The organism is Ruminococcus champanellensis 18P13 = JCM 17042 (assembly GCF_000210095.1).
Taxonomy (GTDB): Bacteria; Bacillota; Clostridia; order Oscillospirales; family Ruminococcaceae; genus Ruminococcus_F; species Ruminococcus_F champanellensis.
In genome coordinates this window covers 9827-65405 of record NC_021039.1, presented here as the reverse complement: position 1 = coordinate 65405, position 55579 = coordinate 9827, and the positions used below count along the sequence as shown (strand labels likewise).

Annotated in this window: 46 protein-coding genes; 19 read left to right on the top strand and 27 right to left on the bottom strand. The window is 54.7% G+C overall.

Annotated features, from left to right (window positions below):
• Positions 1-233: 233 nt before the first annotated feature.
• The 7 genes from RUM_RS00275 to RUM_RS00245 all read left to right on the top strand — a co-directional run bounded on the left by RUM_RS00275 (position 234) and on the right by RUM_RS00245 (position 7323).
• Positions 234-1955, top strand: a complete 1722-nt coding sequence (locus tag RUM_RS00275; RefSeq protein ID WP_015557247.1) for a phospho-sugar mutase — start codon at positions 234-236, stop codon at positions 1953-1955.
• A gap of 134 nt (positions 1956-2089) precedes the next feature.
• Positions 2090-2293, top strand: a complete 204-nt coding sequence (gene rpmE, locus RUM_RS00270) for a 50S ribosomal protein L31 (RefSeq protein ID WP_015557246.1) — start codon at positions 2090-2092, stop codon at positions 2291-2293.
• A 51-nt stretch (positions 2294-2344) separates the two neighbouring features.
• Positions 2345-2977: an IMPACT family protein gene (locus tag RUM_RS00265; protein WP_015557245.1), complete on the top strand. Its 633-nt coding sequence runs from the start codon at positions 2345-2347 to the stop codon at positions 2975-2977.
• 85 nt (positions 2978-3062) lie between these two features.
• A complete protein-coding gene (locus tag RUM_RS00260) occupies positions 3063-4058 on the top strand; it encodes a deoxyguanosinetriphosphate triphosphohydrolase (protein WP_015557244.1) in 996 nt (331 codons plus the stop codon).
• A 4-nt stretch (positions 4059-4062) separates the two neighbouring features.
• Complete coding sequence (gene dnaG, locus RUM_RS00255) at positions 4063-5808, top strand: DNA primase (protein ID WP_015557243.1); 1746 nt, start codon at positions 4063-4065, stop codon at positions 5806-5808.
• Positions 5809-5819: 11 nt separating this feature from the next.
• A complete protein-coding gene (gene rpoD / locus RUM_RS00250; protein WP_015557242.1) occupies positions 5820-6902 on the top strand; it encodes an RNA polymerase sigma factor RpoD in 1083 nt (360 codons plus the stop codon).
• 46 nt (positions 6903-6948) lie between these two features.
• Complete coding sequence (locus RUM_RS00245; protein ID WP_147645518.1) at positions 6949-7323, top strand: hypothetical protein; 375 nt, start codon at positions 6949-6951, stop codon at positions 7321-7323.
• Between the two features lie 21 nt (positions 7324-7344).
• Here the strand turns inward: RUM_RS00245 and RUM_RS00240 are convergent, their stop codons facing one another.
• The 20 genes from RUM_RS00240 to RUM_RS00145 all read right to left on the bottom strand — a co-directional run bounded on the left by RUM_RS00240 (position 7345) and on the right by RUM_RS00145 (position 27549).
• A complete protein-coding gene (locus tag RUM_RS00240; protein ID WP_015557240.1) occupies positions 7345-8502 on the bottom strand; it encodes an iron-containing alcohol dehydrogenase in 1158 nt (385 codons plus the stop codon).
• A 13-nt stretch (positions 8503-8515) separates the two neighbouring features.
• The gene (locus tag RUM_RS00235) at positions 8516-9778 is read right to left on the bottom strand and encodes a Zn-dependent hydrolase (protein WP_015557239.1); all 1263 of its coding nucleotides are present in this window, start codon (positions 9776-9778) and stop codon (positions 8516-8518) included.
• 60 nt (positions 9779-9838) lie between these two features.
• A complete protein-coding gene (locus RUM_RS00230) occupies positions 9839-10231 on the bottom strand; it encodes a hypothetical protein (RefSeq protein WP_015557238.1) in 393 nt (130 codons plus the stop codon).
• 12 nt (positions 10232-10243) lie between these two features.
• Entirely contained in the window at positions 10244-11578 is a 1335-nt protein-coding gene (locus RUM_RS00225; protein ID WP_015557237.1) for an aminotransferase class III-fold pyridoxal phosphate-dependent enzyme, read from the bottom strand.
• Between the two features lie 17 nt (positions 11579-11595).
• Entirely contained in the window at positions 11596-12756 is a 1161-nt protein-coding gene (locus RUM_RS00220) for a PucR family transcriptional regulator (protein ID WP_015557236.1), read from the bottom strand.
• 23 nt (positions 12757-12779) lie between these two features.
• The gene (gene preA / locus RUM_RS00215; protein ID WP_015557235.1) at positions 12780-14240 is read right to left on the bottom strand and encodes an NAD-dependent dihydropyrimidine dehydrogenase subunit PreA; all 1461 of its coding nucleotides are present in this window, start codon (positions 14238-14240) and stop codon (positions 12780-12782) included.
• A 37-nt stretch (positions 14241-14277) separates the two neighbouring features.
• Positions 14278-15630, bottom strand: a complete 1353-nt coding sequence (gene hydA / locus RUM_RS00210; protein WP_015557234.1) for a dihydropyrimidinase — start codon at positions 15628-15630, stop codon at positions 14278-14280.
• Between the two features lie 126 nt (positions 15631-15756).
• On the bottom strand, positions 15757-16881 hold the full coding sequence (locus RUM_RS00205; protein WP_015557233.1) for an ABC transporter substrate-binding protein: 1125 nt from the start codon (positions 16879-16881) through the stop codon (positions 15757-15759).
• Positions 16882-16926: 45 nt separating this feature from the next.
• Positions 16927-17730 carry an ABC transporter permease gene (locus RUM_RS00200; RefSeq protein ID WP_015557232.1) on the bottom strand — a complete coding sequence of 268 codons (804 nt, stop codon included), beginning with the start codon at positions 17728-17730 and terminating at the stop codon, positions 16927-16929.
• Positions 17731-17743: 13 nt separating this feature from the next.
• Positions 17744-18553, bottom strand: a complete 810-nt coding sequence (locus RUM_RS00195) for an ABC transporter permease (RefSeq protein ID WP_015557231.1) — start codon at positions 18551-18553, stop codon at positions 17744-17746.
• Between the two features lie 27 nt (positions 18554-18580).
• Complete coding sequence (locus RUM_RS00190) at positions 18581-19390, bottom strand: ABC transporter ATP-binding protein (protein ID WP_015557230.1); 810 nt, start codon at positions 19388-19390, stop codon at positions 18581-18583.
• Positions 19391-19782: 392 nt separating this feature from the next.
• Positions 19783-20400 carry an ECF transporter S component gene (locus RUM_RS00185; protein ID WP_015557229.1) on the bottom strand — a complete coding sequence of 206 codons (618 nt, stop codon included), beginning with the start codon at positions 20398-20400 and terminating at the stop codon, positions 19783-19785.
• A 45-nt stretch (positions 20401-20445) separates the two neighbouring features.
• Entirely contained in the window at positions 20446-21225 is a 780-nt protein-coding gene (locus RUM_RS00180; RefSeq protein WP_015557228.1) for a type III pantothenate kinase, read from the bottom strand.
• An 86-nt stretch (positions 21226-21311) separates the two neighbouring features.
• Positions 21312-22010: an RNA polymerase sporulation sigma factor SigE gene (gene sigE, locus RUM_RS00175; protein WP_015557227.1), complete on the bottom strand. Its 699-nt coding sequence runs from the start codon at positions 22008-22010 to the stop codon at positions 21312-21314.
• Positions 22011-22048: 38 nt separating this feature from the next.
• A complete protein-coding gene (locus RUM_RS00170; RefSeq protein WP_015557226.1) occupies positions 22049-22900 on the bottom strand; it encodes a sigma-E processing peptidase SpoIIGA in 852 nt (283 codons plus the stop codon).
• Between the two features lie 131 nt (positions 22901-23031).
• Positions 23032-24459, bottom strand: coding sequence for an aminopeptidase (locus tag RUM_RS00165; protein ID WP_015557225.1), 1428 nt, complete (start codon positions 24457-24459; stop codon positions 23032-23034).
• A 39-nt stretch (positions 24460-24498) separates the two neighbouring features.
• A complete protein-coding gene (coaE, locus tag RUM_RS00160) occupies positions 24499-25140 on the bottom strand; it encodes a dephospho-CoA kinase (protein ID WP_049775479.1) in 642 nt (213 codons plus the stop codon).
• Positions 25141-25177: 37 nt separating this feature from the next.
• On the bottom strand, positions 25178-26203 hold the full coding sequence (locus RUM_RS00155) for an L-threonylcarbamoyladenylate synthase (protein ID WP_015557224.1): 1026 nt from the start codon (positions 26201-26203) through the stop codon (positions 25178-25180).
• 20 nt (positions 26204-26223) lie between these two features.
• Positions 26224-27309, bottom strand: a complete 1086-nt coding sequence (gene prfA, locus RUM_RS00150) for a peptide chain release factor 1 (protein ID WP_015557223.1) — start codon at positions 27307-27309, stop codon at positions 26224-26226.
• 39 nt (positions 27310-27348) lie between these two features.
• The gene (locus tag RUM_RS00145; RefSeq protein ID WP_015557222.1) at positions 27349-27549 is read right to left on the bottom strand and encodes a DUF951 domain-containing protein; all 201 of its coding nucleotides are present in this window, start codon (positions 27547-27549) and stop codon (positions 27349-27351) included.
• A 198-nt stretch (positions 27550-27747) separates the two neighbouring features.
• On the opposite strand from RUM_RS00145, the gene RUM_RS00140 reads away from it, so the two are divergent.
• A complete protein-coding gene (locus RUM_RS00140; protein ID WP_015557220.1) occupies positions 27748-28110 on the top strand; it encodes a hypothetical protein in 363 nt (120 codons plus the stop codon).
• Between the two features lie 71 nt (positions 28111-28181).
• Positions 28182-29117: a S1 RNA-binding domain-containing protein gene (locus RUM_RS00135; protein WP_015557219.1), complete on the top strand. Its 936-nt coding sequence runs from the start codon at positions 28182-28184 to the stop codon at positions 29115-29117.
• On the opposite strand, the gene RUM_RS00130 is transcribed toward RUM_RS00135, so the two are convergent.
• The 5 genes from RUM_RS00130 to RUM_RS00110 all read right to left on the bottom strand — a co-directional run bounded on the left by RUM_RS00130 (position 29101) and on the right by RUM_RS00110 (position 39297).
• Entirely contained in the window at positions 29101-30363 is a 1263-nt protein-coding gene (locus RUM_RS00130) for a replication-associated recombination protein A (protein WP_015557218.1), read from the bottom strand. The two genes, RUM_RS00135 and RUM_RS00130, sit on opposite strands and share 17 nt — an antisense overlap.
• 74 nt (positions 30364-30437) lie before the next feature.
• Positions 30438-31691 (bottom strand): serine hydroxymethyltransferase, encoded by a 1254-nt coding sequence (gene glyA, locus RUM_RS00125; RefSeq protein ID WP_015557217.1) that lies wholly within the window; start codon positions 31689-31691, stop codon positions 30438-30440.
• A 190-nt stretch (positions 31692-31881) separates the two neighbouring features.
• Positions 31882-35973, bottom strand: coding sequence for a lectin like domain-containing protein (locus tag RUM_RS00120; RefSeq protein ID WP_015557216.1), 4092 nt, complete (start codon positions 35971-35973; stop codon positions 31882-31884).
• Between the two features lie 577 nt (positions 35974-36550).
• On the bottom strand, positions 36551-36823 hold the full coding sequence (locus tag RUM_RS00115; RefSeq protein ID WP_015557215.1) for a DUF6514 family protein: 273 nt from the start codon (positions 36821-36823) through the stop codon (positions 36551-36553).
• A gap of 299 nt (positions 36824-37122) precedes the next feature.
• Complete coding sequence (locus RUM_RS00110) at positions 37123-39297, bottom strand: clostripain-related cysteine peptidase (RefSeq protein ID WP_015557214.1); 2175 nt, start codon at positions 39295-39297, stop codon at positions 37123-37125.
• A 254-nt stretch (positions 39298-39551) separates the two neighbouring features.
• On the opposite strand from RUM_RS00110, the gene RUM_RS00105 reads away from it, so the two are divergent.
• Positions 39552-41534 carry a DNA gyrase/topoisomerase IV subunit B gene (locus RUM_RS00105; protein WP_015557213.1) on the top strand — a complete coding sequence of 661 codons (1983 nt, stop codon included), beginning with the start codon at positions 39552-39554 and terminating at the stop codon, positions 41532-41534.
• A 12-nt stretch (positions 41535-41546) separates the two neighbouring features.
• Complete coding sequence (locus RUM_RS00100) at positions 41547-43790, top strand: DNA gyrase/topoisomerase IV subunit A (RefSeq protein WP_041326168.1); 2244 nt, start codon at positions 41547-41549, stop codon at positions 43788-43790.
• Between the two features lie 46 nt (positions 43791-43836).
• On the opposite strand, the gene RUM_RS00095 is transcribed toward RUM_RS00100, so the two are convergent.
• Entirely contained in the window at positions 43837-44235 is a 399-nt protein-coding gene (locus tag RUM_RS00095) for a hypothetical protein (RefSeq protein WP_015557212.1), read from the bottom strand.
• A gap of 230 nt (positions 44236-44465) precedes the next feature.
• On the opposite strand from RUM_RS00095, the gene RUM_RS00090 reads away from it, so the two are divergent.
• From RUM_RS00090 to RUM_RS00070, 5 genes are read left to right on the top strand one after another with little or no spacing between them, the layout of a single operon-like run.
• Positions 44466-44762, top strand: a complete 297-nt coding sequence (locus RUM_RS00090; protein WP_147645517.1) for a hypothetical protein — start codon at positions 44466-44468, stop codon at positions 44760-44762.
• Positions 44759-45712, top strand: coding sequence for a D-2-hydroxyacid dehydrogenase (locus RUM_RS00085; RefSeq protein ID WP_015557211.1), 954 nt, complete (start codon positions 44759-44761; stop codon positions 45710-45712). Before RUM_RS00090 ends, RUM_RS00085 begins: the two co-directional genes overlap by 4 nt.
• Positions 45713-45729: 17 nt before the next feature.
• The gene (proB, locus tag RUM_RS00080; protein WP_081460072.1) at positions 45730-46515 is read left to right on the top strand and encodes a glutamate 5-kinase; all 786 of its coding nucleotides are present in this window, start codon (positions 45730-45732) and stop codon (positions 46513-46515) included.
• Positions 46516-46562: 47 nt separating this feature from the next.
• A complete protein-coding gene (locus tag RUM_RS00075) occupies positions 46563-47810 on the top strand; it encodes a glutamate-5-semialdehyde dehydrogenase (RefSeq protein WP_015557210.1) in 1248 nt (415 codons plus the stop codon).
• Positions 47811-47843: 33 nt separating this feature from the next.
• Positions 47844-48944 carry a hypothetical protein gene (locus tag RUM_RS00070; protein ID WP_015557209.1) on the top strand — a complete coding sequence of 367 codons (1101 nt, stop codon included), beginning with the start codon at positions 47844-47846 and terminating at the stop codon, positions 48942-48944.
• Between the two features lie 145 nt (positions 48945-49089).
• Here RUM_RS00070 and RUM_RS11810 read toward each other — a convergent pair whose 3' ends face one another.
• Positions 49090-52170 (bottom strand): carbohydrate-binding domain-containing protein, encoded by a 3081-nt coding sequence (locus tag RUM_RS11810; RefSeq protein WP_015557208.1) that lies wholly within the window; start codon positions 52168-52170, stop codon positions 49090-49092.
• Positions 52171-52644: 474 nt separating this feature from the next.
• Here RUM_RS11810 and RUM_RS00055 point away from each other — a divergent pair, with 474 nt between their 5' ends.
• From RUM_RS00055 to RUM_RS00045, 3 genes are all read left to right on the top strand, one after another.
• Complete coding sequence (locus RUM_RS00055; protein ID WP_015557207.1) at positions 52645-53394, top strand: polyphosphate polymerase domain-containing protein; 750 nt, start codon at positions 52645-52647, stop codon at positions 53392-53394.
• Entirely contained in the window at positions 53387-54088 is a 702-nt protein-coding gene (locus RUM_RS00050; RefSeq protein ID WP_015557206.1) for a DUF4956 domain-containing protein, read from the top strand. The genes RUM_RS00055 and RUM_RS00050 overlap by 8 nt, the downstream gene beginning before the upstream one ends.
• Positions 54085-55579 (top strand): carbohydrate-binding domain-containing protein (locus RUM_RS00045; RefSeq protein ID WP_041326165.1); only part of this gene is annotated, 1495 nt, incomplete at its 3' end. The genes RUM_RS00050 and RUM_RS00045, both read left to right, overlap by 4 nt.

Below are 55579 nucleotides of genomic sequence, written 5' to 3'. Positions count from 1 at the left end.
GAAATGTTACACAATGTGTGTAAACAGTCTTCTTGAATAATTATACACCGTGTCGTATACTATATAAATATGCAAACAGCCGTTGAACCCTGTCGATTCCCTTTTTCCATCCCTTCTCCTCATTATTTTTTCAAAATCCCCTTTTCATTTTCGTTTGTTTGTGCTATAATATATAGGAATCGGTGCCGCATGTGAATCGGCTGTGATTTTCAGTTATTCAGGAGGTATGCATAATGAATACGATGGAAAAGGATTTATATCACCTTTGGTGTGAGAAGGCCGTAGATGATGCGGATCTTCAGATAGAGCTCAAACAGATTGCAGACGACGCAGATGCCATCCAGGATCGCTTTTATCGGGATCTGGCCTTCGGCACCGGCGGTCTGCGGGGTGTAATCGGTGCGGGCTGCAACCGGCTGAACATTTACACCATCCGCCGGGCAACTCAGGGACTTGCGGATTATGTAAACGCAGATTTTCAGAACCCATCTGTTGCCATTGCCTATGACAGCCGGATCAAGTCCACTGTCTTTGCCCAGACGGCAGCAGCTGTCCTGGCTGCAAACGGCATTCACGTCCACATTTACAAGGAACTGATGCCCACGCCTATGCTGTCTTTTGCAGTACGTCAGCTGCACTGCGATGCGGGCATCGTTATCACTGCCAGCCACAACCCCTCCAAATACAATGGATATAAAGTATACGGTAGCGATGGCTGCCAGCTGACTCTGGATGCTGCACAGAGAGTCACCGACTATATCGAAGCTCACCAGATGTTTGACGATGTAAAGACCATCACCTTTGAAGAAGGTCTCGCCAACGGCATGATCTCCTACATTGAGCAGGATGTACTGGATGCATATTTTGAAAATGTCCTCAAACAGGGCATTCACACGGATCTTTGCGCATCCAGTGGTCTGAAGGTAGTTTATACGCCTCTGAACGGCACCGGCAACAAGCCTGTCCGCACCATTCTCAAGAAGATCGGTATTACCGACGTGACCGTTGTTCCGGAACAGGAAAACCCGGACGGCCATTTCACCACCTGTCCCTTCCCGAACCCGGAAATCCGGGAGGCTCTGGCACTGGGTCTGAAGCTTTGCGAAACCTGCAAACCGGATCTCCTGCTGGCAACGGATCCGGATGCTGACCGTGTGGGCATCGCTGTACCGGACGGAAACGGCGGTTACGCTTTGATTTCCGGCAACGAAATGGGCGCTATGCTCTTTGAGTACATCTGCGCATCCCACACCCAGATGGGCACGATGCCGAAAAACCCGGTAGTTGTCAAGACCATCGTAACCACTGACCTGGTTCGTGCCATCGCCAAGGAATACGGAGTTGAGGTCATCGAGGTTCTCACCGGCTTCAAGTTCATCGGCGAACAGATTGGCTTTTTGGAAAAGAAGGGTGAAGAATCCCGTTATGTATTTGGCTTTGAGGAAAGCTATGGCTATCTGGCTGGAACCTATGTTCGGGATAAGGATGCCGTGGTTGCCTCTATGCTGATTGTGGAAATGGCTGCATACTACCGGACAAAGGGTATAACCATGATCCAGGCTCGGGATGCCCTGTACGAAAAATACGGCATGTTCCTGCACAGCCAGCAGAGCTTCCAGTTTGAAGGCGAAAGCGGCATGCTGAAAATGCAGCAGATCATGGATCAACTGCGGAATGATCCCCCCAAGACCATCGGCGGACTGCCTGTTACCAACATTGCAGACTACGAGCAGAGCATCTCCACCTGCGTGGAAACCGGTGCTGTAACCAAGCTGACTCTGCCCAAATCCAATGTACTGGCATTCACCCTGACAGACGGTGCCAGTGTTGTGATCCGCCCCTCCGGCACAGAACCCAAGATCAAGGCATACTACACCACCACCGGTAAAGACCGGGCAAGCGCTGCTGCACTGGAGGCAAAGCTCCAGGAGGATTTCTCCGGACTTTTGCAATAAAATTTCAAAAAAGACTTGCATTTTGCCCGAAGCTGTGCTATAATGTTATGGTTAAATGCAACTTCCATGGCACTACTGTCTAAGTGAACTGATGGGCTGTCATGTTTGCAACTATGAATAAAGAGGTGACAATCATGAAAGAAGGCATTCATCCGAAGTTCGAGGAGTGCACCATTACCTGCCACTGCGGCAACGTAATGAAGACTCGCTCCACTGTAGGTGATATCAAGGTCGAAATCTGCTCCAAGTGCCACCCGTTCTTCACCGGCAAGCAGAAGCTCGTTGATACCGGCGGACGTGTTGACCGCTTCAAGAAGCGTTTCAACCTGGATAAGTAAGCGGAAGGACGACTGCGGTCGTCCTTTTTCTTTTGCAGAAAGGATCGCCTCATGAAATACAAAACCATCGCTGCCCCCTGTACCCGGACGCTGATCGAAAAGCGTTCCGAATTCATCGCAGCTGTTACGCCGGTGCAAACCGCAGAACAGGCAATCGCATGCATCCAGGATGCCCATGCAGCCTACCGGAAAGCCCGGCATCATGTGTACGCCTATGTGCTGCGGGATCAGAACATCAGCCGCTACTCTGATGATGGAGAGCCACAGGGCACCGCCGGACTGCCGGTACTGGATGTGATCCGCAAGCAGGGTCTGACGGATGTGTGCTGCGTGGTCAGCCGGATCTTCGGCGGTGTGCTGCTGGGTGCCAACGGCTTGGTACGGGCATATGGTCAAGCCTGTGCCCAGGCGCTCCGGGATGCGCAGATCATGGAAATGTGCGCCTGCCGTTCCATGACCATCCAGTGCGACTATACCTTCTACGGCAGGCTCCAGTTCGCCCTGGCATCCGACCCGGTTATCATCACCGATACCCAGTTCACCGATGCAGTCACCGTCACCCTCCTGGTGCTGGAAGAACAGGCACAGTCCCTCTGTGACCGTCTGATCGACCTGTCCAACGGTACCATCACTGTCTCTCTGGAGGATGCGGGTTACCGGGACTTTTCTTCCGTGTTGCCTTAAAGAAATCCCGGTCGGAAAAAGGGAAAAATGAATTTATAAAGTATATATATAGTGAAGATAAAATGCCCTGGACTGGAGGGATACCATGACCATTCGTGAACAGACGGAAATTCTGGAGCTTGGCACGCTAAGCCCCTACGCATGCACCTGCGTGGGAAACGCCAAACGCAGCCGCCCGGAGCCCAAATGCCCCTACCGGACGGAATTTCAGCGTGACCGGGATCGGATCCTCCACTGTAACGCCTTCCGGCGACTCAAGCGAAAAACACAGGTGTTTCTCTCCCCGGTGGGGGATCATTACCGAACCCGGCTGACCCACACCCTGGAGGTCGCTCAGATTGCCCGCACCATTGCCAGAGCGCTTCGCCTGAATGAGGATCTGACAGAGGCCATTGCCCTGGGGCATGACCTGGGGCATTCTCCCTTCGGTCATTCCGGAGAAGCCATTCTGGATGAGATCTGCCCCTATGGCTTCAAGCATTACCTGCAAAGCGTCCGGGTGGTGCATTACCTGGAAAAGAAGGGGCAGGGACTGAATCTGACCTTTGAGGTCAAAAACGGCATCGCATGTCACACCAATAAAATTGCCGCCACCCGTGAGGGCAACATTGTCCGGCTGTCAGATAAAATCGCCTACATCAATCACGACATTGAAGACGCCACCCGGGCAGGGATCCTGACACCGGCGGATCTGCCCAGTCACCTGACCGCCGTGCTGGGAACGGACAAATCCCAGCGGATCACCACCATGGTAGCATCCGTCATTGAAAACGGTCCGGATGAGATCCGCATGACCAAACCCATCAAAGCCGCCCACGATGCGCTTCGCACCTTTCTGTTTTCCAACGTATACACCAACCCGGTGGCAAAGGCGGAGGAGGAAAAGGCAAAGGGGCTGGTGGAAAAGCTCTACGGCTATTTCATCAAGCACCCGGAAAAAATGCCGGATGAATACAAGCAGATCCTCCGGCGGTTTGATCTGCACCGGGCGGTTTGCGACTATATTTCCGGCATGACGGATGGATACGCTGTAGATCTATACCAGCAGATCTTCATCCCACAGTCCTGGGGAAGCAGGTGAGCCTATGCCGTTGCCGGACGAATTTATCTACCAGCTGAAGCTGGCAAACCCCATTGACACCACCATGGGTCGCTATGTGCATCTGATTCGCAGCGGCAGCAACTATAAATGCCTTTGCCCCTTTCACTCGGAGAAAACCCCATCCTGCACAGTATACACCGGTACTCAGAGCTTTTACTGCTTTGGATGCGGCGCCGGCGGAGATGTCATCACCTTCACCAAGCAGATCGAAAACCTGGACACCTACGAAGCCATCAAGCTGCTGGCGGAACGGGGCGGACTGGAAATGCCGGAAAACGACCTGAACAAGGACGGGGCGAAGCTGAAACTGCGAATCCTGGAAATGAACCGGGAAGCCGCCAACTTCTTTTACCGGAATCTGCTCCAGGGGCAGGACAAGCGTGGGCTGCAATACGCCGTCCAGCGTGGACTGACCCCCAAGGCCATCAAGAAATATGCCATTGGCTATGCCCCTGCCGCATGGGACGGACTGATGAAGCATCTGGAAGGTCTGGGCTTTACCCGGGAGGAGATGCTCTCTGCCGGACTGATCCGGCAAAACGCCCGGGGCTGCTTCGACTTTTTCCGGGAGCGTGTCATGTTCCCCATCATTGACCTGCGGGGCAATGTGATCGCCTTCGGCGGCAGACTCATCGAAGGGGAAGGTCCCAAATATCTGAATAGTGGCGACACCCCCGTGTTCAAAAAAAGCCGGAATCTGTTTTCCCTGAACTTTGCAAAGAATGCAAACGTGAAGCAGCTGATCCTGGCAGAGGGCTACATGGACGTAATCGCCATCAACCAGGCTGGCTTTGAGCAGGTGGTCGCCACCCTGGGCACGGCGCTGACTGCGGAACAAGCGCGGATCATGGCGCAGTACGCCACAGAGGTAGTGCTGTGCTATGACAGCGATTCTGCCGGACAGAATGCCACCCACCGGGCGATCAATCTGCTCAGCGAGGCAGGGCTCCACACCCGGATCCTCAAGGTGCAGGACGCAAAGGACCCGGACGAGTACATCCGGAAATTCGGTGCCACCCGGTTCAAACTGCTGCTGGATAACTCCGGCGGTGCCATCAACTTTGAGCTTGCCCGATGCCGGGAGGGTCTGGATCTTGCCACAGAGCAGGGCAAAATCGACTTCCTCCGGCGAACGGTGCAGGTACTTGCCGGCATCCGGAACGAAATGGAACGGGAAGTATACCTGTCCAGAATCGCCAAGGAGGAGGAAATCAGCCTGGACATACTCCATTCCCAGGTCAAGGCACAGCTGCGTAAAAGCTACTACACCGAAAAAAAGCAAAGCTGGAACGCCATGATGGCAAAATCCTCCTTCCGAGATGAACTGAACCCGGAAGCCCCCCAGTACCAGCGGGAAGCAAAAGCAGAGGAGCAGATTCTGGCGTATCTGTTCCTGCATCCGGACTTGCTGCCGGAGGTGGAAAAGCGTTTAAAGCCGGAGCATTTCTTCACCAGTCTGCACCGGAAAATCTATGAGGTTTTCTGTGAACGCATGCCGGAAACAGACACCTTTTCCGTTTCCATGTTCCGGGACGCATGCTCGGATGCGGAAATGGGCAGAATAACAGGAATCATGGCACACAATGCAGAGGTGGCTCTGACGGCGGATACCCTGAACGACTGCATCCGTCTGCTGCTCCAGGCAAAGGAACACGAAAAAATCAATGCAGATCAACTTTCTGACGATGATCTGCTTTCCATAGTCAATCAAGCCAGAAACAAAAACTAGGAGGACTCATTATGGCAGAAAAAAATGAAAGCATCGATGCGCTGATCGAACGTGCAAAGGCAAGCGGCAAGCTGTCCACACGGGAGTTGAACGACGCATTCGAGCGTTTTGATCTGGATGCGGAGCAGATCGATAGCTTCTACGAAACCTGCATCAACAACAACATCGAGATCGTAGAGGATTTCATGCCGGATACAGATTTGAAGCTGGGGCTGGATTCGGATCTGAGCGATGACCTGGAGATGGCGCTTTCCACAGAGGGCATCGCCATTGACGATCCGGTGAAGATCTACTTAAAGGAAATCGGCCGGGTGCCCCTGCTGTCCGCCGAGGAGGAAATCGAGCTGGCACAGCGCATGTCCAAGGGGGACTCCTATGCAAAGAAGCGCCTGTCCGAAGCCAATTTGCGTCTGGTTGTCAGCATTGCAAAGAAGTATGTGGGCAGAGGCATGCAGTTTCTGGATCTGATCCAGGAAGGCAACCTGGGTCTGATCAAGGCTGTTGATAAATTTGACTATACCAAGGGATTTAAGTTCTCCACCTATGCAACATGGTGGATCCGTCAAGCTATTACCCGTGCCATTGCGGATCAGGCACGAACCATCCGTATTCCGGTGCACATGGTGGAAACCATCACCAAGGTCAAAAAGATCATCAGTCAGCTGCTGCACGAAACCGGTCACGAGCCTACAGCGGATGAGATTGCAGAACGGCTGGAAATGCCCGTTGAGAAGGTGCGGGAGATCATGCGGATCGCTCAGGATCCCGTATCCCTGGAAACTCCCATCGGCGAGGAGGAGGACAGCCATCTGGGTGATTTCATCCCGGACGATGACGCACCGGCGCCGGCGGAAGCCGCCTCTCTGATCCTGCTGAAGGAGCAGCTCAATGAGGTGCTTTCCACCCTGACCGAGCGGGAGGCAAAGGTGCTGAAGCTCCGGTTCGGTCTGGAGGACGGACGCTCCCGAACCTTGGAAGAAGTGGGACGGGAATTTGAAGTCACCAGAGAGCGGATCCGTCAGATCGAAGCAAAGGCACTGCGGAAGCTGCGTCACCCCAGCCGCAGCAAAAAGGTCAAGGATTTTCTGGATTAACACAAAAGCAGCCCCGGCAGACTGTAAAGTCCCCGGGGCTGTTTGTATGACAGATCATAAGGAGGATATCATGCTTTTTACGGGCATCAGCAAAACTTTTTCCACAGAACAGGAACAGCAATATGCAGCCATTGGTGCATTCTGGGATGAACTGGCTACCATATACGGCAGAGAGCAGCTACAGGGACTGGGATATCACTGGACAGCCAAAAGCATTGAATATGTAATCGGGCTGAAACAGGGTGAGATTCCCGGCGCAAATTGTACGGTGACTCTGCCGGATCAGCACTGGCAGTATGCCACAGGCAGAACCGAGCAGCTTGGCATGCTCTATGCCCGGATCTATCAAAAGGGTGCCTTGCTTTATGAGATTGAAACATTCGACGATTCCGGCAACTGCTGCATCGCCTATTACAGGTAGGACAGCTCTATCTTACTGGTTCTAACGATCCCACAGGCTGCGATAGATCCGGATCACATCCGCCTTCGTCACCGGTTTCATGGTGTTCGCCGGACTGCCGCTGGCAATGGCGTCCTCCGCCATTTTGTCCATGGCACTGAAAAATGCCGTCCGGTCAATTCCATATTCCTCCAGAGTTGGCACTTGGCAAGTCTTGCACAACTCTCTGACCGCACCGATCAGTGCCTCTGCCGCCTGGGGATCCGGCGTTGCGGTATCTGCCGCACCGATGGCTCTTGCAAGGGCGGCAAACCCGGGATAATCCCCCTCCAGTGCAAAGTCCAGACATTTTTCCAGCAGCATTGCATTGGAAATGCCGTGGGGCACATGGAACAGGGCGCCGATGGGGCGGCTCATGCCATGCACCAGGGTCACGGAGGCATTGTTGATGGCCATGCCTGCCTCCAGGGCTGCAATCACCATTTCACTGCGTGCAGTCAGATCCGAACCGTTGCTGTATGCTGTCGGAAGATACCGGAAAATCCGCTTCACCGCCGCCAACGCCACTGTATCCGTCAAGGGTTGTCGCTTCCGGGAGGTGTAGGACTCAATGGCATGGGTCAGCGCATCCAAACCCGTCGCAGCAGTAATGCGCTTTGGGGCGGATACACTCAACGCCGGATCCACCACTGCCAGTTGAGGCACCAGAACCTGCCCCTTCAGCAGCATCTTGATTCCCTGCTCACTGTCGGTGATTACAGTAAACTGTGTGGCTTCTGAGCCGGTGCCGGCGGTGGTGGGAATTGCTGCCATAGGCGGCAGCTTGCCACTGATCTCCTTGCCCATGTAATCGGTGATACTGCCGCCGCAGGCTGCCAGCACTGCAATGGCCTTCATGGCATCCAGAGGACTGCCGCCCCCGATGCCGATCAGAAAATCGCAGCCATGATCCCGGTAAGCAGCGGTACCCGCTTCGATCATCCGATCCGTAGGCTCATCGGTGATCCCGGTAAATACCGTGTACTGCACACCCTGTGCCTCCAGCAATCCCGTCAGGCTTTGAAAACAAGGCAGGGTCACCACGATCTGCCCGGTCACGATCAAAGCGTGGGTACCCATGCTGCCCAGCAATGGGGCTGCTGCCTCCAGTGCCCCGGAGCCGGTCAGAATCTGCCGGGGCACGATAAATGCTCTGCTCATCGTACATCCTCTCCTATTCGGCATCCGCCTTCAGTACGGCGTTCAGCATCACGGATGCGCCCTCGGTGCAATGCTCCGGTGAGGAATACTCTGGCTCACAGTGGGACAAGCCGTCCTTGGACTGTACAAAGATCATGGTAGTAGGCAGCATATAGGAGGCAAACTGTGCGTCATGTCCTGCACCGGAGTGAATATACTGATGGCTGACACCCAGTTCCTCTGCGGCAGCCTTCACATAGCCAACCAGCTTCTTGTTCCAGTATACCGTATCCCGGTTCCATGCCTTCTCCACCTTGCAGGTACAGCCTGCCCAGGTCTTATCGGCACATCCCTTTACAATGGCGAGTACCTGTTCCAGTACCTTGGGATCCTCATGCCGGGCATCGAAGGAAAAATCAAAGTAATCCGGCACACAGGTATGTACGCAGGGGTGGCACACCACTTCACCGGTGGTGTATACCAGTTCCGGATACCCCAGCTTATCGATTTCCTCATGGAGGTAGCACAATGCCAGGGATGCGGCAAGGAATGCATCCCGCCGCTTGGGCATGGGGAAAGTGCCTGCATGGGTGGTCTGTCCGTAAAATTTCAGCCGGTAGTTGAACATGCCCAGCACACAGTCCACCACGCCGATATCCTTGCCGTTGTCCTCCAGAATGGGACCCTGCTCAATGTGGGTCTCAAACATATACAGATACCGGTCCGGAGACAGCCGGTATTTTTTGTCCCCCTTGAAGCCGGATGCATCCAACGCCTGACCAAAGGTCTTGGAGCCATCCAGAATGCTCTTGGACGCCATCATATCCTCGTAACGGAACTTTGCCCGGATATCCTCCGGCAGGTAATCATAGCACACGATGCCGGAGCACATCATAGCCGGGGGATACAGGGAACCCTCCTCGTTGGTCCAGATCATGGCGGTCAGTGGATGCTTGTGGGGGATCTTCTCCGCCGCCACCGTTTCCAGCACCTCCATGGCGCTCATAACACCCAGAATACCGTCATAGTTGCCGCCGTTCTTCACGGAATCACAGTGGGACGCCATGACGATCCGCTTGGCATCCGGAGCACTGCCCGGCAGCGTTGCGTAGATATTCGCCACATCATCGATCTCAATCTCCGCCCCGATGGCCTTCATGCGCCGGATAAATTCATTGCGTGCCTGGATTGCTTCCGGGGACAGGGAATACCGGGTGATGCCCCCGTGCCCTGCATCGCCGAATTTGCTGAATGTGCGGATCTTGTCGGTCATTCTTTCCTTGCTGCATACATACATACTGATTACCATCCTTTCCGGCTTGCCAGGTTCCATGACTCTGGCATTCGTGTTGCCCTTCTACTTCCGCAGCTCCGGCGGCTTCAAACAATCCGCCAGCAGCTGTGCCACTTCGTTTCTTCCCACAAAATACGGAATCTCCCCTGTAGGTGCATCCAACAGCACCAAAAACTGATCGCCCCAGTCGTGGAGGGAAATGCCCTGCACCTGCTTCTCCTGCCGCAGGCGTCCCAGAAATTCGTTGACCCGGACAAATCCGTACAACCACTTGTCCCAGGGCACCGGAAAGGGAAGCTTTCCGGCAAATCCGGCGCTCAGTTCCAGTTCCACCGGCAGCTCGGACAATCCGCAGGGCTGCTCAAACTGTGCATGCATCACCAACCGAAACCGATTGGTCTCGATCAGCTGCGCCAGGGGAATCCGTTCTGCATGCTGATAACTTTTCGGAGACATAGCATCCCCTCCTTATAACATGGTCTGATCCACCTGGGTCAGAACCTGATCCATTTTTTCCATTTCCTCACGAAGCTGTGCCTCTGTAATAATCAGGGGCGGAGAAACAAAGAGCATATTCTCGTGGGAGTAGGTCATAAAGCCCTTGGCACGAAGCATGCCGATGATCTTCCCCATAATCCCCTCCGGATCCTTTCCATAGGGCACCAGAGGCTCCCGGGTTCCCTTGTCCTTTACCAGTTCAATGGAGGAGAACAGCCCGATGTACCGCACATCTCCTACACAGGGATGGGTTTCCTTCAACTGCTCCAGCAGTTCTCCCAGCACCTTGCCGACTGCGTTCACATTGTCCAGGATCTTTGCCTCGTCGTAGTATTCCAGGCAGGCTACACCTGCTGCACAAGCCAGCGGATGCCCCGAATAGGTCAGACCGCAGGAAAGCAGATGGTCATCAAAGTACGCGGCAATTTCCTTGCTGACGCAGACGCCGCCCAGCTGTACATAGCCGCAGGTGATGCCCTTTGCAAAGGACACAATGTCCGGCTTGACGTCGAAATGCTCAAAGGCGAACAGCTTGCCGGTTCTGCCAAAGCCAGCCATTACTTCATCGCAGATCATCATGATCCCGAACTCATCACAGATCTTCCGCACCCCCGGCAGATAGCCCTTGGGGGGAATGATGACTCCGTTGGAGCCGGTAATGGTCTCCATTACAATGGCAGCCACGCTGTCCGGCCCCTCGTAGCAGATCTGCTCCCGCAGCTTTCCCACATAGTAGGCGGAAGCCGCCTCCTCGCTTTCAAAGGGGAGCTGTTCCCGGTACAGATAGGGGTCAAAAAATTTTACGAAGCCCGGAATGCCCGGCTCCAGAGGATACCGCCGGGGCTCGCCGGTCAGATTGCCTGCCCCAAAGGTGGAGCCGTGATAGGAACGGTACCGGGAGAAGATCTTATTTCTGCCAGTGTACATCCGGGCGATCTTAATGGCATTTTCGTTGGCATCTGCACCTCCGTTGGTGAAGAACACCTTGCCCATATTGTCCGGCATCCGGTCGATTACCATTTTCGCCAGCAGGCTCCGGGACTCTACCGCATAGCTGGGGGCCATATAACAGAACTGCTCTGCCTGCTCCTTGATGGCATCGATGATCCGCCGGTTGCCGTGTCCCACATTCAGGTTCACCAGCTGGGAGGACATATCCGTGTACCGGTTGCCTTCATAATCCCAGATATAGATCCCCTCCGCCTTTTCCACCGGGATCGGGTTGATGGATCCCTGCTTTGACCAGGACTGCAGATTGTACTGCTTGTGATACGCCTTGACCTGTTCCCCGCTGAGTTTTCCCATAATACTCATCCTTTCCTTTATACAGCGTCCAGCATTTCCATAATGCAAAACGCCAGCATGTAATTCATTTTGTCCGTATCCCGCAATTCCGTTTGCAGGATCTCCCGGATCATTTTCATTTTGTAATTCACCGTATTCCGGTGAAAGTTCAGCTTCTGTGCCACCTGCTGCACACTGCCGTTGCTGTCCAGATAAACCCGCAGGGTCTGTACATAATCCGTATTGTTCTTCCGGTCATATTCCATCAGCACTCCCAGGGTAGACTTCACATAATCCGACAGAATGGAAGTATCCCGCACGCCGAACAGCACCTTATAGATCCCCAGATCCGCATATTCCATGCAAGGTACTCTGCGCTGGCATGCCACCGTCAGGGCGGATACCGCCTCGCTGTACAGCTCCGGCACCTTTCCCCAGCCCTCCTCCACGGTACTGATACCGGCAAAGAGACTGTCCTGCTTGTCCAGCAATCGCTGAATGGCTGTGTACAGCCGTTTCATCTCCGCCGGGGAGGATTTCTGCCGCACCAGGATCAGATTGTTTTCCTGTTGAAACACACAGGCTGGATAGGCGGATTTTTTTAAGATCCGTCCCATGGAGAAGCTGTACTGCTTCCATAGATCCGAAAGCTTCCGGATCTTCCGGGTGGTTTTCAGCCGCAGTGCCATGATGGTGTAGCTGCTCTCGTTGTGAAAACCGCTGCGCAGCATTGCCGTCCGGTATCCATCCTCCTTTTCCGGCGAAAAGATCAGATTCCGGAAGGCGGCTGCCACACTGGTTTCGATCTCCTCGCTGCTGACGATCCGGTGGCAGAAATCATAGGTCACATCAATGATATGCTCCTCCCAGGGAATCGTGAACAACGGGAAGGCATTCTGCTCACAGTACACGATCACCTGGGGCGGAATGGAGGTGATATAGGGTCCCAGATTCACCACCAGACCTACCGCTCCGTGCTCCCGCAGGTTCACCACAAAGTCCAGGAGCCAGTCCACACCCCGCTGCCGGATGCCGGTGGTAAACACCAGCTCATTGCCGTGGATAAACCCCGTCACCTCCGGATCCTCAATCATATGCACCCACCGAACCGGATTATCCAGTCCGTCCCGGCCGGCAATCAGCCGCAGCTGATAGCTCTTTTCCGTATTTTCACAAAGTCTTGACAGCGAGATCGGCATAAAGCTCCCTCCCTTGCGTTCTGTTATGGCTTCGGGATCCGGCGGCTGACGCCGATGGCACCCATGGGGCACACCAACCGGCACAGATGGCATCCCACACAGCGTGCAGCATCCAGAACCGGTTTCCCCTTCCGCAGAGTGATTGCCTGGTGCCCGCCGTCCTCACAGCTGATGCAGCATCTGCCGCAGCCGATACATCGAGACTGGTCAAACTTGGGATACACCAAGGTGCTCCGGTTCAGCTGCTCCGCCGGAACGATCTTGCCCACTCCGGCACCTACCAGCTGCTCCACACTGGCAAAACCCTTGCCTTCCAGGTAATCCGCCAGTCCGTACAGCAGATCCTCAATGATCCGGTACCCGTACTGCATCACGGCGGTGGTAACCTGTAAATTGCCGCAGCCCAGCGCCAGAAATTCCGCTGCATCCTGCCAGGTTTCAATGCCTCCCATGCCGCTGATGGGCACCCCCTTCAGCCGGTCACAGGATGCCATATCATATATGAACCGCAGAGCAATGGGCTTGACCGCCTTGCCGGAATAACCGGACACTGCGGATCTGCCGTCCACCTGGGGCAGGGATGCCATACTGTCCAGATCCACCCCGGTAATGCTCTTGACGGTGTTGATGGCGGCAAGTCCGTCTGCCCCCGCTTCCACAGCGGCAATAGCCGGAAGCTCCATGTGCGCCAGATTCGGAGTCATTTTCGCCAGGATCGGCAGCCGAGTACCTTTCCGCACTGCTGCGGTGTATGCCCGAACCAGCTCCGGATCCTGCCCCACATCGGAGCCAAGCCCGTTGCCGCACATCTGGGGACAGGAAAAGTTGCATTCGATGATATCCGCCCCCGCCTGCTCCGAGCGCCTTGCAAGCTCCGTCCACTCCGCCTCGTTTCTGCCCATAATGGAGGAAACGATGACCTTTTCCGGGAATGCCTCCTTCAGTCGCCGCAGGGTCTCGAAGTTTTCTTCCGGATCATGATCCGAAATCTGCTCCAGGTTCCGGAATCCCACAAAGGGAGTATCCTCCTTGCCAATGGCATCGAACCGGGGAGAAACCTCCTGGGGGATGAACAGACCAATGGTTTTGAACACCACCCCTGCCCAGCCCATGGACAGCGCCCTTGCGCACATGTCATAGCCGCTTGCCACCACAGAGGAGGACAGGAAAAATGGATTTTCACAGGGAACGCCAAGAAAATCTGTCGCCAGCCTGTTCAGATCCGGCTTGGCACGCCGCTTCGGCAGGGCTGCCGCCGTCTGCCGGATCCGCAGCGGAAAATCATAATGCCGACACGCCTGTTCACAGGCACCATCGCAGGAAGCACATCCTGTCCCATCCACCTTCCAGACAGCCCCGGCAGGGTTCCCGAACCGGATCGACCGGAGCATACCCGCCGGGTCATAGCCCTTGGAACAAGCGGCGGTACAAGCAGCGTCCCCGCACAGCAGGCATCTTGCCGCCTCATTGCAGATATTCAGCATGGAGCTCCTCTCCTTTCCGTTTGATTGATTATATCGGTCAGATACGGCTGCGCTTTACAAACCTGCCCCAGCCACGTTCTCCGACAAATTCTCCGTCCCGGTACACCAGTCTGCCCCGGGAATAGGTTGCGATGGGGTAGCCATGCAGGCTGACGCCCTCCCAGATGGTATGATCGCAGTCAGAATGCATTTTGTCGTTGGTAATGGTGAAATCCAGCTCCGGGTCGTAGATCACAAGATCTGCATCCTTCCCCACTTCCACTGCACCCTTGTCCTTGCATCCGAAGATCCGTGCCGGGTTGGCGGCGCAAAGCTCCACTGCCTTTTCAAAGGTAATCTTTCCGGCATTGGCTGCTGCCAGCATGTAGGGATACATGTTCTCGATTCCGGCACAGCCGTTGGGCACCTTGGTGAAGTCGTCCTTGCCCCAATCCTTCTCATAGCTCTGGAAGGGACAGTGATCCGTTGCCAGGGTGGAGATCACGCCGGTGTTGATGGCATTCCACAGCGCCTGCCGGCTTTCCTCCCCCTTCATGGGCGGGGAACAGATAAAGTTTCTGCCGTCCGGCCGCTTGTACACCTCACTGGTAAACTCCAGATACTGCGGACAGGTTTCTGCGTAGATCTCATAGCCCTCCTGCTGTGCCTTTGTCACTGCCTCCACACCCTGCTTATTGGCAAGATGCACAATGTACAACGGCGCATCCAACGACTTTGCCCACTGAATGGCACGCATATCCGCTTCCGCCTCTACAAATTCCGGTCGGGACAAGTAGTGATACCAGGCATCGGTCTTGCCCTCCGCCAGGAATTCCTTTGTCCGGGCGGCGATGATATCACGGTTCTCCGCATGCACCTCGATCAGCGCATTGCAGCTTTTCGCCTTTTCCAGCACCTGATAGAACACGCCGTCATCCACGCCGAAGTCATATACCATGAACACCTTGAAGGTGGGTACTCCGTATGCCACTGCCTCCGCCATAGTATCCAGCAGTCCCCCGGATACATCCTTCACTGCCACATGAAACCCGTAGTCCACTGCCGCATCCGGCGCACACATGGCGTCCCGGCGCTTGATAGTATCCACCATGGACTCACCGAAATCCTGCATGGCAAAGTCAAACACAGTGGTCGTACCGCCGCAGGCAGCTGCCCGGGTTCCGGCAAAATAATCGTCTGAGGAAATGGTGCCTCCAAAGGGCATTGCCAGGTGGGTATGTCCGTCAATGGCACCGGGCAGCACCAGCTTTCCGGCTGCGTCCACCACCTCTTTGGCTTCTGCGGGGATGCTTGCAGCGATCTCCACGATCTTTCCGTCCTGTACGCCCACATCCGCCTTGTACATGCCGGACGGGGTTACCACCGTACCATTTTTAATAATCAGATCCATATGAGTACCTCCTTTGTACAATGCAATTGGTTTTTGCCTGTACAGCGGAACCAGTACTTTGATTCCGCTGTACAGACAGCCTTTCCGAAGAAAGGCATGTCTGTGAAGGAGAAAACGGAGTTCCGGTTACTTCTTTTTGTACACCAGTACCAGACCGGAGCGCTGGTAAACCTGCGCCACCTCCAGCAGATCCATGCCGCCGGCGTCAGCGTTAATCAGGTTGGATACCCAGGTTACGCCGAAGTCCACAGTACCGTTGTAAACAGCAGTTGTTTCGGAGATATCGCCGCCGCCGGATACGATGGTCACATCCAGACCGACTTCGTCATAATAGCCCTTCGCCTTTGCCACATAGTAGCCCATAAACTGTGCCTGAGGCAGCCATTTAAGCTGTACGGACACGGCGGATTTCTCCACTGCTCCGTCCTTATCCTTGTCGTAGGTGAGATAATCCGTAGAACGGATATCGTCCAGAGTCAGAGACTGGAGCTTTTCCTTGGCGGAGGCATCCTCCAGAATGATATACTTCTTTGCCAGATCCAGAGTCTGCTGCATTGCCTCATCCTGCATCTGTCCCACCTTGTCGGCAGATACTGTATTGCCCTTCATATCCGTGGTAACCAGCTTTGCCACTTCCTTTGCCATGTACGCCTGGTGATCGGCGGATACGGAGGAACCAGCCTCAAAAACGATCTGTGCTGCTTCGTCCGGATGCTCGCAGGCGTAATACCAGCCCTTCATGGATGCGGATACAAATGCCTTCACCGTATTGGGGTTGGACTGGGCAAATGCCTTGGAACAGAACAGATTGTCCTCCAGCATTGCCACACCCTCATCGTTCATATCGATCGTCGCTACGCTGTCTCCGTAGTTATAGCCGCCGTCATAGCCGTTGACCACCAGTCCCAGCTCGTTGTAGGTCATGGCGGATGCCAGGGTCACAGCGTCTGAATCAAACTGATCCATGGTAAAGTCCTGGGTGATATAATCCGTGGGCAGCCCGTACTTTGTCAGCAATGCCTGGATCTCATACTCATTTCCAAGCCCCCAGTTGCCGATCTTTCCGGCGGCGGAAGCTGCCTTGATGATCTCCTCGGAGGACTCGCCGCCTGCACTGGAAGATGCGGCGGAAGAACCTGTGGCTGCGCTGCCGGGTGCGGACTCACTGCTTTGTGCCGTACCGCAGGCTGTCAGCTGTACCATTGCCAGTACAGCAACCAAAGCGAATGCAGATGTTTTCCTGTGTTTCATAATGATCTTCCTTTCTGTTTTTTATGGTATGTATAACACGGGAAGTTAACCCTTCCTGCGCTTCAGAATGAAATGCTCTGCCAGCATCAGAATCGCATACATGCTGATTCCGATCAGACAGGCGACCGCAATGTATGCCCATGCGGTGGGATACTGTCCCTTCACAATGTTCTCCCGGATCTGTCTGCCTACGCCTACTGTATCCTCTGCGAAATACTCGCTGACCAGTGCACCGATGACGCTGGCAGGTACGCTGACCTTCAGTGCCGTAAATACATAGGGCACACTGTTTGGCAGCCGCAGCTTTGCAAACACGGTGGTATGCCTTGCTGCATAGGTTTTCATCAGATCCTCTGAAAATGGCTTCAGCTCTGTCAGCCCCCGGAAGGCATTCACACTCATGGAGGCGGTACAGAAAATTGTCACCACCAGGATCTTGGCAAAGGTGCTTCGTGTGCTGACGTCATTGCTGAAATCCCGGGTCCAGTTGTTGATGACCGGTGCCAATGCCACAATGGGAATGGCGTTGAAGGCGGAGACGATGGTCAATCCCCCCGCACCCCATTTGGGAAAGATGGTTGCGATCACTGCGATGCCGTAGCCCAGCAGGGATCCCAGCAGTAAGCCTCCCAACGCCACCGTTAAGGTAATCTCCACATGCTGCCCGATGGCGGCGGTGTTCTGGGAAATGATCTCCCCGATCCGAGTAGGCAGCGGCAGAGTGATGGTATCCGTCCCTAGCAGCTTATGCAGCACCTGGGTCTGCCAGAGGATCACCAGCAGCACTGCCACTCCCAGGGGCAAAAGCACATTGGGTGCCATGTGCGCCAGTCGCTTCAATTGTTTCATGTCTGCCACCCCCTCAGCTCTTTCGCTTGTACGGACAAATCAGTTTTTCCAGCAGACCCATCAGATAAAAGCTCAGAATGCCAATCACTGCACTGATGAGAACAATGTCCCAGAACACCAGTCTGGACATGCCCCCCTTCAGGGACTGGGAAAGCATACAGCCAAGACCGTTGCCTCCCTGGAGCGTATCCACCAGAATAGATGCCGTAATCGCCATGGGTGCGGAGATCTTCAGCCCCGTAAAGAAATACGGGATGCTGGAGGGAATGATGGTCTTGATGTAGTGCTGGAATTTGCTTGCCGCATAGCTGTACATCAACTCGTGCTTCTCCTTTTCCACCGCCTTGAACCCTGCCAGGGTATTGGTGGAAACCGGATAAAAGGTCAGAATCGCAGCGATCACGATCCGGGACGTGTTGATATCCCCCGTGATTGCCAGAATGATGGGCGCCATGCCCAGGATCGGGATCATCTGAATGATCATCAGATACGGGAATGCGATCTTCTCCACGATCCCCGACAGATTCATCAGCAGCGCCAGCAGGTACCCCAGCACGGTGCCGATCAGAAAGCCGATCGCCGCCCGGGACAGGGTCTCCGCACAGCTGTTGCCGATCAGCTGTATCATGGTCATCTGCCCGGTGATCATCTTATCGCTGAAAAAGGAACCGATGATCTGCCACAGATGAGGCAGTACGTTCAAAGGCGTCCGCTTGGTTTGCGCCACATAATACGCAAAGCCTTCCCAGATCGCCGCAATGCCCAGCACCCACACCAGAGTCACCATAGTGCCGGAGCGGAAAAATCGCTTGAGCCGTTTCATATTCCTCACTTCCTGTATCGGTTTTTGTTATACACCCTCAAAGCTGTTTCTGACCTTTGCCACCAGGGCGGTAAATTCGGGTGTTTCCTTCATTTCCATGGTTCTGGGACGGGGCAGATCAATATTCACCACTGCGGACAGCCGCCCCGGATGGGGAGACAGTACGCATACCCTGTCGGACAGGAACACAGATTCCTGAATGTTGTGGGTTACGAAAATAATGGTCTTGTTGGTTTTCCGCCAGATCCGCAGCAGATCCACATGGAGTTTTTCTCTCGTAAATTCATCCAATGCGGAAAAGGGCTCGTCCATCAACAGGATCTCCGGCCGGATCGCCAGGGCTCTTGCAATGCCCACTCTCTGCTGCATGCCGCCGCTGAGCTGCCGGGGATAATGATCCGCAAAATCCGTCAGTCCCACGAGCTTGAGCATCTTATCCGCCCGCTCGATCCGATCTGCCTTGGGCACCTTCATGATCTCCAGAGGCAGCATGACGTTTTTCCGGACGGTGCGCCAGTCATACAGCACTGCACTCTGGAACACCATGCCGTACCGCTGCTTGAGCCGTGCCGCCCGGGGCGTTTCCCCGCCAATTTGTACTGTGCCGGAGGTAGGCTGCAGCAGATCTGCAATGATCCGCAGCAGGGTGGTCTTGCCGCAGCCGGAAGGCCCCAGCAGGGAAACAAATTCTCCCTTCTGGATATCCAGCGATACGCTGGTCAAGGCTGTCACATCCTTTCCGTCCGCATTCTGATATACCATACCCACCTGATCCAGCATGATCTCCACGTTGTTTTCCGCAGACGGCAGGGTTTTTTCAAGCTCCATCGTTGCCATAACGCATCCTCCCTTTCCGGTGATCGGCGCATTCACGCCGTTGGCAGTATCCCACAGGCTTTGTGCGGAACTACCTAAAACAAAAACAGGAGCAGCGGCATTCATCTTTGAGCGCCGTTGCTCCTGTTTGGTTTTTACTATGGCTTTATTATAGCAAAGGGCGTTTCTGCTGTCAACACACTCGCAGAATTTTAGATTTTCTATGCAACTTCCTTAAAATCTATGGGGCTCTATTGTGCACTTTACTACTCTCTGTGCTTTCGCCCAATATAATTCTTGTGCTGCAAAAGAAATGCTGTGTGCCAGAGCACAAAAACCGCTCATTTTTTCCGGAAAACAAAAAAGCTCCGTTCCGCATAAACCATGCAGAACGGAGCTTTTCGACTGACGTCTTACTTATTCCGAGGCAGAACATGTACCAGACCCTTGGCAATGGCTGTGCCAAGCACCAGGCAAACCCCGGCTTCAATCAGCGCATTGCCGGTCACCAGCAGCCCGATGGCACCTGCCACCGTATCCGTACCCAGCAAAGCGGTAATACTGTTATAAAACAGCAACAAAAACAGACCAACGAACCCGACCGTATTCAGCACTGCACCGCTGAGGCATGAAACCGCAAAGGGCAGAATGCCGTTTTTGGTGGCTTTGCACATGCCCTTGTAGATCATCCCTGCCAACAGTCCCATCAGCACACGGGGCACCATGCACAGCAGGAACGTGAACACCGGATTGATACTCATCATGGCTGTGCCAAAGGTGTCCAGACCGAAGCACTGAATAAAGCTGGTGATGCCGAACACAGCACCCAGCAGAGCGCCTCCCCTGGGACCTGTGACCACGGCGCCGATGACTACCGGGATCATGATAAAGGTGATGGACACTGCCCCCACCTTCAGGTAGCCGATGGGTGTAAACGCCATCAGCACGATGACCGCCGCCAGCATCGCCAGCACTGTGAGCCGCTTTACGTCCAGCTTTTGTGCGCCGGAGTTCTTGATTGTTTCTTCCATTTCAAATTCCTCCTACTGCCGCCCCATCTGTATGGGTGCAGCGTATTATTCGGACTTGGAATTCAGTTTGTAGAGCATATACAACCCGTCGGACAGCAGATCCGTGTCCAGTACGATGCCCTCTGTTTTGCAATAGGGCAGAATCAGCTCCGCCATGCCGCCGGTGGCAACCACGGTTGCCTCCTGTCCCAGCACGCTGCGGTACCGTTCGATCATACCGTCCATCATGGAAGCATTGCCAAGGATCACACCGGAGCGCATCGAATCAATTGTATTCGTGCCGATGATCACGTCGTGGAATGCATCCGGATCAATGTGGGGCAGCTGTGCAGTGGCTGTAGAAAGGGCATGCAGAGATACCTGCACGCCGGGGAAAATAGAGCCCCCCAGAAACGCACCGCTTGCATCCAGCGCAGAAATGGTTGTGGCAGTGCCCAGATCAAAAATGATACAGGGCATGGGATAGCGCCGCTTGGCAGCTACCGCACCGCAGACCAGATCCGCCCCCACTACGCCGGGATTGTCCAGCTTGATATTCAGACCGGTTTTGATGCCGGAGGAAACCACATAAACCCGACAGCTGCACACCCGGTCAATGGCACGGCGCAGCACGCCCACCAACTGGGGAACCACTGTCGAAAGAATCGCACCCTCGAAGGATGCGGACTCGCAGCCGTACAGCCGGAACAGGTTCATCATATCCACAGCATACTCATCCTCCATTTTGGAAGCTTGTGTTGCCATACGGGATGTGAACAAACGCTGCTCCTGGTCGTACACGCTCAGTACAATATTGGTATTCCCTACATCAACAGTCAGTATCATAGCTTGGTTTCACCCTCCTGAATTTTCGTCCACCCTTAGTATACACACAAATGCTCCAAAAGTCAAGGTGATACCGCACAATCCCACTATACCCGATCCATTTCTGTTTTCAGACGGCGAATGATCTTTTTTTCCAGCCGTGAGATGTAAGACTGGGAGATGCCAATCTCGTCCGCCACCTCCTTCTGGGTCTTTTCCCGTCCTCCCAGCAATCCGAACCGCATCTGCATGATCCGCTTCTCCCGTGGTTCCAGACCATCCACCGCCTGCCGCAGCACGGACTTTTCCGCTTCTGCTTCAATGCCCCGGTTCACAATGTCCTCATCCGTGCCCAGTACATCCGACAGCAGTAGCTCGTTGCCGTCCCAGTCAATGTTCAGTGGCTCATCAATGGAGATCTCTGACCGGTACTGGGAGGTTTTTCGCAGAAACATCAAAATCTCATTTTCGATGCACCGGGAAGCATAAGTCGCCAGCTTGATATTCTTCTCCGGGCAGAAGGTGTTCACTGCCTTGATAAGCCCGATGGTACCGATGGAAATCAGATCCTCGATGCCGATGCCGGTGGATTCAAATTTTTTTGCTATATACACCACCAGCCGCAGATTATGCACGATCAGCGTCTGTCTTGCGGATTCCGCATCCCCCGTCCCGAGCCGTGCAAAGGCTTCCGCCTCCGCTTCCTTGCTCAGGGGCGGCGGCAGCGTATCCGAGCCGTTGATATAATACACGCCGCCCCGCCCTGTCAGCCATTGTACAAGTCGCCTGTAAAGATTCCCGATCATACCGTTCCCTCCCATATCAATCAGCGCACCCGGCGCTGTCAGATCAGCAATTTCGGATTGAAAATGGCGCCATCCCGCTCCTGCTGGATGCCGATCAAAGCATCCACCGGCTTGCGCGCACCGGAGCACGCCTCACAGATCAGCACCTCGTCCGGTGCAAACACCGGCACTACGCCACTGCCCGTGACCGTAGCACAGGGGATCAGCCGCATGCCCTTGCAGTGCATTGCCATGGCGGCATAAGCCGCCGGATCCGTCAAGTTTCCCTCTAACTGCACCAGCTGTTCCAGTTCAGCGCCCCCACAAAGGATCACCGGCTTGCCGGACAACCGATCCATCAGCAGATTCCCCGAATCCGCCAGTGCCTCCATGCCAATGACCCGTGGACCGTATCGAATCACCACCCGGTAGTGTCCCTGGGTCATTGTGCTGCGATCCACCAGGAACCGGATGCCGCAGGTCAGAGCATATGCCGCCACCGTACAGATCAGCAGACAGGCAGGGGAAAAATCCAGGTACAGGCTTGCATTGTTGAACGCCATTCCCACCGGCCGCCGCCAAAGGGATACCGCCAGCATCGCCCCTCCGAACCCCATGCTCACCACAAAAAAGCACACCACATCCCGCAGCCGCATGCGCCGCCCGAAGCAGATCCACACCACCGGCACCCCCATAGCAAACCGCAGCAGGGTACACAACGCCCAGTGCATGGGGGGCAGGAAAATGGTCAATGCGCAAAGGCTGCCCACTGCCGCTGCTGCAATACACCGCTTCCGCCCACAGGGCAGGTGCATCAGCCTGCCGGTTGCCAGGAGCAAAAAGTAGTTCACATACAGATTCAGGATCAGCAGCACATCCACATATATGTACATTACCATCACCAGTTTCATTATACCCGTTGTCCCGGGCAAAACATGTCGATTGGGGTGCAGGGCAAAAAAATTCGGCACACTGCAAAAGCAGCATGCCGAGGAAGGGTCGATTGGGAACACCGCACAAAGCTTGTACGGCAGGCATTGCCTTAGGTTTTGTCGGAGATGAATGCCAGAAACGCCTTGTACGCCATATACACGTCGATCTTTGCAACCACTTCCATGGGTGCGTGCATGGACATGACCGGAACCCCCACATCAATGGTGTCCACATCCATGTTGGCAATATACAGCGCAACGGTTCCGCCGCCACCCATGTCCACCTTGCCAAGCTCTCCGGTCTGCCAGATGATCTGGTTCTCGTCCATCAGATTCCGGATGGTAGCCACAAATTCCGCAGAAGCGTCCGATGTACCGGATTTGCCCCGGGCGCCGGTGAACTTGGTCACCACAACACCGTAGTTTAAGAATGCAGCATTCCGGGGATCCAGCACATCCGGGAAGGTGGGATCAAAGGCTGCGTTTACATCCGCCGACAGACACCGGGAATGGGACAGCACCGTCCGTGCCTCCTGGCCGAAGGCTGCTGCCAGATCTGCAATGAAGTATTGCAGATAGGAGGAGCAAAGCCCCGTGTTGCCGTCACTGCCGGTTTCCTCCTTATCCGTCAGCACCAGCACAGAGGTATACCTGGGATCCTTGCAGTCCGCTGTTGCCATCAGTGCGGTATAAGCGCACACCCGGTCATCATGACCGTAGGAGCCGATCATGCTCCGGTCAAAGCCCACATCCCGTGCCTTGCTCACCGGCACAGCCTCCAGCTCTGCGGACAGAAAATCCGCTTCGGTGATGCCATACTTCTCATACAGAATATGGAGAATATTCAGCTTGACTGCACTGCTTTCCTCCCCATCCAGGAAGGGACGGGAGCCTACCAGCAGATTCAGCTCCTCCCCCTTGACGCCCTGCGCCAGAGGCCGCTTCATCTGCTCCGTTGCCAGGTGGGGCAGCAGATCGCTGACGCAGAATACCGGATCCTGCTCATCCTCTCCGATGTTCACAGTGATTTTGGTGCCGTCCGCCTTGACGATTACCCCATGCAGCGCCATGGGAATGGTAGTCCACTGATATTTCTTGATGCCGCCGTAATAATGGGTCTTGAACAGAGCCAGCTCGTGATCCTCATACAGGGGCACCTGCTTCAGATCCAGCCGGGGGGAGTCAATGTGGGCTGCACAGATCCGCACACCCTTGGCAATGTCCTCTGTTCCGATGATAGCAGCCAGCACTGCCTTGTCCCGGTTGTTCCGGTAGATCTTGTCCCCTGCCTTCAGCTTCATGCCGGTGTGATACTCGGTAAAGCCGTGCTTTTCCAGCAGAGCAATGGCATAAGCATTTGCCTCACGCTCCGTCTTGGCAGCGTCCAGAAACGCCTTGTACTTTTCCGAGAACTTATCGCACTTTTTCAGCTCGCTTTCGCTCATGCGCTTGCAGCCGTGCTCCTTCTGATAAAAAAGTGCCTTTTTCAGTTCCTTTGCGGCATTCTTGCCGCCCTTTTCCTGCTTGTCCTTTGACATATTGCATTCTCCTTTTTGCACACCGGAATAGGCTCCGGTTTATTTGGCGTTATGATAATTAGTATGATAATAATCCCAGATTTTATCCGAGACTTCTTTGGCTACGTCACTGAGATTCTTCAGATTCTTGTTGTTCTTGATGATAAAGTCGGAATGCTGCTTAAAAAAGTTTTCTGTATGCTGTGCCCGCATCCGGCTGTATGCCTGTTCCTCCGTCAGCCCGTCCCGCTGCATGATCCGCTCCAACCGGTTGGACTCCTTTGCCACCACGGAAATGATCAGCTCACAAAAATCATCCGCCCGGCTCTCAAACAGGGTGGGTGCATCCAGCAGGATCAGCTTATGTCCGGTAATGGAGGATAAGCGGATCTGTTTCAAAATTTCGCCCGTAATGTAAGGGTAAGAAATGCTGTTGAGCAGCTCAAGCTTTTTGCTGTCGGTAAAGACGATCTGGGCGAGCTTCTGCCGGTTCAGTTCCCCATCGGGAAGCAGAATATCCTCCTGGAAGCAATCCGTCAGCTCCTGCAGACAGCGGCTGCCCTTTTCCATCACCTGACGGGCAATGGCATCCGCATTGATCACGCTGAAGCCGCTGCGTTCAAAGACCTTGCACACGGTGGTTTTCCCTGCCCCGGTCTGACCGGTCAGCCCCACTACCATCACGCCTTCCAGACTGTTCAACCTCATTCCCCCCTTTCTTTTTGATGCTGCCGCCGTATCAGATACGGGGCGAGAGATGCACGATATCAAATCCTGCTGCCCGGATCAGGCGGTTGTACACTGCCAGTCCGACTCCATCCTTCTGCGGCATCCGCACATACACAGTCTTTGCGCCGATCTGATCCAGTTCCCGCAGACGGGCAAACAACTGCCGGCCCTGCTCGATCGATGTGCCGCCGTAGGTCATATGGGGATAAGGGAACTGCTCCGCATCCCCGTCAAAAATCAATGCATACACCCCGTCCGCCTGCTGCAGGGCAAGAAACTGCCGGAACAGCTCTGGGGAACCCTCCACCAGGGTCACCGCCGCATTGGGCGCATAGTGCTTGTACTTCATACCGGGAGAAGCCACCTTCTCACTGGCGGAAACCTGCCGGAAGATCGCCGGATCAATGACCACATTTGGCACATGCTCCAACAGCATTTCCTTGGTCACAAAGCCCGGCCGGAGGATCCGCACTGTCCGGTCATCGTCAAAGGCGACCACTGTGGACTCCAATCCGCAGCTACACGCACCACCGTCCAGGATCGCCGGGATCCGTCCCTGCATGTCCGCCAGCACATGCTGTGCAGTGGTGGGGCTGGGGTAGCCGGATCGGTTTGCGGAGGGGGCGGCAATGGGCACTCCGGCTATGCGGATCAATGCCTGCGCCACCGGGTGGGAGGGCATCCGCACCCCCACCGTATCCAGTCCCCCGGAGGTTTCCATGGGAATCAGCTCCGATTTCGGCATGATCATGGTCAAGGGTCCCGGCCAGAAGGCATCCGCCAAAGATGCCACCAGTTCCGGCACCCGGCTGACTGCCTGTTCCAGTTCCTCCATACTGCTGATGTGGACGATCAGAGGGTTGTCCATGGGTCTGCCCTTGGCAGCAAACACCTTCGCCACCGCATCCCGGTTGGTGGCGTCCGCCGCAAGTCCATATACTGTTTCCGTGGGCATGCCCACGACCTGTCCTTCCCGGATCAGCCCCGCCGCTTTCTGTAAGCCGGCTTCATCCGGGGTCAAAAGTTCTGTTTCCATCCTTTGCAATGCTCTCTTTCCTATGCTTCTCCCTCAGCCTGCTGCATGGCAAGCTTGGCAGCCTGATCCGCCGTGGCCAGTGCGTCCAGCACCTCATCCAGGTTGCCGTTCATCACATCCTCCAGCCGGTAAATAGTCAACCCGATCCGGTGATCCGTCAGCCGTCCCTGGGGGAAATTGTAGGTGCGGATCCGCTCGGAGCGATCCCCCGTACCTACCTGCATCCGGCGCTGGGAAGCGATCTTGTCCTGCTGCTCCTGCTGCATTCTCTCGTACAGCCGGGAGCGCAGGATCATCATTGCCCGGTCTTTGTTTTTAAACTGACTCCGCTCATCCTGGCACTCCACCACAAGCCCTGTAGGCAAATGGGTGATCCGCACCGCTGACTCTGTTTTATTGATATGCTGTCCACCGGCGCCGCTAGAACGAAATACGTCAATTTTTAAATCTGTAGGATTGATGGCAAGCTCCACCTCGTCCGCCTCCACCAACACCGCCACCGTCACCGTAGAGGTATGGATCCGGCCCTGGGACTCGGTTTCCGGCACACGCTGCACCCGGTGTACACCGCTTTCGTACTTGAGCCGGGAATAGGCACCCTCACCGGTGATGGAAAAGCTGATCTCCTTGAAGCCTCCAAGCTCCGTAGGATTGGCACTGAGCACCTCCTGCTTCCAGCCTCTGGATTCCGCATACATGGTATACATCCGATACAGGGAATTGGCAAACAACGCAGCCTCCTCTCCCCCGGCGCCGCCCCGGATCTCGATGATGACATTCCGGTCGTCGTTGGGATCTTTGGGCAGCAGCAGGATCTTCAGCTGTTCTGCATACTCCGCCAGCTGTTCCTTTTCCGTTTCAAATTCCGCCTGCGCCATCTCCCGCAGCTCCGGATCCTCCGACCCGGCGTCCAGCAGCTCTCTTGCCTCCTGCATGGACTGGGCACTGCGCTTGTATGCCCGGTATTTCTGTACGATGGGTTCCAGGTTCTTATATTCCTTCATCAGCTGTGTGTACACAGCAATATCCGTGGTCACTGCCGGATCCGAGAGCCGCTGGCTGATTTCCTCAAACTTCTGCTCCATGATCTGTAGCTTTTCAAACATACGGGTTCACTTGCCGCCCGCAGCAGCGGGCTTCTCCTTTCATTCAGCGGCATGATCCTGTTCCGGACGAATCACCTGCCGGATGTGCCTTTCGATTTTGGATCGGGGGATCAGAAACTCCCTGCCGCAGGTTGTGCAGCGCAGCCGGAAATCCATCCCGGAACGGATCACGAAAAATACGTTTCCGCCGCAGGGGTGGGGCTTTTTCATCACCAGCTGATCCTTTGGGCGAATATCCATCTTTCTGCACCTCCATCCGGATACGCTTCAGAACGGGCTCTGCCGTCCTGCATACTCAATATTTATTATACCCCATTTTCACGAAAAAGGCAATATTTTCAACGAATTTTTCGGCTGTGATTTTCAACAATATCTTTATCACGAATTTGTAAAAACCGCACGGATTCCGTGTATTTCACCTCGAAAGGAGCCTTTTTCATGACACTTTCCGCCAATTTCTCCTCCATTGACACAGCTGAAGCTGCACTGCGCCGAATCCGGGCTGCATGTCCCGGCATACACAAGATCCGCATTCTGGCATCCCCCACCCATCGGATCGCCGGCTCCGGCATGGATCGGCATCTGCCCGGCGTATTCTCCATCGTACCCACCCGTACCACTGCCATGGGCAATGAATTTGTGACCCAGGTCATGTCCGAAACGCTCCCGTCCAGGCATGATCCGGAGCCATTTCTCCGGGAAAGCGTCACTTTGCAGCTATCCTGTCTCCCCGGCAGCGCCCATCAGATCTCCGGCCTGCTGGTTGCCATGGGCGGCAGCCTGGTGCGCACCCTGTCCTGAGGCATAACCCAGCCTGTCCTCTCATAGACTGGAGTATGTGAAACCACAGAAAAAATCTTTGGGAGGTTGAAATGAATAAGTTTTTACCTGAAGGCTACCGGATTCAGACCGAGGAAAACAAACGGGCGGTCAGCACCCCCGCACGGCTGGCAGAAGCCATGGAACGGGGCACCATCCTGGAAGGACGGGTCACCATTTGCGACAGTTCCCACAACCTATGGGTGGAACTGCCCGGCATGCAGGCTGTGATTCCACGGAAGGAGGGTGCGGTGGGCATCCGGGAGGGCACCACCCGGGACATTGCCCTGATTTCCCGGGTGAACAAGCCGGTATGCTTTGTGGTTACGGAGCTGACCTGCGATGCCGCAGGAGCACCCCTTGCCATTTTGTCCCGGCGCATCGCCCAGGAGCGCTGCCAGGCGCAATACCTGGATGCATGCCGGCCGGGGGACATCCTCCCCGCCTGCGTGACCCATCTGGAGCCATTCGGCTGCTTTGTGGACATTGGCTGCGGCATCCCGTCCCTGATCCCCATTGACAGCATTTCCGTGTCCCGGATCTCCCATCCCGCCGACCGGTTCACGGTGGGGCAGCAGCTTCGTGTGATTTTCAAAGGCAGAGAGGGAAAAAAGATCCTCCTCACGCACAAGGAGCTCCTTGGTACATGGGAGGAAAATGCCGCACAGTTCCAGCCCGGAGAAACTGTTGCAGGCATTGTGCGCTCCGTAGAAAACTACGGTATTTTTGTAGAATTGACGCCGAATCTGGCAGGACTTGCAGAGCTGAAGCCCAACGTGACCGTGGGACAGCATGCAAGCGTGTACATAAAGTCCATCCTGCCGGAGCGGATGAAGATCAAGCTGATCCTGGTGGATGTATTTGCACCCTCCGTGCCGGAACCGGCAGAGCTGCATTACTTTATCCAGGACAGCCATATGGACCGGTGGCAGTACGCTTCCGCCGCCAGCACAAAATCCATGGAAAGCCTGTTCACTTCTTCTGTATAAGCTCCTTATACGCCCGGGCTGCCTGTTCCTGCTTGTTCTGACCAAATTGATAATAAACCCGATCCTTCAGCTCGTCCGGCAGGTACTGCTGCTTGACCCAGTGGTTGGGGTAATCGTGGGGATACAGATAATGCTGCCCCCGGACTTTTGCATCCGCCCCGTCAAAATGCTTGTTTTGCAGCTGTCGGGGGATCTCGCAGGTGGTACCCCGCTGCAAATCCGCTGCCGCAGCGTCAATCGCAAGGTATGCGCTGTTGGATTTGGGAGCGGTAGCAAGGAGGATCACCGCCTCTGCAATGGGGATCCGGGCCTCCGGCAAGCCAAGCTGCAATGCCGCATCCACGCAGGCTTTTACAATGGGCATGGCCTGGGGGTAAGCAAGCCCCACATCCTCCGCTGCAATTACCAGGATCCGGCGCACCAGGGACAGCAGATCTCCTACCTCCAGCAAACGAGCAGTGTAATGCAATGCCGCATTCTCATCGGAGCCCCGAATGGATTTCTGCAAAGCAGACAGCAGATCGTAATGCTGATCCCCGTCCCGGTCATAGCGCATATTACTCCGCTGGGTCAGCTGCTGCACGGTTTCCAGGGTCACAGGCATGACTCCATCCCGGGTTTCGGATGCAAGCACGCTCAGCTCCACCGTATTCACCGCCTTGCGCACATCCCCCCCGCAGCCGGAAGCAATGTAGGACACCACCCCATCCTCCGGCTGGCAGTCTGCGCCAAGCTCCTGTCCCATCAGCCGAAAGGCACGCTCCACCGCAGGCTCCAGCTCCTTCGCCGTCACGGGCTTGAACTCAAATACAGTGGAACGGCTGATGATGGCGTTAAACACAGCAAAATAGGGGTTCTCCGTGGTGGAGGCAATCAGGGTCAGGGAACCGTTTTCGATGTACTCCAGCAGGCTTTGCTGCTGCTTCTTGTTCAGATACTGGATCTCATCCAGATACAGCAGGATTCCGTTGCACCCTGCCAGGGTGCCGGTCTGGGCAATGATCTCCTTGATATCCCCTACGGAGGCGGAGGTGCCGTTCAGCTTATACAGGGTCATGTTGCTGTTGCTGGCAATGATCCGGGCAAGGGTGGTTTTCCCCACGCCGGATGGCCCGTAAAAAATCATGTTCGTCACCTGTCCCCGCTCCAGAATGCGGCGCAGGGGTTTCCCCGGGGCAAGCAGATGGGGCTGTCCCACGATCTCGTCCAGGGTGGTGGGGCGGATTTTATCAGCAAGGGGGGTCATAGGCTTCTCCTCTTTTCAAAAGAAAGGGCGAACTGTCAGCAGTTCGCCCTGTTTGTTTGGGAACGTTCCCGGAATTATTCGTACAACGGATACTGCTTGCAGATCTCGCCCACGCCTGCACGGATCGCATCCGCATTGGCGTCAAAATCCTTGGCAGCCAGGTAGATGAACTCTGCGATCTGCTCCATCTCGGTGACGCCCAGACCACGGCTGGTCACTGCCGGAGTACCGATGCGCACGCCGCTGGTCACGAAGGGACTCTGGGGATCGTTGGGGATGGCATTCTTGTTGACGGTGATGTAAACCTCATCCAGGCGATGCTCCAGCTCCTTGCCGGTGATATCGAAGGGGCGCAGGTCAACCAGCATCAGGTGATTGTCCGTACCGCCGGATACCAGGTTGAAGCCCCGCTTTACCAGACCGTTTGCCAGCGCCTGTGCATTGGCAACCACTTGCTTCTGATACTCGGTAAACTCCGGCTTGAGGGCTTCGCCGAAGCAAACTGCCTTTGCTGCGATCACATGCATCAGCGGGCCGCCCTGGATACCGGGGAATACCGCCTTGTTGATCTTCTTTGCCAGTTCCTCATCATTGGTGAGGATCAGACCACCACGGGGTCCTCTCAGGGTCTTGTGGGTGGTGGAGGTCACCACGTCCGCATAGCCCACCGGAGAAGGGTGCTGCTTTGCCGCAACCAGACCTGCAATGTGCGCCATATCCACCATCAGATATGCGCCGACGGACTTGGCAATTTCGGACAGCCGTGCAAAATCGATCACTCTGGGGTATGCGCTTGCGCCTGCTACGATAAGCTTGGGCTGATGCTCCTTTGCCAGTGCCTCTACCTTGTCGTAGTCGATACGCTCGTCATCGCCCAGACCGTAGGGAATGAAATTGAAGTACTTGCCGGACAGGTTCACCGGAGAACCATGGGTCAGATGACCGCCGTGCGCCAGGTTCATGCCCAGAACCGTATCCCCCGGATTCAGCAGAGCAAAGTACACTGCGGTATTCGCCTGTGCGCCGGAATGTGCCTGTACATTGGCAAACTTTGCACCGAACAGCTTCTTTGCCCGCTCAATGGCAATATCCTCAACAATATCCACGCACTCGCAGCCGCCGTAGTAACGCTTGCCGGAGTAGCCCTCTGCATACTTATTGGTCAGAACCGAGCCCATTGCTGCCATAACTGCAGGAGAAACAATGTTCTCACTGGCAATCAGCTCCAGGTTTCTGCGCTGGCGAACCAGCTCCTTGTTCATTGCTTCGCCGACCTCAGCATCATACTTTTCAACAAAGCCGATGGTGTCCATCATGGTTTCGTACATTGCAAACTTCCTTTCTGTGTCTGGTTTTTTCATTTGCCCTTGGAACTTACCACATATAATTAGTATAACACATTCATTTTCAGATTTCAACCCCAATTCTATGCCGCCGGAAAAGAAAGTTGCCGCAAAAAAGACTCCGGAAAGGCGGATGCCCCCGGAGTCCCTATCATGTTATTGTAGACTGTCAAAGTCAGCCTACCGCCAGAATATCGCTCCACTGGGTTACAGGACTAATCAGATCCTGTGCCCGGAACTGCAGAACGCTGACAGCATCGCCTACCGTAACCTCTCCGTCGCTGTTGACATCCGCATAATACTGCGCCGTATCATCCAGCACTGCATCCTGTCCTGTCAGGCGGTTTGCACAATCCTGTAGGATCAGCACTGCGTCTGCCACATCGATCTTGTAATCCTTGTTTACATTGCCAAGGAAGTAGGGTTCAAAATCTGTGCTCACCATAAACTGCACCGTTCCGGATGCAATGCACTCCTCTGTTGCCTGTAACCGTGCATATACGATGTACAGTGGTCCGGGCTCCAGTGTAAACTCCGGCTCTGTCGTCCAGCCATAAATCACCGCTTCTTCTCCGGCGTCCGAAACGATCTGAGACAACTGATATTCCACATGCTCCATGGCACGGATCTTCAGTACGTTGTCCACGATCTCATAAATGATCTCCTTCGACTCCACATTCCACTCTGCGCTGGGAACAAGAACCGGCTCGGAATGCGCACTTGCAAAATACCGGTTGCTTGCACCAACGGTATAGAAGCTGATCTCCCCATTGCCACAGCTTTCCAGAAGCAATCTGCCATCCTCATCGAGCATACCCATAGTGACCATATCATCATAGTAGAAGGTACGCTCATCCGGTTCGTCATACTGATAAAATCCCACAAACAGTACCACATCCGGGCCAACGACTTCCTCTGTACGTCCCTCCAGATAATTCAGAGTATACGCCGGAGCATCCGGCCGTGCCGGAATCTCCAGGGTGTAGGGCGCAGTGCTATCATCCGTAAAAGACACATTCAAGGACTTGCCTGTAAAGTAGCTCAGACTCGTCGAACCGGCAGAAAACCGCAACGTCTCTCCCTTGTTGAATTCCACACTCTCGCTAAATGTCAGCTCACCATTTTCATTCAGATACTCAAAATTTTCAAAATAAGCATACGCATCAAAGGTATATGACACCTGTACGGTTTTCTCATCAAATCTCAGGGTCTCCGCCAAGTAATCAATGACTACAGCCGGACGCTCGCCGGTAGTCCGGAAGGTTTCATAGGCCAACTCAGACGCAAAAGCATTCTCCGTTGCCGCATACCGGACACCGATGTAATAATCTGTACCCGGGATCAGATATTCAAACAGAGATTCCTCCGTCCACTCCTCAAACATTGGCTCGTTAATAGCATCCAGCAGCTCCTCCTTGTTCGTCACTCCGTATCGGTCATAGAGCATATCCAGTGCCTGATCGTAACTAATGCCGGAAAGCTCTGCTACAATAAAGATCATCTCTTCCAAGTCCTCCATTGTGGCAAGTTCCTTCTCCACAATGCAGTATTCCGCACCAGACACACCGCTTACCTGCAGGGTAGTGTCCGTTGACTCCACCGTCAGCTTCTTGGTGGGAGCAGCCGGTCTTGCAGGCACGGTCACCGAATAACTCTCGCTTGCAAAGTCGGAATCTGTTGCGGCAATCCGGAAGTAATAGGTCTCCCCCGGCTCACAAAGAAATGCGCAAACGCCCTCCTCTATCAATTCCGTGCCAAAGTTTCTGGCAAGCTGCTCATCGGAGAAATCCTCGCTATGGGCCAGCATCAGCCAATCACTGTAGGTGTAGTACCAGTCCATATCCACCGGTCCCAGCAGTTGCCGTGCATAATCCATCACAGACAAATTCAGATTCATCTGGGGACGCTGGGGAATATACTCCTCCCAGGTCTCCTCACCATACTGACCCGTCAAGGTCTGCCCCATCAGATCAGCTACATCGCAGTTAGACTCCAGCACATTGCCGTTTTCGTCAGTGATTGTGCATTCCTCCGCATTGAAATACAGAATCTCTGCCCGGTAATCCAGTGTTACATAGGGACGATAGATCTCCAGCGTATAAGTTTTGGGCAGCACCCCTTCTCCGCTTGCTGTGATCTCAATGGTCTGATCGCCATAGCCAAGGGCAATGGCATCGCTCTGCTCCCCTGCGTGATAGGTCTTGCCATTCACCTCGTACTGATACAGGGTGCCTGCACTCAGCTTAACAGCGTCCACATATTGGGGCACTTGTATTACTTCTTCCGGATCCAAGGTGCAGCGCTGCTGCGTGCCGCCGCCATACAGGGTAACACCGGTCAGGCTTGCGGTTTTCTGGGTATACTCCTTGGTGAGACGGCCGCCTGCCTTCTCTCCGGTAACGCCCCACGCAGTGACAGACATAGCATGGTCAATGACAATGGGCGCGGTATAAAGCTGCTCCTTCCCATCGTCGATCTGGTACCAGATCTCCTCAGCGGAATTGCTGGTCAGAGTCAGCTCTGTGCCAAAGGGCACAGGCCCCTCTGGTTGAGAAAAGGAAACATGATTTTCAGAATTGGTGAACGCCTTCAGGCACACATTGCCCAGAGTCACCAGAACCTTGGAGTCATCGCCCGATGCAGTTTCATCGTCCTCTGCACCCTTGATCATGTCAAGCGCCTCCTCATCGTTCTGATAGTAGGAGGTGTAATCGAACTGCTGCATATAAGCATCCGTCCAGGTCTTTCCGTCCGTGCTGATAAAGGTCTCGCCGTAATCCGTGTTGGCTTCCAGCCGTCCCTCTACAATGGGGGTCATCTCACTGGTCTCCCCGGTACCGTCCTGGGCAGTGATCAGAGCCTCTGTGGCAATCGGATAAGGGTTCACCGGGTTGGTGAGCTTCACCACAATGGCATACTGTTCTCCCTGGGCAACCGGAACCGCCTGCGCCAGATCAATGGTATGATAGCCGCAGTACAGCTCAGAGCCGCTGGTTACAGTGCTTGCTGTACCGGAGGTGGGATCCGTGGGATCCTGCAGATCCGTATACACCGTGATCTCATACTCCGTACCGTTGTCGGTGGTGTAGAAGGCAGCCGCACAAACCTCTGTATCCGCCTCCGCCGTCAGAACCGTGGACAAATAGGAGGACTTGGTGGGCACATTGCCTGGTGCAATGGATGCCAACCAGCCAAAAGTGTCATGGGACTGCTGGCTTTCATAGTTGTCGCTTGCCTCTGCAATGGCTACCACATAGTCGTTGGCAGACTGATCCTCATAGGAGACCCAGATATAGCCATCCTCTGCGCCGCCCGTGCCCCAGCTATTCTTGATAAGCCATGCACCATCGTTTTCCGGCTGTGCATGTTCAGAGAAATTCTCCTTGGGGTAGTTGTCATCCCAGCCGACCAGAAGGACAATGTGGTTGCCCCAGGTATAGTAAGGCGTGTAATACGCCTCTGTTTCCGCATTGTAGTAATAGTCACTGGTATTGAATGTGAAAGAAACGCTGTGCCCATTCATAAGCATTGCCTTCAGATTCTCATTGGAACGGGTCACCTTGCCACTGTGATAGTCCAGATAACTGTTGTTGATGTATGCATCCTGCACATGGTATGCAGCCTGTGCCCGGAGTGCCAGCTTCTCCTCATCACTGAAGGATCGGATCTCGTCATCCTCATAGGGCAGGGTTTCCTCGTGCACCGGTCCGAACCATCTGGTCAACGCATTCAACCCGGTAATGGACCATCCTCCCTGATCAAAAATGTCTGATTCCATATCAAACTGACCATAGGTATCATCCCCCCAGTATGTAAAATACGCAAGGTGCCACTCGGACAGATCAATCTGGTCGTCCTGTTCGATCAGTCCGGTTTCCACGGAGCCAAGAATGCCGTGCGCCCAGCAGGTTCCATAGCCACCCTGATTCCGCACCGGGGTCACAAGCCCGTAATCCCGCAGGTCATAGCTTTCCGGGAATTGATAATTCTCCCCCAGGATCTGTTCATAATCCGGCTCCGCAAGCAGTGCCGCATGATAAGGCGTAATGGATACTGCCTCCGTTACCTCCCCGTCTGCCTGTTCCTTTGCCGCTTTCTGCGCCTGCATGGGAGACGCTACGAAGGTCAGCTCCTGCTCCTTTCCGGCATTCTGCCTGAGCAGATCCACCGCAGAAACCACAGTTGACCAGGGCATACAGGATGCCGTCATCAGCAGCGCAATGCATGCGCTCAGCGTGCGGCTGTACAGCTTTGGATTTTTCCTCATGAGTTCCTCCTCCTGTTTGGTCGTAGATTGTACATCATATGGATGATAAAATAGAACGGGTGAATGCTGCTTATAGTATATCATAAAACGATTTAAATGTAAAGGCAATGCCACAGAGAGAAAGGACTTGTACCACACAAAGACAAGGCTCATACGGCTGGTATGCCAAGAAACTTTCGGCAGATTTGCATAGAAACAGTGCGAGGATCTACGCATATTGCGTAGAGTTTCTGTGTGATGTGACGAAAAAAAATAGGGCGGCATCACTCAAAACTTGTACAGGACATGTGCCAGCTTTTTTCGTCAGACTTCACAGAGATATTGGCATATTATACGAGATTCATGTGCAGTATAACGAATGATTCCACACAGATGCTGTGCAAAGCCGACAGGCGGCCTTTGTGCGGTATTGCCTTAACGCAGGATGCATGAAATTTTGCCGAAAAGATGCGTTGTTAGGCTTAGTGTCCACACAACCTAACACAGAAAGCAGCCGCATCCTTTTCAGCTGCGACTGCTTTCGATAGAATTCGACAATTTTTTGTAATAAATATTGGCAAGAGTTGTAAGCTCCACCCTACAAGGATGCCAGAAAATCCTCTGCCAGGTCATGCAGTTCCTCCGGCTGCGCAGTGTTCCGGGCAAGCAGATTTAGGAACTCCAGGATTTCACGCTTGGACAGGGTAAGATCCATCTGTTCCGCAAACCGGGTATCATTATAAATACGAATCCCATAGGACAGGGCGCAATGCGACTCCACACACACCGGATGCACCACTACTTCATAGGTAAGGCTCTGATCCGGCGCAGTGCGGGTCTCCAGAACGGATGTACAAATTACAGTATACATATAAAACTCCTTTCTTCATGGTGCGTCTGTCATGCAGCGCACCGGGGCGGTATGTCCGACTATATCAGACGCTTCTTGTGGCTTTCGCTGGCCGGACGAAAAGCCGGGATCCGGAAGCGCCCACAGACGGAATGGTGAGCATACAGCGGGCGCTTCCCTTTTGCTGTCCTTAGTATAGCATGCGTCGTCTGCACCGTTTCCGCAAGTTTCGACTTTATTCGACAAAATTGGAAACGAAAAGAAAAGGAGACTTGTCGAAAGTCTCCTAATTTCTTCATATTTTGTCGAACGCCGTCAAGTTACTCGTAGTAGTATACCTCTTCGCCCTCCACGTTGTAAACCACATAGTCCGTATAGGTCTCGCCGCCGTAGATATCATTGATGCAGAAGCCGTAGTAGTAGTCCCCATCCGGCAGAATGTATTCCTCCAGAGCCGGATCTCCGTCATACACATAATCGGAACCCACAAAGGTGCTTTCCTCCCAGGTGTCCGTATCGTATGCGGTGTACCGGGGCACGATCTGATCCCCCTTCTTCAGCGGACGAATGGTCCGTGCCGCCTGTCCGCTTTCTGCGTCAATACCATCCCACACGCCCAGAATGCTGGTGGTGCAGGAATCCGCCCCATAATCCTGCCGTATCCGCAGGTTGGTGTCCACCCCGTTCAGAGTAATGGGTGCCGTGTAAATGTTGTAGTCGTAGTCAGCTTCTGCAAGATACGCTGCCAAAGGCTGACCATCCGGCAGCGCAAACCAGTAGCCGTCAAAGCCGTCATACACTTCTCCGGTGTCCCAGTCCACATATACATCATCATCTGCGCCGAAATCCAGAATCCGTCCGTCATCCAGGATCATGTACAGGCAGTTGTAAACCGAATCCGTTTCCCACAAGGTCTCCTCCGACAGCTGGAACACATAGTTCCCGTCCTCATCCATATAAGGCGCAACCTCATACTGCACAGAGATCTCCCCATCCTCCCCGGACAAGCCGATGGATGTGCCCTGCTCCCGGTTCCAGTAATCCCAGCTCCATGCTGCTGACTCCAGGGCATCCTGGCTCCAGAACAGGGAATCCTCCCCCAGCCACAGATCCTTCTGGTACCCGTCCAGCATGCCCTCATGATCCGCACCATAAGCGATCTTATCCACAAAGGACAGATACCAGGGGCTGATGCACACATTGCGGAATACGGACAGTTCCTCAGAGCCCTGGATGCACAGGGGGTAATAAGTAGCAAGCCCGGAAGCGTCCTGTCGGCGCTCTCCGTTCCGCTGGTAGATCACACATTCCTCCAGGGCTGCCAGTGCATCCGCTGCACCTGGCAGCAGGGACTTGCTGTTTTTTAGTATGCATCCTGCGTCCACCATATTGGTGTAGCCCTCCGCCTTATTATTGCCGCCGAAGTTCAAAGCCGTGGTAATCCCACGCACCAGTTCCGCCAATCGTTCCGGCTGCTCCGTCAGATCGTACATCTGCCGGGCAGCTTCATTCCAGCTTTGCATGAATGTGTCCAACCGGCTCAGATCCGTACAGGAGAAGGTTGCCTCCTCCTCGCTTTCACAGTCTACACAGGCATCATAATAGCTGTCGCAGATCAGCTTTCCCAGCGCTGCTCCGTCGGCATCCGGGTGACTGCCCAGATACGCCCCGATGGCGGTATAATCCCAGCCGTAGCCCGGCTCCGTATCCTCCGAAGCATACATATAATCCGCATGGGGCACCAGCAGATTGGCCGTTTCCACCGTTGCCATCAGGCAGGCATCGAAGCCGATGAACCGAAAAGAATCCGTCATATTGGGATACACGCTTTCCAGGGCACTGCCCACCTCCTCCAGGGACAGGCTGTCGTCCTCATACAGCTCGTCAAAGCACACGCCGCAGATACTGCCGCTGCCGTGATTCCACAGCACCAGTCCCATATTCGCCGCCGGATAGCTCGCCGTCCCCCAGGCAAGGAAATTGGCAAGGGTACTGCCGTCTCCCATGCTGGCACCCGGCTGACTGTCCACCTTTTCCATATTTCCGTCCTGGATCACAAACCGATCCAGTTTGTCCGGATCCACCTTACCGGCTGTCCATTCCTCAGCGCCTCCGGTCTGCACCACAAAACGCACCCGGTCACCGGTGGATGCCTGCAGCATTTCCTCCATATCCTCCGTGCCGGAGCTGTCCACAGTTTCCAGATCGCTGCCGCACATATATACAAAGATTGTCCAGGTGCCATCCGCCCCCATGGGCACAGCGTTCTCCCGCCGACTGCGCTGAATGGTCAGCGCACCGTCCTGTCCGGCAACAAGCCGGGTACCGGTCTCCCTGGTGGGCGTGACAGTCGGAGTATTCCGATTTACGGTAGTCTGGGGGACGGATTCATTCCGGCCGCCTCCGGAGCTTTCCTCCTCCAGATCCAGACATCCCCCTGCGCTCAGCAGCATGCTCCCCGCAAGCAGCAGCGCAGCAATACGTTTGTAGTTCATACAAATCCCCCTTTATGGCGTGGCGTCCTGTTTCCCGTGCAGTATGTTTAAGGAACACCGCCAGATGCGCTTTGTGCGATATTTCTGTTATCTATATTATACCACAGGGGGCGAAAAAGGTCAATCCGCCGGCATGCCCTGGAACCGGTTCGCCCAGCCCTTGCATTCTTCTCAAAATAATGGTATAATAAAAAATCAGCGGCAAGAGAACGTATTCTACCCGTATGGGTGTTTCAGAAAGGAACAGTGTGCACATGGCGAAAAAGCAGGCGGATTACGGCAACGAAAGCATCACCATGCTCAAGGGCGCAGACAAGGTACGCAAGCGACCCGGGGTTATTTTCGGTTCGGATGGACTGGACGGCTGCGAGCATTCCGTTTTTGAGGTCATCTCCAACTCCATTGACGAAGCACGGGCCGGCTTCGGGGATCACATCATCGTCACCCGGTACCAGGATCAGACGATCGAGGTGCAGGACTTCGGCAGAGGCTGCCCGGTGGATTACAACAATACGGAGAAACGCTACAACTGGGAGCTGGTTTACTGTGAGCTGTACGCCGGGGGAAAGTATGACGCAGAGGGGGATACCTACGCCTATTCCCTGGGGCTGAACGGTCTGGGGCTTTGTGCCACCCAGTTTGCCTCGGAATTTATGGATGTGGAGATCTTCCGGGATGGTTTCCGGTACAACCTGCATTTTGAGCACGGCAATAATGTGGGCGGACTGAAGAAAGAACCCACCACCCAGAAAAAAACCGGTACCCGGACCCGGTGGAAGCCGGATCTGGATGTATTCACGGATATCCAGATCCCGGACGAGTTTTTCCACGATATTCTCCGGCGGCAGGCAATCGTCAATCCGAACCTGCTGTTTACCTACCGGAGCCAGAGTGAGGACGGCAGCTTTTCTGTCCGGGAATTCCGGTACGAAAACGGCATTACCGACTATGTGCAGGAGATCGTGGGAGACAAGGCTATGACCTCCATCCAGCACTGGCAGTGCGAGAAAAAGGGGCGTGACCGGGCGGACAAGCCGGAGTATAAGGTGCGCATCAATGTGGCACTGACTTTTTCCAACCAGATCAAGCTGACGGAGTTTTACCACAACTCCAGCTTTCTGGAGCATGGCGGCTCTCCGGAACGGGCAGTGCGGCAGGCATTCGTGTCCCAGATCGACAGCTATCTCAAGCAGAACAGCAAGTATCTGAAAAACGAAAGCAAGATCACCTATCCGGACATTGAGGACTGCCTGGTGCTGGTATCCTCCGGCTTCTCCACCCAGACCTCCTACGAAAACCAGACCAAGAAGGCCATCACCAATAAGTTTATCTATGAGGCCATGACGGAATTCCTCAAGCATCAGATTGAGGTGTACTTCATCGAAAACCCGGACGAAGCCACCCGGATCTGTGAACAGATTCTGGTCAACAAGCGGAGCCGGGAGAATGCGGAACGCACCAGGCTGAATCTGAAAAAGAAGCTGGCAGGCACCATTGACCTGTCCAACATGGTACAGAAATTCGTGGACTGCCGCACAAAGGATACAGCCCGGCGGGAGCTGTACATCGTGGAGGGCGACTCCGCATTGGGCTCTGTCAAGCTCGCCCGGGAAGCGGAGTTCCAGGCGGTGATCCCGGTGCGGGGCAAGATCCTCAACTGTCTGAAGGCGGACTACGCCAAAATCTTCAAAAACGAGATCATTACGGATATTATCAAGGTACTGGGCTGCGGCGTGGAGGTCCGGACAAAGGCAAATAAGGATTTGTCCTCCTTCTCTCTGGAAAATCTGCGCTGGCACAAGATCGTCATCTGTACGGATGCGGACGTGGACGGATTCCAGATCCGTACCCTGATTCTCACCATGCTGTACCGGCTGACACCCACCCTCATTGACGAGGGATATGTATACATTGCGGAATCTCCCCTGTATGAGATCAACAGCAAGGACAAAACCTACTTTGCATATACAGAAAAGGAAAAGACCAAGATCCTGTCCCATCTGGAAGGGAAGAAATTCACCATCCAGCGTTCCAAGGGACTTGGCGAAAACGAACCGGAAATGATGTCCCTGACCACCATGAACCCTGCCACACGCCGGCTGATCCAGGTCACCTCCGACGAGGCGGAAAAGACCTTTGCCGCCTTTGATATGCTGCTGGGGGACAATTTGCAGGCGAGAAAGGATTTCATTTCTGAATACGGCGGCGATTATCTGGAGCTTGCCGATATTTCATAAGGAGGGACACCTGTGGCACGAAAGAAAAAGGAACCCCAACAGAAGCGGGCAGCCATTCCCAACGCCTATATTGAAGGCGCCGGCATCGTGGTAGAGGAAAAGATCACAGAAACCCTGGAGAAGAACTACATGCCCTATGCCATGAGCGTCATCATCTCCCGGGCACTGCCGGAGATCGACGGCTTCAAGCCCTCCCACCGGAAGCTGCTGTATACCATGTACAAAATGGGGCTGCTTACCGGGCAGCGCACCAAATCCGCCAACGTGGTGGGACAGACCATGCGGCTGAACCCCCACGGAGACGCTGCCATCTATGAAACCATGGTGCGGCTTGCCCGGGGCAATGAGGCGCTGCTGCACCCCTATGTGGACTCCAAGGGTAACTTTGGCAAAGCCTATTCCCGGGATATGTCCTATGCCGCCTCCCGGTATACAGAGGTCAAGCTGGATCCCATCTGCAACGAGCTGTTCCGGGACATCGACAAGGAAACCATTGACTTTGTCCCCAACTACGACAACACCATGGCGGAGCCAACTCTGCTGCCTGCCTCCTTCCCCACCGTGCTGGTGAACGCCAACATGGGCATTGCGGTTTCCATGGCAAGCAGCGTATGTCCCTTCAACCTGGCGGAGGTCTGCGAAACCTGTATCGCTTTGATCAAAAATCCGGAGCATGACCTGCTCAGCACATTAAAGGGGCCGGACTTTCCCGGCGGCGCCTACATGCTCTACGAGGAAGGAGAGCTGAACAAGATCTACCAGACCGGCAGAGGCTCCGTCCGGCTCCGGGCAAAGTACAGCTATGACAAGGACGCCAACTGCATCGAGATCACCGAGATTCCCTATTCCACCACCATCGAAGCCATCATGGATAAGATCATTGAGCTGATCAAAGCCAACAAGATCCGGGAGATCTCCTACATCCGGGATGAAACAGATCTGAGCGGCTTGAAGCTTGCCATTGACTGCAAGCGGGGCACGGATCCGGACAAACTGATGCAAAAGCTGTTCCGGATGACCCCGTTACAGGACAACTTCTCCTGTAACTTCAACATTCTCATCGCCGGCACCCCGAAAGTCATGGGCGTCCGGGAGATCCTGACGGAATGGGTGGCGTTCCGGGCGGAATGCGTGAAACGCCGGGTGCATTTTGACCTGCAAAAAAAATCCGAAAAGCTGCATCTGCTGGAAGGCCTGCAAAAGATCCTGCTGGATATCGACCACGCCATCCGCATCGTCCGGGAAACGGAGGAAGAAGCGGACGTGGTATCCAACCTGATGGTGGAATTCGGTATTGACGAGATCCAGGCGGAATATGTGGCAGAGATCAAGCTGCGGCATCTGAACCGGGAATACATCCTCAAGCGCATTGCGGAGGTGGAGTCCCTGTCCGGAGAAATCGCAGAAATGCAGGACATTCTGGGCGATCCGAAAAAGATCCGCCGGATCATTACGGAAGAGCTGAAGGCCGTGAAGGAGAAATACGGACAGCCCCGGCGCACCCAGTTCCTGTATGCGGATCAGCTGGAGGAAGAGCCGGAGGAGGATGAGACTCCGGATTACCCGGTGCACCTGTTCTGCTCCGCCAGCGGCTATTTCAAGAAGATCACTCCCCAGTCCCTGCGGGTCAGCGGTGAGCAGAAGCTGAAGGAGGGGGATACCATGGCAGCCCAGTTTGAAGCAACCAACCGGACGGAGCTGCTGTTCTTCACCGACCGATGCCAGGTATACAAAAGCCGTGCCAGTGCCTTTGATGATACCAAGGCAAGCCTGCTGGGAGATTATGTACCTGCAAAGCTGGGATTTGACGAAAACGAAAGCCTGGTGAAGATGATCCCCACTGTAGACTACAGCGGCTTTGTGCTGTTCGCCTTTGAAAACGGTAAGATCGCCAAGGTACCCCTGTCCGCATATGCCACCAAGACCAACCGGAAACGGCTTGCCAACGCCTACTCCGGCAAATCCAGGCTGGTGGAGATCCTTTATTGTCCGGAGGATACGGTACTGCTGGTGCGCACCACCAACAACCGGGCGCTGCTCTTCCACACAGCCATGATCCTCCCCAAAGCCACCCGGGATACCATCGGCGTCCAGGTGGTCACACTCAAGGCAAAAGCAGTGCTGGACAACGTTGCCCCGGTGGATCCGGAGCAACTGGAGCAACTGAAAAAATACAGCGTCAAAAATATTCCGGCGGCAGGCGTCCTTGCAAAGGATCTGCCGGACAGCCATCAGCTGTCCTTCCCGGAAGCATAGCAAAAGAAAAGAAGGACCCCGGATCACGCCGGAGTCCTTCTTCGTGTTAGCTGCAGCGCGGGCAAATGCACCGAACGATTGCGGTGATCAGGGACAGCAGCATAATCACGCTGAAAATAGCTGCGATCGCCCCGATCAGCACAAAGGGCAGCAACGGCACATTGGTCAGCAGAAAGCTGAGCAGTGCCACCGTCAGCAGCACAACCGCTCCGTACAACAGGCATAAGCCATACCGGCAAACAGCGGCTCGCAGGCACATGACAGAGCATGCGGCAGAAGCGATGGCTGCTGTTGCAGCAATGACGATCAGCACCAGTGCAATGGGCACCACATAGGGTGCCGCCACAGTCAGCGTCAGAAAGTCAAAGTAGTACAGCAGCGCTGCACCTACGCCTCCCAGAATGGACAGTAAAATTGCCGGGCATCCGCTTTTCAGACAACACATATACATCCTCCCCCTTATATCGGATACGTTTTCCGTACCCAAGGATAGTATATGCACAAGCGCCCCGTTGGTTCGTCAAAATCCGACAGTCTGCAAAAAACGAGCCGGATTGCGAAAAGCTATGCAGATACACTTGAAAATTCCACTGTTCCATGCTATACTATATGTATGAGCATCTGAATAATCGACCCATCTCGAGAAAGGAGTGGCTGCATTTGCAGCCTGCACTTATGGAAAGTACTGTTTTTCCGCTGCCGTTTCAATCCCATCTGATTTTCTGCGTGATCGCCACGATCTTTTTTGTGATCCAGTTTATCCGCATGCGCCGCATGTACCAGCTAGTCTTTGCGGTTGCCGTTCCTGCCACCCTGCTGCTGTATATCAACGAAAGCCGCACCTGGTTCTACGGCATCGGCGTATTTGAACTGGTGATGCTGATCCTTGCCATTGTAACCGTATGCATCGACCACACCCGGGCAAAAAAGAATGCCCCCAAGGGCAAGACCGACGAGGAAGCAAAGGCATGAGGCTTGTGATTCTGGATTGGGCAACCATGACCGCCCATGAGGATCTTTCCCCGGAATGCTTCCGCCCCTTTGCGGATGAGATCGACTGCTACAGTCTGACAAGCCCCGGGGAGGCTGCCGCCCGGATCGGGGACGCAGAGCTGGTGCTGTGCAACAAGGTGCCTATTACCGGAGAAGTTATAGAAGCATGCCCCAATCTGAAGTATATCGGGCTGTTCGCCACCGGCTACAACAATGTGGACATTCCTGCCGCTACCGCCCGGGGCATCCGGGTCTGCAACGCTGGCAGTTACTCCACCAACGCCGTGGCACAGCTGGTATTTGCTTTCATGCTGGATCATTTCAGCAAGCTGCCCCTGTATAACCTGGACGTGCGGCAGGGCAAGTGGTGCACCTCCCCGACCTTTTCTTATTTCCCCTACCCTACCATGGAACTGGCAGGGAAAACCCTGTCCGTCATCGGCTTTGGCAGCATCGGGAAAGCCGTTGCAAAAATCGCCGACGCGTTCGGGATGCAGGTACTGGTCAGCACCCGTACCGTACCGGCGCATGCTCCCTACCCTATGGTCACCCTGGCAGAGGCATTTGCAAGGGCGGATGTGCTGACCCTTCACTGTCCTCTGACAGAGGATACCCGCCAGCTGGTCAATGCCATTCGGCTGGGCAGCATGAAGCCCTCCGCCATTCTCATCAATACCGCCCGGGGCGGCGTAGTGGCAGAGCATGACCTGGCAGAGGCTCTGAACAATGACGTCATCGCCGGCGCATACCTGGACGTGTTGCAGCAGGAGCCCATGAACCCGGATACGCCCCTGCGGCATGCGAAAAACTGCGTCATCACGCCCCATATTGCATGGGCACCCCTGGAGACCCGGCAAAGACTGCTGGGGATCGTGACGGATAATTTACAGCATTTTCTTGCGGGAAATCCGCAAAATCTTGTAAACTGAGGTTGAATACATTGAATATTTCTGAAAAAAAGCGTGTGGTTGTCAAGCTGGGTTCCTCCACGCTGACCCATAAAACCGGCAGGCTGAATCTGCGGCGGATGCACAATCTGATCCGGATCCTGGCAGACTTGCACAATGCGGGCAAGGAGATCATTCTGGTATCCTCCGGTGCCATTGCGTTGGGCTGCGGCAAGCTGCGGCTGCTGGAGCGACCCAAGGATACCCCCACCAAGCAGGCTGCTGCTGCCGTAGGACAGTGTGAGCTGATGGATATGTACGATCAGCAGTTTGCAAACTACGGGATCACCGTAGCCCAGATCCTGCTGACCAAAACCATTCTGGAAAACGAACGGATCAACAACGTAAAAAACTGCTTCCAGCGGCTGCTGGACATGAACGTGATCCCCATTTTCAATGAAAATGATACAGTCGCCATTGACGAGCTGGAATTGGAGATCGGGGAAAATGACTCCCTGTCCGCCATTGTGGCTTCTCTGGTAAACGCCGATCTGCTGGTGATCCTGTCCGACATTGACGGACTGTATTCAGAGGATCCCCGCCGCTGTGAGCATGCAAAGCTGATCCCGGTGGTGGAACATATTGACGCACATATTGAATCCATCGCCGGCGGAGCAGGCACTGCCCTGGGTACCGGCGGTATGGCAACCAAGATCAACGCTGCCAAGATCGCCACTGCTGCCGGCATAGACATGGTGATCCTCAATGGCAGCCAACCGGAGCTGCTGTACGATTTGTTTGACGGCAAGCCGGTAGGCACACGTTTCCTGGCAAAGACGAACTGACGATACTCAACGCTGCCCTGTGCAGCCGACAAGAAAGGATGGTTTATATGACTGACATACTGGAACTGGGAAAACGGGCACAGGCGGCTGCACCTGCCATAGCCGCAGCTGCGCCGGCAGTGAAGAATGCTGCCCTTGCTGCCATTGCGGACGCACTGATCGCCAGAACGGGCGAGATCGTCAAAAAAAATCAGGAGGACATTGAACGGGCAGTTGCCAATGGCATGTCCCAGTCCATGATTGACCGGCTGCTGCTGAATCCCCAGCGTATCGTTGCCATTGCAGCCAGCGTGCGCACCCTCATTGACATGGACGATATCGTAGGCTCTGTGGAGCATGGCACCATCCGCCCCAACGGTCTGCAGATTCTCAAGACCCGGGTACCCCTGGGCGTCATCGGCATTATTTTCGAGTCCCGACCCAATGTGACGGTGGACGCTGCTACCTTGTGCCTGAAAGCAGGCAATGCGGTGATCCTCCGGGGCGGCAAGGAAGCTCTCTGCTCCAACGCCCACCTGGTGGCAGTCATGCGGGAAGCAGTGGAAAGCGCCGGTCTGCCGGCGGACGTGGTGCAGTTCGTGGACGACACCTCCCATGAAACAGCAGAAAAGATGATGCGCATGAATCAGTATCTGGATGTGCTGATTCCCCGGGGCGGCGCCGGACTGATCCGGGCAGTGGTGGAGCATGCATCCGTTCCGGTGATCCAGACCGGCACCGGCAACTGCCACGTATATGTGGACGACAGTGCAGATCTGGAAATGGCAGTTAACATTGTGGACAACGGCAAGACCCAGCGTCCCTCCGTATGCAATGCGGTGGAGAGTCTGCTGGTGCATAAGGACATTGCCCAGGAGGCTTTGCCTCTGATCAAAGCAAGACTGGATCAGCACAAGGTGGTCATGCATGGCTGTCAGACCACCCGCTCCATTCTGGGGCCGGATGTACAGCCTGCCACAGAGGAGGACTATGCCAAGGAATACCTGTCCTATGACATTTCCGTGAAGGTGGTGGACTCCATTGACGAAGCCATCGCCCACATTTCCAGATATGGCACCAAGCATTCCGAAGCCATTGTGACCCGTTCCCTGGAGCATGCACGGAAGTTCCAGACCCAGGTGGACGCAGCAGCCGTTTATGTGAACGCCTCCACCCGTTTCACCGACGGCGGCGAATTCGGCATGGGCGCAGAAATCGGCATTTCCACCCAAAAGCTGCATGCCCGTGGGCCCATGGGGCTTCATGAGCTGACCACGGTCAAGTACCTGATTAACGGAGAGGGACAGATCCGCTGACCGGATCCCCCATAAAGGAGAAGCAGACGTATCATGCCAACAGAAACAGAACAGCGTTTTCCCCGCACCGGGCACAGCTCTCAGAGTGATATTGATAGTCTGCTGGCAGAGCTGGGCTATCATCAGCCCCCACGCCGGGAAGAACCCACACCTCCGGCACAGAAACCGGAACCGCAGCCCATCCGGGAAGCTGCTGCCCCGGCAAAAAAAGAAAAGCCACGAAAAAAAACGGAACCAAAGCCGGAGCCCAAACCGGTAAAGATCATTCAGGAACCGGCGGATCCGCCGCTGCTGGACATTCCCATCCAGCACGCCAAGCCCCTGGTGAAGGACACGCCTCCCCGCAAGCCCCACAGCAAGTCAAAAAAAGCGCAGCCTGCATTGCTGAAAACCCTGCAAAGCGCTCTGGATGAGAACATTGAGGAGATCGAGCTGCTGACCAAGCTGCCAGTGGCGGAGGGTACCTCCCCATCGGAGGCACGCAGGCACCGCCGCCGACAGATCCTGTATTTTTTCATTGGCGTGTTCTTTCTCTTTGCCGCTGTGCTGGGATGTATCCAGATCAGCAAAAGCATGCGGCAAAGGTTCGCAGGCTTTGCCAACAATGAAACGCAGAAGCAGGATTTCGCGGACTTTCTGGAGCCGGTGGTGGTCATGGACATCGCAGACTTCGACTCTGTCAGTGACCTGGATCCGGATCAGATTCTGTCCGCCGCTATCTGGGACTTCATGATTCATGGAGACATGGACAAATACGAACACACCATGGACATTGTAACCGTACCTGCCATTGACATAGAAGCCCATGCAGCAAAGCTGTTCGGAGAGGGGCTGAGCTTTTCGCACCATACCATCGGCACAGGGGATATGCGCTTCTATTACAACTCTGACAACAAATCCTACAACATTCCCGCTGCCCCCTCCTATTTCTCCTACACCCCGTTGGTGGAACAGATCAGCAAGGAGGAGGATCGCTACACTCTGACAGTGGCATACAAGGAGGAAGTCCCCTCCTGGCAGAAGCATGACAGTGCGGCGGAAACAGCAAAGGAAATGGAGTTTGTGCTCCAGGAACTGAACGGCGCATACATTCTCCGTTCCGCAAAGAACATCTCCACAGAAGGCACATTATAAGCAACACCCGGCAGCTTCTCATGAAACTGCCGGGTGTTTTTGCATAGACAAGGCTGCACAATCCTACAGTACTGCCCTGAAGCAGGTGCAGCCCACAGAATGGCTCTGCGGGCTGCATGCGTTTGGTTCAATAAAGATTGGTGGATCAGCCCCAGGGACGATTTCCGCCGCCGCCGGATTCGCTGACAGAGGTACCGCCGGAAATGGTTCCCCCGTAACCGCAGCGGTTGGTGCCGTCCTGGCTGCCAAAGTAGGTAACGCCGCTGAGGGTACCACCGGTGTAGCAGCTTACGTTGCTCTCTGTGGAGCAGAGCACCATTTCCTGGGATGCATTCGGCAGCGTAAAGGTTGCGATCACCGTACCACTTGCATTGGTAAAGGTGATGGTAGAACCAGCCGAAACGGATGTAGTAGACAGGAACGCCTTGTTGGAAGGATATTCAAACATACTACTGCTGCCCGCAGCAATCACAGTGCCGCCGTTGTAGGTGATGGAATAGCCGTCGCCGCAGTCCAGAGGGCCGTTGCCGCCGCCAGTCTGGGAAACGAATACATAACCGCCATTGAAAATCATCTCTCCGTTGGAGTCCAGTCCGTCCCCTGCTGCACTGACAAAGGTATAGCCACCGTTGAAGGTCATGCTGTAGCTGCCGCCGCCGACGCTGCCGCCGCCCCAGCCGCCGCCCCAGCCGCCGCCCATGCCGCTGGAGTCTGCACCGCCTGCTGCATTGTAGGCGTCATCCTTGGAGGTTACCATGACGGTGCCGCAATTCTGCACAATTGTAAGACCCTCAACTCCCTCATAGGAATAGGTGACGTTGATCCAGGGTGCATCATAGCCGCCGGTGGTGCTTTCCCCGATGGTCAGGTTATGGTCGGAATGCATGCCGTCATCCGCAGAAGCCAGGGTGATATTGCCCCCGTTGATGGACATATTGCCGCCGCAATGCAGGGAGTCGTCTGTGGAATCAATGTTCAGCGTGCCGCCGTTGATGATCAGATCACCGCCGCTCAGATATGTGGTGCCGTCCGTATCATACAGACCCACTGCCTTGATGCCCTTGACGCTCAAGTCAACCTTATTGTTGTTGCCGTCCTGCATACCGCCGCCCCAGCCGCCGCCACCGCCGGAGGAGCCGGAACCAGTGTAGCCGTGACCCTGGTAGGTATTGATGGTCACGTTACCACCGTTCATGGTAAAGGTCTGCTCTGCCTGGATGCCGTCTCCACTCTTGGATGTGATATCCACTGTGCCGCCGGTAATGGTCACATAGCCCTTGCCGGTATCCGTGCCGGAGGACTTAATGCCGTCGCCGGAGGTGGATGTCAGCTTCAGATCCAGTGCGGAATAATCCGTATCATCCGGATCACCGATCCGAACGGAATCCTTCCCCCGCAGGCAGTCATCCACTGCATTGACGGTCACAGAACCATTCCAGATCTTCAGATCATCCTTGCTGACAATGCCGTCCTGGTAATTGCCGTTGACGATCAGCGTGCCCTTGCCTTTGATCTTCAGATCATCCTTGGAATAAATAGCACCGCTATCGCTGTCCGCATTGGTATAGTTGGTACCATCAGAAATGGTACTGGTGGTACCGTTCTTGGCAGTGATCCGGCACTCGTCTCCAACGCTTGCAACATAAATAGGAGAATCCGCCGTATTGGTCAGCTCTATGCCGTCCAGCACCAGCTCTACAATGGCGTCCGCATAGGTTGTCTTATCCACGTTCACCACGATCTGCCCGCCGGTCATGGAACCGGTTACATTATAAATACCAGGCTGGGTGATGGTTGCAATGGTGCTGCTGGTCAGCTCCACGCCCTCGCCGGATACTGTCAGACTGGAGCCATTCAGCTGGACGCCTGCTTCCGTGGTAACAGTCCCGGAGCCGTTCAGTGCCTCTACCCCAGTGAAGGATGCGTCAGCGCTCATCTGGAACACGCCGGTGGCGTCCGCACTGTGCTTCATCTGCTGACCGCCGGTATACAGGCTGTATGCGGCGGAGGTTGTCAGATCCGGACTGCTCAGCAGCACATAGTCAAACTTCTTGTTGGGGGTTGCTGCATAAACGGTTGTAGCACCGGACTTGACTGCAATCTCATTGCCCTTTGTCCACTCAGCCGCATAGGTCAGCAGCATGCAGCCCTGGGATGCACGCACAAGCGCAGCCTGGCTGTCTGTGGCGGTTGCACAAACAGAACCGCCGGTAATATTCGTAGCGGTAATGCTGGTCAGACCCCGGTCGCCACATGCCAGCAGGGTACCGGCAGAAATGTCAATGGTGGTTTCCGCCTGAATAGCATCATTCCCTGCCTTGACGCTTACATTGCCGCCGGAGATATTCACATCCGCCTTGGTAGATTTGATGCCGTCTCCGGTGGCGTTGACCTTCACCGTACCATCCTTGATGCGCACACTCTGCTTTGCCCGGATACCGTCCATCTTGGTGGTGGTATTTTCCGTAATGACAGTAATATCACCGCCGGTGATTTTGAGATCGTTGTTGCAGTGGATGCCATACTGGGTGGATGCGGTCACAACCAGTGCACCCTCTCCCTTGATGGTCATGTCATCCTTGGCATAAATGGCTGCGGTATTTTCTGCATAGGTGGCGCCGTCGTACACATAATTGGTGGTACCTGCAACCAGGTTCAAAGAGGTGTTTTCCGCATTCTCAATCAGGATCGGGGCAGCGGAAACGCCGGTGATGTTCACGCCGTTGAGAAACAGCTTGACGGTTTCAGCATCCGCCACAATATCCGGTACATTGACTATGATCTGTCCATCCGTCAGAGTACCGTCAATATAATAAGTACCGGATGCGTCAATGGTCACCGTTTTATTACTGTTACTCAGCGTAGCGTGATCCCCCTCTACTTCAATGGAAGTGTCCTTCAGGTGGATATATGTAGCCTCAGCCTGCGGGGTGGAAGCCAGCACCTGACGCTTGAGCAATGCAAGATCTACGCTGTTCAGCACACCGTCTCCGTTGAGATCCCCGTTTTCTGCTGCCGTTGCAGTGAGGGTCGCTTTCCGGATCAGATACTGCTGCAAAGCGGTCACATCCTTTGCGTCCACAGTGCCGTCCAAGTTTACATCGCCTGCAACCGTGGCTGCTGCACTGACGGATGCGCCGGTGCGAATCACACCGCTGGTACACAGAACGCTCAACGCCAGCATACCGGCAAGCATTCTGCGCCTGTTTGCTTTCCCAGACTTCATGATCATCTACTCCTTTATTCAATCATTTTGGCGTGCCGCATGGGCTTTCTGCGGCATTGCCTTGACACGGGGATACGCCCCGGGTTCTGCCAATATACATAGTATAATGCCCCATTCTTAAAATAGTCTTAAAAAGCAGAAGCATACTGCAAAAAAGTATACAAATTCCGCCATGCAGGTTTATAGCTTTTGGGCAACACCACCGAGAGCCTGCTCCGTACAATACTGCCTTTCTGCACAAAGCGGGCTCCCGTTTTTCTACGAATGTCACAATTTTCGTAATGGCGATCCTATGAAAAAAGGATGAAAAGCAATTGAAAGTGTATATATACTTGTGAAAACCGGCAAAAAGCACACCATTCTTAAGACTATTTTAAGAAACCCTTGATAGAATAATGACAAGAAAACAGCAGAAGGGAGGTACTGCCTCAGCAGTAGGACAATGGGGAGGAACACTGCTGGACAAACACGCCTATGGCAATTCGTACTTTTCAGCGGCGGGAAGTAAAATTCCTGCTTTCCAAAGCGCAGTATGACGCACTTCAGCCCATTCTTCTGGACTATATGAATCCGGACAAATACTGCGTGAACGGCAAGGAATACGGGGTCTATAATGTATATTACGACACCGATGACAATTTCCTGATCCGGGAATCCCTTGCCAAGCCCTATTACAAGGAAAAGATCCGGCTGCGCAGCTATGCCTCGCCTGCAGGACCGGAGGACACGGTTTTTCTGGAGATCAAGAAAAAGATCGGCGGCATTGTAACAAAGCGCCGGGTGACCATGACCCTGCAGCAGGCAAATGCCTACATACAGACCCGGGTCAAGCCTCAGTCGGAAAAGTTCCTGCAAATGCAGGTGCTCAAGGAGCTGGACGTTTTCCTCAACAACTATGCCGTTTCCCCCAAGCAGTATATCAGCTACCAGCGCTCCGCCTTTTTCGGCAAGGACAACAGCGACTTTCGTCTGACCTTTGACCGGCAGATCACTGCCCGGCGGGAGGATATTTCTCTTGCCTCCGGCAATTACGGAAGCCAGATCATCCGGCCGGATCAGCGGCTGATGGAGATCAAAGTGACCGACTCCATTCCCAAATGGCTCTCCGATGCCTTATCGGAGCTGAACATCTACAAAACCAGCTTTTCTAAGTACGGCACTGCTTACAAGCAGTATATCCGAAGCAAAATCGAAGAAGATAGGAGCGTAATGATTTATGCCTGAAAACATTTTTGGAATCAAGTCCATTCTCACCGCATCCACCATGACCATCGGAGAATTTCTCACCTGTATTCTCTGTTCCGCCCTGTTGGGCTTTCTCATCAGCCTGATCTACATATTCACCCACCGGAAGACCGGCTACTCCCAGAGCTATGTGCTGACCATGACCATGCTGCCTGCCATCATCGCCGTAATCATCCTCATCATCGGGGACAGCGTATCCAGTGCACTGAGTCTGGCAGGCGCATTTACTCTGGTGCGGTTCCGAAGCGCTCCCGGCGACCCCAAGGACATTGCTTATGTGTTCTTTGCAATGGCGGTGGGTCTGTGCTGCGGTATGGGATATATCGGCTGCGCATTCCTGTTCTTCCTGCTGCTGGGTGTCATCATGTTCGTGTTGAATGCAGTGCATTACGGTGCCCCGAATGTCAGCGATATGACCCTGAAGATCACCATTCCGGAAAATCTGAACTATATGGGTCTGTTTGACCGGGTACTGACGGAAAATACCACCTACTGGCGGCTCAAGCGGGTCAAGACCACAGACTTCGGCACCCTGTTCGACCTGGTTTACAGCATCAAGGTGAAAAATGGCATCGACCAGAAGAAATTCATTGACGATCTTCGGGCACTGAACGGCAATCTGAACGTAACCCTGGTACTGTACAAGTACGACGACAAGATCTATGAAAAATGATCCATCACAGGGCTGAGGGCGCTGCATGCGTCCCCGGCCTTGCGGTGTTTGCTGCCGCCCGGCTGATGAACAGGGCGGAGAAATGGGGAACCAATATGAAACGTATGCTTGCATTGCTTGCCACCTGTGCCATGCTCTGCACGCTCGCAGCCTGCGGACAGCAGGAGGAAAACTCCGCTGCTGAAAGCGGGAATGCAGCCCCGACAGATTCTGTGCAGGATTCCGCAACAGACAGCAAACCGGCAGATTCCACAGCACCGGAGGATTCCTCCAAAGCGGAGGAATCCGGCAGCGACAGCCAGAAAGATCCGGATGCACCGGAACATTCCGAATCTAGCGGAACGGATTCCGCTGTACAGTCCCCGGAGCACAATGGGGACACTCCCTCCGGTCCTGGCACCGAAAACAGCCAGCCGGACAATCCCTCCGGCGAGCAGAAGCCTGCCGCCTCCACACCAACGCAGCAGGAGCAGCAAAGCCCGACGGCAACCACCGCTGCCCAGGAGGATTCCACCCCTGCATCAGACGTCAAGACCATCACCCTGTTGGGAGACAGTGTGCGCTTTGAAGGCAAGGGCATTGCCGCCCGTGGCTCCAAGGTGGGCATCACCAAGGGCGGCACCTACCGGATCAGCGGCAGTCTGTCCGACGGACAGATCGAAATCAACACGGAAAAAAAGGTGGTGCTGCAGTTGGATGGGGTGTCCATCAAAAACTCCGCCGGTTCCGCCATCAACGTAATCAACGCCAAGCGGGTGAATGTGGAGCTAATGCCCGGAACCGTCAACAGCCTGGAGGACGGCAGCGTACAGCACGATGCGGACAAGGGGACGTTGTTCTCCAATGACACGCTGGAGATCGGTGGCAGCGGCACTCTGAACATCCGCTCCAACTACGCCCACGGCATTGCCAGCGACGATGATATCATTGTCAACAGCGGCAGGCTCCACATCGTCTCCACCAAAAGCGGACTGTTCGCCAACGATGATATTACCATCAATGGGGGCACACTGTACTGCGATGCGGGCACCAACGGCATCAAGTGCAAGAACACCATTTCCATCAACGGCGGCACTTCTGTGCTCATGGGAGGCACCCGGGAAGAAAAGGGCGCCGTGATTGCCATAGGCGGGCTCACCATCAACGGCGGCACCCTGTACGCAGTGGGAAACACCTGTACCCTGCCCCTTGCATCCTCCGGTCAGAATGTGGTAGCTGTGAATTTTGCTTCCGCCCTGTCGGCGAATATGCTGACACGGATCGCATCCGGCTCCAGTCCCCTGTTCACCCTGTCCTCCCCGAGAGCCTATAAAACCGTGCTCTATTCCGGCAGTGGTCTGCGAGAGGGCGCATCCTACACAGTTTCCACCGGCGGCATGGTATCCGGTGGGAATACTGCTGACTATGTAACCACCGGCGGCACCTACAGCGGCGGCACGGATCGAGGTACATACAAAACCACCGGCAGGGTTTCAACCTTTTCCGTTTCCT

What these genes read in the sequence shown, in the direction of transcription:
- RUM_RS00275 (WP_015557247.1), top strand. Translation starts at nt 234, where the DNA reads ATGAATACGATGGAAAAGGATTTATATCACCTTTGGTGTGAGAAGGCC.
- rpmE (WP_015557246.1), top strand. Translation starts at nt 2,090, where the DNA reads ATGAAAGAAGGCATTCATCCGAAGTTCGAGGAGTGCACCATTACCTGC.
- RUM_RS00265 (WP_015557245.1), top strand. Translation starts at nt 2,345, where the DNA reads ATGAAATACAAAACCATCGCTGCCCCCTGTACCCGGACGCTGATCGAA.
- RUM_RS00260 (WP_015557244.1), top strand. Translation starts at nt 3,063, where the DNA reads ATGACCATTCGTGAACAGACGGAAATTCTGGAGCTTGGCACGCTAAGC.
- dnaG (WP_015557243.1), top strand. Translation starts at nt 4,063, where the DNA reads ATGCCGTTGCCGGACGAATTTATCTACCAGCTGAAGCTGGCAAACCCC.
- rpoD (WP_015557242.1), top strand. Translation starts at nt 5,820, where the DNA reads ATGGCAGAAAAAAATGAAAGCATCGATGCGCTGATCGAACGTGCAAAG.
- RUM_RS00245 (WP_147645518.1), top strand. Translation starts at nt 6,949, where the DNA reads ATGACAGATCATAAGGAGGATATCATGCTTTTTACGGGCATCAGCAAA.
- RUM_RS00240 (WP_015557240.1), bottom strand. Translation starts at nt 8,502, where the DNA reads ATGAGCAGAGCATTTATCGTGCCCCGGCAGATTCTGACCGGCTCCGGG.
- RUM_RS00235 (WP_015557239.1), bottom strand. Translation starts at nt 9,778, where the DNA reads ATGTATGTATGCAGCAAGGAAAGAATGACCGACAAGATCCGCACATTC.
- RUM_RS00230 (WP_015557238.1), bottom strand. Translation starts at nt 10,231, where the DNA reads ATGTCTCCGAAAAGTTATCAGCATGCAGAACGGATTCCCCTGGCGCAG.
- RUM_RS00225 (WP_015557237.1), bottom strand. Translation starts at nt 11,578, where the DNA reads ATGGGAAAACTCAGCGGGGAACAGGTCAAGGCGTATCACAAGCAGTAC.
- RUM_RS00220 (WP_015557236.1), bottom strand. Translation starts at nt 12,756, where the DNA reads ATGCCGATCTCGCTGTCAAGACTTTGTGAAAATACGGAAAAGAGCTAT.
- preA (WP_015557235.1), bottom strand. Translation starts at nt 14,240, where the DNA reads ATGCTGAATATCTGCAATGAGGCGGCAAGATGCCTGCTGTGCGGGGAC.
- hydA (WP_015557234.1), bottom strand. Translation starts at nt 15,630, where the DNA reads ATGGATCTGATTATTAAAAATGGTACGGTGGTAACCCCGTCCGGCATG.
- RUM_RS00205 (WP_015557233.1), bottom strand. Translation starts at nt 16,881, where the DNA reads ATGAAACACAGGAAAACATCTGCATTCGCTTTGGTTGCTGTACTGGCA.
- RUM_RS00200 (WP_015557232.1), bottom strand. Translation starts at nt 17,730, where the DNA reads ATGAAACAATTGAAGCGACTGGCGCACATGGCACCCAATGTGCTTTTG.
- RUM_RS00195 (WP_015557231.1), bottom strand. Translation starts at nt 18,553, where the DNA reads ATGAAACGGCTCAAGCGATTTTTCCGCTCCGGCACTATGGTGACTCTG.
- RUM_RS00190 (WP_015557230.1), bottom strand. Translation starts at nt 19,390, where the DNA reads ATGGCAACGATGGAGCTTGAAAAAACCCTGCCGTCTGCGGAAAACAAC.
- RUM_RS00185 (WP_015557229.1), bottom strand. Translation starts at nt 20,400, where the DNA reads ATGGAAGAAACAATCAAGAACTCCGGCGCACAAAAGCTGGACGTAAAG.
- RUM_RS00180 (WP_015557228.1), bottom strand. Translation starts at nt 21,225, where the DNA reads ATGATACTGACTGTTGATGTAGGGAATACCAATATTGTACTGAGCGTG.
- sigE (WP_015557227.1), bottom strand. Translation starts at nt 22,010, where the DNA reads ATGATCGGGAATCTTTACAGGCGACTTGTACAATGGCTGACAGGGCGG.
- RUM_RS00170 (WP_015557226.1), bottom strand. Translation starts at nt 22,900, where the DNA reads ATGAAACTGGTGATGGTAATGTACATATATGTGGATGTGCTGCTGATC.
- RUM_RS00165 (WP_015557225.1), bottom strand. Translation starts at nt 24,459, where the DNA reads ATGTCAAAGGACAAGCAGGAAAAGGGCGGCAAGAATGCCGCAAAGGAA.
- RUM_RS00155 (WP_015557224.1), bottom strand. Translation starts at nt 26,203, where the DNA reads ATGGAAACAGAACTTTTGACCCCGGATGAAGCCGGCTTACAGAAAGCG.
- prfA (WP_015557223.1), bottom strand. Translation starts at nt 27,309, where the DNA reads ATGTTTGAAAAGCTACAGATCATGGAGCAGAAGTTTGAGGAAATCAGC.
- RUM_RS00145 (WP_015557222.1), bottom strand. Translation starts at nt 27,549, where the DNA reads ATGGATATTCGCCCAAAGGATCAGCTGGTGATGAAAAAGCCCCACCCC.
- RUM_RS00140 (WP_015557220.1), top strand. Translation starts at nt 27,748, where the DNA reads ATGACACTTTCCGCCAATTTCTCCTCCATTGACACAGCTGAAGCTGCA.
- RUM_RS00135 (WP_015557219.1), top strand. Translation starts at nt 28,182, where the DNA reads ATGAATAAGTTTTTACCTGAAGGCTACCGGATTCAGACCGAGGAAAAC.
- RUM_RS00130 (WP_015557218.1), bottom strand. Translation starts at nt 30,363, where the DNA reads ATGACCCCCCTTGCTGATAAAATCCGCCCCACCACCCTGGACGAGATC.
- glyA (WP_015557217.1), bottom strand. Translation starts at nt 31,691, where the DNA reads ATGTACGAAACCATGATGGACACCATCGGCTTTGTTGAAAAGTATGAT.
- RUM_RS00120 (WP_015557216.1), bottom strand. Translation starts at nt 35,973, where the DNA reads ATGAGGAAAAATCCAAAGCTGTACAGCCGCACGCTGAGCGCATGCATT.
- RUM_RS00115 (WP_015557215.1), bottom strand. Translation starts at nt 36,823, where the DNA reads ATGTATACTGTAATTTGTACATCCGTTCTGGAGACCCGCACTGCGCCG.
- RUM_RS00110 (WP_015557214.1), bottom strand. Translation starts at nt 39,297, where the DNA reads ATGAACTACAAACGTATTGCTGCGCTGCTGCTTGCGGGGAGCATGCTG.
- RUM_RS00105 (WP_015557213.1), top strand. Translation starts at nt 39,552, where the DNA reads ATGGCGAAAAAGCAGGCGGATTACGGCAACGAAAGCATCACCATGCTC.
- RUM_RS00095 (WP_015557212.1), bottom strand. Translation starts at nt 44,235, where the DNA reads ATGTGTTGTCTGAAAAGCGGATGCCCGGCAATTTTACTGTCCATTCTG.
- RUM_RS00090 (WP_147645517.1), top strand. Translation starts at nt 44,466, where the DNA reads ATGGAAAGTACTGTTTTTCCGCTGCCGTTTCAATCCCATCTGATTTTC.
- RUM_RS00085 (WP_015557211.1), top strand. Translation starts at nt 44,759, where the DNA reads ATGAGGCTTGTGATTCTGGATTGGGCAACCATGACCGCCCATGAGGAT.
- RUM_RS00075 (WP_015557210.1), top strand. Translation starts at nt 46,563, where the DNA reads ATGACTGACATACTGGAACTGGGAAAACGGGCACAGGCGGCTGCACCT.
- RUM_RS00070 (WP_015557209.1), top strand. Translation starts at nt 47,844, where the DNA reads ATGCCAACAGAAACAGAACAGCGTTTTCCCCGCACCGGGCACAGCTCT.
- RUM_RS11810 (WP_015557208.1), bottom strand. Translation starts at nt 52,170, where the DNA reads ATGAAGTCTGGGAAAGCAAACAGGCGCAGAATGCTTGCCGGTATGCTG.
- RUM_RS00055 (WP_015557207.1), top strand. Translation starts at nt 52,645, where the DNA reads ATGGCAATTCGTACTTTTCAGCGGCGGGAAGTAAAATTCCTGCTTTCC.
- RUM_RS00050 (WP_015557206.1), top strand. Translation starts at nt 53,387, where the DNA reads ATGCCTGAAAACATTTTTGGAATCAAGTCCATTCTCACCGCATCCACC.